Consider the following 46,729-nt stretch of genomic DNA (forward strand, 5'->3'; position numbering starts at 1 on the left):
CCGACCGAATCACCCCCTACCTCTAACCCCCATACACAGAAAAATTGACAGGCTCACGAGCGGCAGCGCACGACCCCCGCCCGGCGAGCTTTCCACGAATGTCGCATGCAATTCCCCCAACACCGCGCCACGCCACGCAACCATATCGTTGGAATTGCAACGTTTGTAGATACTGTTGAAAGTTCACCCAATCGAATTGCATGCGAAACTGCTCCAAGCGCGCGCGAGCTGCCTGCGTTCCTCGCCGCGCACGTGGACCCGCTCATTCGCGCGTGGGCCCTCTAATCCGCGTGGGGGGTCTGATGGCATGCGCGGCGGCGCCGCCCAGGCGCATATCTAGGGGTTGGCGTGCGTGTCATGGGGTTAACGCGCATTGTCGGCGGTTCGCGTGCGAGCGACGCACCAGCTCAGGCGCCGTTGCGCCCACAACGCAGACCACCTTGCCCGCAACACCCCCGTTGTCGGCGTTTGTTATCGAGGTGGTTTGCGACGTGGGCGGCGCTGCCCCGAGGCGTGACATCGCCGACAGTATACTGTGGGACTTGCGCTGCACGTGGACCCGTGCGTGACTTGCCTGCCGGTGACATCGCCATCAAACGGGGGGAATTGCATCATTAGGGGCGCGACACGCCGGCGACACGCCGAGGGGGTGCTTCTAATGCTGCAAAACCCCCACCATTTCCCCTTGTGTCATGCTCCCTCATTGGTGCAGGACTGCCCGGCGGGCGCCACACCGCCCCGAGGCGTGACCTCGCCGACAGTAAACTGTGGGACTTGCGCTGCACGGGGACCCGTGTGTGACTTGTCTGCCGGTGGCATCGCCATCAAACGGGGGGAATTGCACCATTAGGGGCGCGACACGCCGGCGACACGCCGAGGGGAGGCTTCTAATGGTGCAAAACCCCCACCATTACCCCTGGTGTCACGCTCCCTCACCGGTGCAGGACTGCCCGGCGGGCGCCGATAAACGCCGGTGGGGAGTCGCCGACGGGGCCCTGCTGCACGGGCGCGAGTAGGGCGGGGCGCGTGTAGGGTGGGGCGCCGATAAACACCGGTGGGGAGTCGCCGGCAATGACAAGGGGACGACAGGCGGCCAGCTCCCAGACGAGGCTTGTTGCCGATGAGGCGTTACACCCGATCGGGAAGATTCAACCCCAACTGATCACGTGCAATCCTCCCGATGGGATGGCTCCCATCGGCGGCGCGAGCGCGCTAGCACAATGACGGACGACGCAAGCGCACGTCACGGCCAACCCCATCGGCGGCGCGCCAGCGCCAGCGCCGCCGACACCTCCCCCGCCGACACCTCCCCCGCCGACACCTCGCCGCCGACGCCAGGGGCCGAGCCGCGACCAACACGTTTTGTCCTTTAACTTAAACAATCGCTCGCCTGCTCGCGTCATGTCTTGCTGTGCCGTCGGATGAGGGTTCTGGAAGGTGGTAGTGTGAGTCACAATGACGGATACCAGTCATGCTCAACGAGGAGTTTGAGATGCTCTCAACCGACACCGTTTCCCTCAGCCCAAACCCGCTTGTGCAGGCCCTCAGAAAGCCAGCGAAGGAGCTGACGAAGGCCGACATCATCGGATACATCGAAGACAACCACATCCCGATGCTGAACCTTCGCTACGTCGGGGGAGACGGTCGGCTCAAAACCCTGAACTTCGCGATCCAATCCAAAGCACACCTCGATCGGGTCCTCACGCTCGGCGAGCGCGTCGACGGGTCATCTCTCTTCACCTTCGTTGAGGCCACCTCCTCCGACCTCTACGTCGTCCCTCGTCTATCGACCGCCTTCCTCAATCCCTTCTCATCAATCCCGACCCTGGAGTTCCTCTGCAACTTCTACGATGTGAGCGGCGCCCCCCTGGCCTCGGCGCCACAGGAAATCCTCCGAAAAGCCCAACGTTCCCTCCAGGCGGAAACAGGCTGCATACTCGAGGCACTCGGCGAACTGGAATACTACCTCTTCTCCCCGCAGGACCCCCTCTTCCGTGTCGAACCCCAGCGCGGCTACCACGAATCCGGGCCATTCTCGAAGTGGGAGAACGTGCGTACACAGGCCCTTTCACACCTGGTGAGCATGGGTTGCGCCGTCAAATACGCGCACTCCGAGGTCGGCAACTTCGTGTCAGATGGACGCCAGATGATTCAGCAGGAGATCGAATTCCTGCCCGTTGATGTGTGCGAGGCAGCCGATCAAATGGTTCTGGCCAAGTGGGTCCTGCGCGAGGTCGCGCACTCCTACGGCATCGAAGTGTCATTCTCCCCCAAGATCGCCGTCGGACAGGCCGGCTCCGGCATGCACTTCCACACGCGACTCGTCAAAGACGGCGTCAACCAGTTCTCCACCGGCGCAGGGCTCACTGAGGACGCACTGAAGGTTATCGGCGGGTATCTCACGCACGCTGCATCGCTGACCGCCTTCGGCAACACCGTTCCCACCTCGTTCCTGCGACTCGTGCTCCACCAGGAGGCGCCGACGTCAATCTGCTGGGGTGACCGCAACCGCTCAGTCCTGGTACGCGTCCCACTCGGGTGGCAAAACGTCGATGACTCGATGTTTCGCGACGCGAACCCGAACGAGCCACCCATCCGTGGCCTGCCCAACGACTCGCAGACGATCGAACTGCGCAGCCCAGACGGATCGGCAGCCGTTCATCTCCTGCTCGCGGGCGTCACCGTTGCAGCAAGGCTCGGACTCACGCAGCCAGGCATGGCGGACTACGCGCGTTGCCGCAAGGTAGACGGTGATGCCTCGCAGACCCCCGGCCTCGACCAACTCCCCTCCTCCTGCTTCGAAGCCGCCGGGCGTCTCCTGGCCCAGCGCGAAGACTACGAGGCGTTGGGCGTCTTTCCCGCGGGCCTTATCGACTCGTGGGCATCGCGCCTGGTCGAGCTGGGTGACGTGCACTTGCGCGACGACCTGGCCGACTCGCGCGTGTCAGTCGTGGAACTCGTCGACCGCTATTTCCACATCGGGTAGCGTGCGGGCACTTCACTCGGCAGTGGGGGGCGCGAAAGACCGGCGGGCCGAGGCCTCGTCCTCCGGGGCGCGTGGCACGCCCGCGAGCGCAGAACCCTCAGGTGCGGACCGGGCGCAGGCATAGGGGGACGAGGCCGTCCGCGCATCCAGTGCTGCCTCACGCTGGGCGGCGCGCAGGAACGCGTCTCGCTCGAATTGCGCGTCGGCGCTTGCTTGACGCGACCGACCGACCCAACGCGCAATTGCGCCAATGAAAGCGAGGACAACAACGCCACCGGTTATTGCCACGATCAGTGCCAATGATGAGAGTAAGCCACCTCCGCGTGATTCCTGGGGAGCGACGGGGAGCGCTGCAGCCGGGGATGGCGAGGAGGCAACATCCACAGCGCTGGGATCGACCGTGCCTGTAGCGTTCACGTCCTCGTTCACATTGAGCCACGTCACTGTGCTTGCGTCGGTTTTCGTGGATGCGCCCGCGGATGTGATGGCCCCCCCGGCGGAGGCCTCGACGATCGTGGAGGCATGCGCGACCAGAGTCACCGAATCGATGGTGGCAACAGCTTCAGGGGTGGAAAAGCCCTCCAGCAGGGACGCCGACACGGAATGGAAATGGAAGACACCGCCGTCGTCGATCGTAACGACCTCGACGCCGGCATCTTCCAGCTCCCACGTGAAATGACAGCCCGTGACACCGTCCACATCCGTCAGTGTCGCGGAGGAGGCCTGTGCGCCCGCTCCCATTGACTGGCACTGCTGCGCAACGAGGGGCACAGCGGTCGATAGTGTTACCTCGTGGGTCGCGAACTCGCCGGGCGTGATGTCATACACCTCCACCAGGTGAATCGGCGTCGGCTGGTCTGCGACAGCGGGCGTAGCCCCAAAGCTCAGTGTCAGTGCCCCAGCCGCACTTAACAATCCGCGGAACCTCACTGGGTCTCTTCCTCGGCTCGCAGGCGCGGAACCGACGTATTCGCTGGTTTGACTCCTACCTTGCCCGCGTAAAACGCGCGGATCACGTCCATGTCGGCTCGCACGTCTCCCGTCAGGCGATACGTCGGCCCCCACCCGAAGGTGTGTGTGGTGCGGTCGATGAAACCGAACTGAATCGGTACCTCCGCCTCCATGGCGATGCGGTAGAAGCCCGATTTCCAGAACTCGCGCGGTGAACGGGTGCCCTTCGGTGTGATGCACAATGTGAACGTGTCGGCTTCACGAATGCGGGTCGCCACCTGCTCCACCAGACCGTGAGCTGCGCTACGCTCCACGGGGACCGCGCCGATCTTTTTTACGAACCAGCCGAGAACCGGGGCTTTGACGACCGAGTCCTTGACCAGGAACGAAAAGCTGCGACCGCTCTTCCACATGGACACGGCCATGAATACGCCGTCCCAGTTCGACGTGTGCGGGGCGCCGATGACGATGACCTTCTCGGGCAACGGCTCGGTCGTGAGCTTCCAGCGCGACATTGTCAAGTAGGCGGAAGCGAGAACGCGGGTGAGAGCCATGGTGGCCTTTCTGTTGTAGCTGCGCTCAATCCTACCTGCGCTGCTTCAGTCGAGCGTCTCCACGGCTAGGCTCTGTGTCATGATGTGAGGATGGCCTGGCCACAGTGTGAGCGCCCGTTCGCGCACGGCGGCGGTTTCGACGCACACGAAATACTGCCACTCGTCCGTGCCGACATCGCTCATGGTGGCGGCTGGCTGTGCCCAAGGGTTCCACACGATAGTGGAGCCGGAGCCGTTCTTATCGACGATGATGCGTCGGTCCAGCTTAGGGTCGGTGACGCGGACCTGCTGTGTTGTCGTATAGACGCGGTCCGTTGGCCCCACGAGGTTTAAGTCTCCGCGCTGGGTGGCGTAGCGAGCGCGGACTTTGTCGAAGTAGCGGGCGCCATCTAGGCCCTCAATGGTCACGTCCTTGATGTCGCCGACATGAAGGTAGGTGTGCATCGCTGCCTCGATTGCGAAGGGGTGATCATCGTCGTTCGTCAGGCTCAGGCTCATGTGCAGCTCGGAACCGGCGCTCACGTCCAGGCGTGCGCACAAGGAGTGGGGGTAGAGCGCTGACGTTTCACCCGTGTGGTGTAGTTCAAAAGAGAACGAGGCTGGGGTAGTGTCTGCGGGATGGGTGGCGGATAGGAGGGTCCACGTCGAGGTGCGGGCGAAGCCGTGGGGGCCTGCCCCCGCTCCCGGTCGCGCCGGAGAATCTTCTGGTCCGCCAAACCAGGGTAGGCACAGTGGGACTCCGCCACGAATTGCCCGCGTGCCGTCCATGACGGCGCGGGAGGACAGCCACAGGACATCGGTGTCCCCGGTGGGACGCCACGACAGAAGGTGTGCGCCGAAGGGTGAGATGCGTGTCGAACAGGATGGGATGGATGCGGAGAGTGTGGCGATGTCTGTCATGGTTATCAGTTGAGTGTATGGGTGGTTTCTCGGCAAATAGACCGAATGGTTCGTGTGAGTGGATAGATGACGTGGTGGATGTCGCAGGGTGGCGTGCGCGTTGGCTCTCCGTATGCCGATATTCTGGAGAGGTATGTGCGTGGAATCGGTCAGTTGATCGATTTTGAATGGGGCTTCTGTGCTCCATTACACGCAATAATAGGTGTCCACATTTGAGGAGTCCAGATATGTCCACGCGTCCCGACCTGCGAAACGTCGCGATCGTCGCACACGTCGATCACGGGAAGACCACGCTGGTTGACGCAATGCTCTGGCAGTCAGGAGCGTTCTCTGAACGCGACACGGTTGAAAAGACCGGTGAACGTGTCATGGACTCCGGAGATCTCGAGCGAGAAAAGGGAATCACGATTCTCGCTAAGAACACCGCCGTCCACTATCGCGGCCCCGCCGCGCAGGCCCTCGGCCTGGCTGGAGGCGTCACCATCAACGTGATCGACACCCCCGGACACGCTGACTTTGGCGGGGAGGTCGAGCGCGGCCTGTCCATGGTCGATGGCGTGGTCCTCATGGTCGACGCCTCCGAAGGTCCGCTGCCGCAGACCCGCTTCGTGCTGCGTAAGGCCCTCCAGGCACACCTGCCCGTCATCGTTGTCGTCAACAAGGTTGATCGTCCCGACTCTCGTATCGACGAGGTTGTCTCTGAGACGACCGACCTGCTGCTCTCGCTCGGCGAGGACCTCATGAACGAAGGCGTCGACATTGATGTGGACTCCCTCATGGACGTCCCCGTCATCTACGCCTCCGCTAAGGCCGGCAAGTGCTCCCTGGAAAACCCGGGCGACGGCCAGCTGCCCACCGAGAACCTCGAACCGCTCTTTGAGACGATCCTGAGTCGTATCCCCGGCCCCAGCTACGACGAGGACATGCCGCTGCAAGCGCATGTCACCAACCTGGATGCTTCGCCCTTCCTGGGGCGGCTCGCGCTGCTGCGCATCCACAACGGCACCCTGAAGAAGGGCGCCGATGTGGGCCTGGCCCGCCACGACGGAACCATCCAGCGCGTCCACATCTCCGAGCTGCTGGCCACCGAAGGCCTCGAGCGCGTGTCCACCGACTCTGCGGGTCCCGGCGACATCGTTGCCGTCGCCGGCATCGAGGACATCATGATCGGAGAGTCCCTCGTCGATCTCGAGGATCCGCGCCCCCTCCCGCTTATCACGGTCGATGATCCGGCCATCTCGATGACGATTGGCATCAACACCTCGCCGATGGCCGGTCGCGTCAAGGGCGCCAAAGTCACGGCGCGTCAGGTCAAGGACCGTCTGGACCGCGAACTCATCGGCAACGTGTCGCTGAAGGTCCTGCCCACCGAGCGCCCCGACGCTTGGGAGGTCCAGGGTCGAGGCGAACTCGCCCTGGCGATCCTGGTAGAGCAGATGCGCCGCGAGGGCTTCGAACTCACCGTCGGCAAGCCCCAGGTCGTCACGAAGGAAATCGACGGGGTCCTCAGCGAACCCATGGAACGCATGACGATCGACATCCCCGAAGAATACCTGGGTGCCGTCACGCAGCTCATGGCTGCCCGCAAGGGCCGCATGGAGACCATGGCAAACCACGGCTCCGGTTGGATTCGCCTCGAGTTCGTCGTCCCCGCCCGCGGCCTCATCGGCTTCCGCACGCGCTTCCTCACCGAAACGCGCGGCACCGGCATCGCCTCGTCCATCTCCGAGGGCTACGCCCCCTGGCAGGGCACCATCGAGCAGCGCCTCACCGGCTCGCTCGTCGCCGACCGCGCCGGCCAGGCCACCCCCTACGCGATGACGAACCTGCAGGAGCGAGGCTCCTTCATCGTCGAACCCTCCTCGGAGGTCTACGAGGGCCAGGTCGTGGGCGAAAACCCGCGCGGCGAGGACATGGACGTGAACATCTGCCGCGAGAAGAAGCAGACGAACACGCGCAGCGCGACCGCCGACGTGTACGAGTCGCTGACCCCCTCGCGCAAGCTGACCCTCGAGGAATCCCTCGAGTTCGCGGCCAACGACGAGTGCGTCGAGGTCACGCCCGAGGCCGTGCGCGTGCGCAAGGTCGTCCTGGACGCCCAGGAGCGCTTCAAGATCGCCGCCCGCGAGCGTCGCGCCAATAATCGCTGACCCTCGACCCTTCCACGCCCGCTACAGGGCCGGCGGGGGAGGCACACGCTTACCCGTCACCATCGTGGCGGCATCCACCCGAACTGGCCCCCGCCTCGTCGCAACCGTGACGTGCGTGGGGGCCACCTCCAGAGCCTCGCCCAGGGCGTCGTGCAGGCCGTCTGACAGGCGGTAACGGATGACGATTCTCTGACCGACCTCGAAGCGCATCCACGGCAGATCTGGAATTGTGCGAGGCGCGCGTGCGGAAATTTGCTCTCGCGCGCCGCCACCTGCGCTCTGATCGTTTGGCGCCATAGCGCCATTTTCCGGGGAATTGAAAACGGAGGGTGACTCGGGGCTACTCATACGTGAATAATAGAATCAACGAGTCTTTAGAACTGACCAGGAGGAACGTCTCATGACCTACGTCATCGCGCAGCCCTGCGTGGACGTCAAGGATCGCGCGTGCGTGGACGAATGCCCCGTCGATTGCATTTACGAGGGGGAGCGCACGCTCTACATTCACCCCGAGGAGTGCGTGGACTGCGGCGCGTGCGAACCCGTGTGCCCCACCGAGGCCATCTTCTACGAAGACGACCTGCCCGATGAGTGGTCGGACTACCTGCGCGCCAACGCCGATTTCTTCAACGAACTGGGCAGCCCCGGCGGCGCCCAGAAGACGGGCGTCCAGGACTACGACGATTCGATGATCGCAGCGCTGCCGCCTCAGAATGAGGAATGGAAAGCCGAAAACATGTGACAGTCGATAGGGTAGAGGTATGACTGAAAGCCTGCCCCGCCCTCTTGACCTGCCAGAATTCCCCTGGGATCAGCTTGCGCCCGCCAAAGCGCGTGCAGCAGCGCATCCCGGGGGAATCTGTGATCTGAGCGTCGGAACCCCCGTCGATGACACCCCCGACTTCATCCGTGAAGCCCTCTCCGAGGCCTCCAACGCGCACGGCTACCCGACGGTTATCGGCACAACCGAGGTGCGTGAGGCAATCTTGGCCTGGGGCGCGCGCCGCGGCATGGTGGACGTCGGCCCAGGTGGCGTGATCCCCACGATCGGCTCCAAGGAAGCTGTCGCGTGGATCCCCTTCCTGCTCGGCGTGCGACCGGGCGAGAAGGTCCTGGTCCCCGAGGTCGCCTACCCGACCTACGACATTGGCGCTCGCCTGGCCGGAGCCACTCCCATCCCCGTCGATCCGACAAACCCCGATTCCTGGCCCGAGGCCGCCCTCGTCTACTTGAACTCGCCCGGCAACCCTGACGGCCACGTCATGAGCAAGGACCAGCTGCGCGCTGCCGTCGCGTGGGCGCGCTCCCACGGCGCCGTCATCGTCTCCGACGAGTGCTACGCAGCCCTGCCCTGGACCGAACCATACGTGAGCGAGGGGGTCCCCTCCCTGCTCGATGCGCAGGTGTGCGACGGCGACGCGAGCGGTCTCATTGTCTTGTACTCCCTGTCCAAACAGTCCAACCTCGCCGGCTACCGCGCTGCCCTCCTCTACGGAGACCCCGCCCTGGTCGCGCCCATCGTGACCGTGCGCAAGCACTCCGGCCTCATGGTCCCCGCACCCGTCCAACACGCGATGAGCGTCGCCCTGGCTGACACGGAGCATGTGAAGACCCAGCGCGCCCTCTACGGTGCGCGTCGCGCACTTCTCCTGGACGCACTGACCGACGCGGGCCTCAACGTCGACCCCAACAGCGCTGCCGGCCTCTACCTGTGGGTCGCCGACCCCGCTCACCCCACCGACTCCTGGGCCCTCGTGGACCGTCTGGCCCAGCTCGGTATCCTCGTCGCCCCCGGAGACTTCTACGGCACAGCCGCCCGCGGGCGCGTCCGCGTGGCCCTGACCGCCTCCGACGAACGTATAGCAGCAGCAGCCGAGCGCATCCGCGAGGCCTGGGCGCACTGACCCCGCACCGACACAACGAGGCCGGGACCACATGGCGCGCCCCGGCCTCGTTCCCTGTGCGGACGTCAGTTCGACGCGTGCAGAGCGTCGTTGAGTTCGATGCCCACCACGCCCGCGCGGGCGATCGCCTCGATGCGGCCCGTCTGGGAGTTGCGGCGGAAGAGGATATTCGACGCCCCCGACAGCTCGCGCGCCGCGATCGTACGCGGTTCGGCCTCGCCGGCAGAATCGATGAGCGTCACCTTCGCGCCGGCGGTCACGTACAGGCCCGCCTCGACGACACAGTCGTCGCCCAGCGCGATACCCAGGCCCGAGTTCGCGCCCAGCAGGCAGCGTTCGCCCAGGCGCACGCGCTGCTTGCCGCCGCCCGACAGGGTGCCCATCGTGGACGCGCCGCCGCCCACGTCCGAGCCGTCGCCGATGACGACGCCCTGCGAGACGCGGCCCTCGACCATCGAGCGGCCCAGCGTGCCCGCGTTGAAGTTCACGAAGCCCGCATGCATGACGGTCGTTCCCTCGGACAGGTAGGCGCCCAGGCGCACGCGCGTACCGTCGGCAATGCGTACACCCTGTGGCAACACGTAGTTGACCATCGGGGGGAACTTGTCGACGCCCTGCACGGTCACGGGGCGGCCATCGCGGGCGCGCAAGCGCAGGCGCGTAGCTTCGAAATCGGCGACGGCACACGGGCCGGCGTCCGTCCACACGACGTTGGGCAGCACTGCGAAAATGCCGTCCAGGTTGATCGTGTTGGGCGCCACCAGGCGGTGGGAAAGCAGGTGCAGGCGCAGGTAGGCGTCTTCGGTCGAAGCGGGGGCCTCCGTCAGGTCAACCGTCGTGGTTACGACGACCGTGCGCACGCGGCGCGCTTCGTCCACGCGCTCCAGGAGCGCCAGCGAGGTCACGAGCTCGTCGTCAGTTCCCGCATCGCCCAGATGCGGGGCAGGGTACCACGTGTCGAGAGTCGTTCCGTCCAGGGTGATCGTTGCGAGGCCGATGCCCCATGCAGTGCTGTTGTCCATGCCCCTACAGTACGGGGCGTGCGCGCGTCGTTTCGGGGTGAAACTCAGCGGCGCGGTGTATCCCACAGGTTGGGCCAAAACACTCCGAGTTCGCATGCCATCGAGCGCAGCAGAGGCAGAGAGATACCGACGACCGAGTGATAGTCACCCGTCACCCCGTCAATGAATGGGCCGCCCAGGCCGTCCACTGTAAAAGACCCCGCCACGTGCAGCGGTTCGCCCGTCGCCACGTAAGCGTCAATCTCATCATCTGAGATGTCTCCGAAGTGAACCAGGGTTGAGGCAGCGCGCGTGATCTGTGCGGTGACCTCTCGCTTCGGGCACTGCGTTGACGAGGCCGGGGCCAGAAGGGCGAGCGAGTGGCCCGTCCACAGGGTGGCGGTTGTGCGGCGCATGGCCCTGATGCGCTCGCGGGCCACCTCGGGCGTGTGGGGCTTGCCGAGCATGTGGCCGTTGATTTCGAGCATCGAGTCGGCGCCAACAACGAGGAGGGTATTTTCTGTGGGGAGTTCTGTATCGCCGCGAATGAGTGCCTCGCAGACGTTCGTGCACTTGGCGGCGGCGAGTGCGCCGACTTCGTCTGCGGGTGTTGTTCTCCCCCCTGTAAAGGCGCGTCCGCCGGGCAGCGCTGAGAGGACGGCGTCCTCGTCGACGGTGGACACGATGACGATCGGCGTGATGCCCGCCGCGATCAGGGTGGCTCGGCGGGCTGGTGACGCGGAGGCGAGAACGAGACGCATGGGATCATTGTGAACCATGGTCGCGCCTAGGTGCAGCGAAGCTGAAATTTGGTGCAAAAAATCGGATTGTCGCAGGTAAACGTGCAAATCGCTGGTGCAAAAGACAGTAGCCTACTACAATTGCCGGTGTGTGAGGTCATATTTTGATGTGACCTTAGAAAGTGATCTACTGTACTGTTTATTCGCTGATGTGGTGTTGAGTCAGCCTGACGAGGAGGGAAACGCGATGGATGAGCGTGGTGCATCGTCCCATGCAGCTCCCGATGACCTCACTGCAACCAGCTACGTTCCTCGGCTGCTCGGTGGTCATCTCACATACTCTGCCCGTGACCTCTCAGAGGCGACGGGCACTCCGATCGACCGTGTCGTGCAGTTCTGGATCGCCCTGGGCTTCCAGGCGCCCGATCCTGATGAACCGGTATTCTCCCAGCGTGACCTTGACGTGTTTGGCAAGTGGCATGACCTGGTCGAATCCGGCGCCATCGACACGGACACCTCTCGCTCGCTCCTGCGCGCGAACTCACACCTGGCTGACCGGCTGGCGCTATGGCAGTACGAGGCCCTGGTCGAGGATTCCTCGCGGCGCCTCATGCTGGACGATACGACGGCTCGGATGTACGTCCTCGATCATATGCGCGAGTACATTGATGTCTTCCAGGAGATGTTCGTCTACTCCTGGCGTCGCCAGCTCGAGGCGACGCTGTCACGCTTCGATCGTGAGGTCTCTCAGCGCGGACACGAGGAACGCCACAGCCGTTTCCCACTCAACCGGTGCCTCGGCTTCGTGGACATGGTGTCTTACACGTCGTCCTCCACGATTCTTGGAGACGCCCTCGTCGGGCTCATTGAGCGCTTCGAGGAACAGAGTCGTACCGCCGTCATCGAAGAGGGGGGCCGCGTCGTCAAAATGATCGGCGACGCCGTCCTGTACATTGCGGATGATTTGCCCACGGGCCTTCGGGTGGCAACCGCGCTCATTGAGCGACTCAACGCCGACGATGAAATGTTGCCGGTGCGTGCGTCTTTCGTGCGCGGAGACGTGTTCTCTCGCTCCGGTGACGTGTTTGGGCCGACCGTCAATCTTGCGTCTCGCCTCGTGGACATTGCTCCGGTTGGGAAGATCCTCACCGACCCTTCTACCGCCGCCGCAATTGCAGCGGGCAAGGGCGGCGAGGGCTACGGACTCGAAGAGTTCCCCACCGCGGACTTGCGCGGTTTTGGTCCGGTATCGCCCTACTTGCTGTCGACCACTGTCGCCTGAGAGGCCGCTATTATGCCCGTCGGGTGGCCTGCGACCGCCTGCCGCGATGGGTCAAGAAAGGTGAAAGTTTTGGTTCGGAATTGCTAAGATGAGCGTGTGACTACAGTTCTCCTCGTTGAAGACGATCCTGCCATCTCTGAGCCCCTCGCTCGAGCCCTGGGCAGGGAAGGATACGACGTGCGTGCGCACGGAACGGGCGGCGAGGCCCTTGCTGACATGCGCGGCGTCGATCTGGTTGTTCTGGATCTCGGCCTGCCCGACATGGATGGCCTGGATGTTGCTCGCGAGATCCGCGCGTCTGGAAACCACGTCCCGATCCTGATCCTCACCGCACGCACAGACGAAGTCGATATGGTCGTCGGCCTCGACGCGGGCGCGGACGACTACGTGACGAAGCCCTTCCGCCTTGCTGAGTTGCTCGCCCGCGTGCGGGCCCTCCTGCGCCGCCAGGTCGCCGAACCCTCCGAAGGCGAGCTACGCGCCCAGGACATCCGCATGGATGTCGCCGCCCATCGTGCCTTCGTTGGTGACGTGGAGTTGAGTCTGACGGCCAAGGAATTTGACCTGCTGCGCGTCCTGCTGCGCGAGGCCGGTTCCGTCGTTGCGCGAGACACGCTCATGCGTGAGGTTTGGGGATCCGATCCGAGCGGTTCGACCAAGACCCTCGACATGCACGTGTCCTGGCTGCGTCGCAAGCTCGGCGATGACGCCACCGATCCGCACTACATCACAACCGTGCGTGGTATGGGCTTCCGTTTCGAGAACGCGCACTGAACCAGCGCTAAAGGGGTGCCGCCATGCGCGAACGCGCGGTGAGGATGATCGTCTCCGTCGTCGCCGTCGTCTGCCTCCTCATGGGCCTACCCGGCGCCTTTTTCGCCTCAGTGTCCATCTGGTCCTCTGAGCAGCGTGACCTGGAGGTAACTGCCCAGCGCATCGTCCAGAGCATCGACAGGCGCAAAGCGGCAGGGGAGAGCACCGACCCCGATGCGCTGTCTTCGCTGGTCTCGGATCAAGCCGACGATCGCGGCGGCGAGCTAGACTACCGGATCTTGATTCCCGGCGAGAACCTCGTGACCCACGAGGCCGAGATTCCTGGACGAACGCTCTCAGCCTTTGCGGAGTCACCCAGCGGCGTCAGCGTCCAACTGACCTTCTCCGCGTCGCGTGCGACCGCCCGCATCGTGTGGGCGTGCGGCATGTTCGGCATCGGAATGATCACCTCCATGCTCATCGGCCTGCTCATGGCCCGCTCGCTGTCCCGATCTCTGTCAGCGCCCCTCATCTATTTGGCTGCGCAGGCCGAGCAGATCGGTTCGGGGGGCGTGCGAGCCCGCGTTGAAAAGTCTGGTATCGAAGAGATCGACCTGGTCTCCGAAGAACTCGCGCGCACTGGGGAACGCATGGCCGGACGTCTCGCCGCGGAGCGGCAGGCCGCTGCAGATGCCTCCCACCAGCTGCGGACCCCTCTCACGGCGCTGTCGATGCGCCTCGAAGAAATCGAGTACATCTCCACGGAGGAGGAAGTGCGCGCCGAGGCCCGCACCTGCCTCGAACAAGTCGAACGCATGACCAACGTCGTCTCAGAACTTCTCGACGTCTCCAAGCGCGAAAGCGGGGGAGGAACTGAGGCAATCCATATCCTCGAGGTTTTCAACACCGCTCGCGAGGAGTGGGAGGACCAATTCGCGGCGGCCGGCCGCACGCTGGTTTTCCTTGACGAGGCCGAGCGTCCCATCCTGGCCGACGCCGGCAAACTCGGCCAAGTGCTGGCCACCCTCATCGAAAACTCGCTGCGCTACGGTGGCGGCACCACGCGCGTGTGGGCTCACGCGGGCTCCTCCAAGCGCGGTGTCATCATTGAAGTCAGCGACGAGGGAGAAGGCATCGACGAGGAGCTTGCCCCAGACATTTTTGAAAAAGGGGTATCCGGTCACGGCTCGACGGGTATCGGATTGGCTCTCGCCCACGATCTAGCCCAGGCGATGGGCGGACGCCTGGAACTCAAATCCGCTATCCCACCGGTCTTTACCGTGTCCGTGGCGGCGATCCCAGCTTCCCTGGACCCCGACCGCGTCATGCCCGAAGGCCCGCTCATTTCCATGGGACGCCGCTCGCGTCGCTTCTAGGAGCACGGTAGATTGGGACGCGTGGAACGCGATATGTTGACTCCTCCCACCGTTGCCGTTATCGGCGGCGGACAGCTGGCACGCATGATGCAGGAGAGCGCCATCGCGCTCGGCATTAATCTTCGTGCCCTCGTCGAGGCCGACGACGGTTCGACCGGTCTGGTGACCGTCGACAAGGCCGCCGGGAGTCCCTCAGACCTTGACGCCATCCGCGCGCTCATTGACGGCGCGGATGTCCTCACTTTCGAACATGAGCATATTCCCGCCCAGACAATGGAGGAAGCGGCGCGCGTCGTCTCCGTCCAACCCCCAGCCTCCGCCCTCCTGTACGCCCAGGACAAGCTCGCGATGCGCGAACGCCTGACCAGCATGGGTATCCCTTGCCCGGCGTGGGCGCGCGTCGACGACGCGGCCGAGCTGGAGCGCTTTGGCGCCGCCATCGGATGGCCTCTCATCGTCAAAACGCCGCGCGGCGGCTACGACGGGCACGGCGTCGCCCTCGCCCACAGCCCCGCCGATGTCGAGTCCTGGTGGGGAGGTGGCCCCCTCCTGGCCGAGGCCTTGGTGCCCTTCACGGGTGAGGTGGCCGCCCTCTTGGCCCGAACGCCTTCCGGGCAGATCGCCTCCTGGCCCGTGGCCTCCACCGTCCAGCACGACGGCGTGTGCGCCGAGGTCACCGCCCCAGCGGTGGGCATCCGCCCCGAAACAGCCACCGAAGCCCGCAGCATCGGCGAACGTATCGCCGCCGAACTGGGTGTCACCGGCGTCCTGGCCGTTGAAATGTTCGTCGTGGGTGAGGGCGCGAACGAACACGTCCTCGTCAACGAGCTCGCTATGCGTCCCCACAACACCGGGCACTGGACCATCGACGGGGCCGTCACCAGCCAATTCGAGCAGCACTTGCGCGCCGTCCTGGACCTGCCGCTCGGCTCCACGGACCTCAAGGCCCCAGGGACGCACGTAGTCATGGTCAACCTGCTGGGTTCCGCGTACGACCAGCCCGCCCGCGCCCTCACCGACGCCTTCACTGCCGGGGGAGGAAGAGCTAAAGTTCACCTCTACGGTAAGAAAGTGCGTCCAGGTCGCAAACTCGGCCACGTCACCGTCGTCGACGAAGACCCGGGCGCGGCCCTCGCCCGCGCCCGCGCAGCAGTCGAAGCACTGCGAGGCACCTGCGACTAACCCACCACCCACCCCGGCCGAGCGACAATCCCGCCCCGGCCTCGTCCTCTCCCGAAAGGCCCCTCATGACCACCGACCTCGACATCCAGCTCACCGCAACCGGCGACAACCCCCTCGTCGGCGTCGTCATGGGTTCCGACTCCGACTGGCCCACCATGGAACCCGCCGTCGCCGCCCTCGCCGAGTTCGACATCGCCTGCGAGGTCGGCGTCGTCTCCGCCCACCGCATGCCCGAAGACATGGTCGCCTACGGGAGAAGCGCCTCGGCGCGCGGCCTGCGCGTCATCATCGCCGGAGCCGGGGGAGCAGCCCACCTGCCCGGCATGCTCGCCGCCCTCACCGAACTGCCCGTCATCGGCGTGCCCGTCCCCCTCAAGCACCTCGACGGCGTCGACTCCCTGCACTCGATCGTCCAAATGCCCGCAGGCGTGCCCGTCGCGACCGTGTCCATCGCGGGAGCACGCAACGCCGGCTTGCTCGCCGCCCGCATCCTCGGCGCAGGCGAAGGCGAACGCGCCGAGACGCTGCGCGGCGCCATGCGCGACTTCCAGAAGGACCTGCGCGACGTGGCCACCGCCAAGGGTGCCGCGCTTGCGCAGCGCGTCTCACGCCCGCTCTGAGCGATACCACAAGCCACTCGCAGGTAGCAGCGAGGACCCGACGCGTCGTATCCTAAGCCCATGAGTATTCTCGTTTGTGGTGGCGCCGGCTACATTGGCGCCCATGTCGTCCGCCTCTTGCGCCAGCGCGGTGATCGCGTCGTCGTCGTCGACGACCTGTCCACCTCGAACGCCGCCCGGGTTGGGGATACACCCCTGGTTCGTCTCGACGTCGCCACGGACGACGCACGTTCGATCCTGTCCAACCTGATGGTGGACGAGGACGTCACCGCGGTCATTCACTTCTCCGCACGCAAGCAAGTCGGCGAATCTGTCAAGCGCCCCACCTGGTACTACCAGCAGAACATCGGTGGCATGGCGAACGTGCTCGCCGCAATGGAGGACACGGGTGTTGACCAGATGATCTTCTCCTCCTCGGCTGCCGTCTACGGCATGCCCAACGCTGAGGTCGTCACCGAAGACATGGCTGGCCACCCCATCAACCCCTACGGTGAGACGAAGCTGATCGGCGAGTGGATGATGGCCGACTGCGAGCGCGCTTGGGACCTCAAATGGATCGGCCTGCGTTACTTCAACGTCGCCGGCGCGGGCTGGCCCGACCTGGCTGACCCTGCCATCATGAACCTCATCCCCATGGTGTTGGACCGACTCGAGCGCGGAGAAAGCGCAAAGATCTTTGGCGCGGACTACGACACTCCCGACGGCACGTGCGTGCGCGACTACATTCACGTCTTGGATCTGGCGGAGGCTCACATCGCGGCCCTCGATGTGCTCGCCGAAGGCCGTCAGCCGGACCACCACACCTACAACGTCGGCACGGGCCTTGGCACGTCCGTCCAAGAAATCATCGACGGCCTGCGCCGCGTCATCGGCTGGGACTTCCCCGTTGAGGTTCTCGGTCGCCGCGCGGGTGATCCGCCCAAGCTCATCGGCGACCCGCTGTCCATCGGCGTCGACCTGGGCTGGAAGGCCAACAACGGTCTCGACGAGATCCTCACCTCAGCCTGGGAAGGCTGGCAGGCAGGGCCGCGACCGATTACCGTACCGGGCGCCTGAGTACCCCTTCGCAGCGTTGAACCCCGGGCCTCATGTCCCGTAGGAGGGAACGAGGCCGGGGCTGTCCGCGTGCGAGTTAGCGGACCCGCATTCGCGGTGGTGGCCCCCGCTCGGAGCAGGTATGCATGCACGTCGATCGGGTGAGCGTTCAACCACGCTCACAGACGTCGCAATACCAACGATACGGATTCGCGGTGCGCACAAGCCCCGAGGCAATTGCGTGCGCAAGCAAGAGAGCCTGTCCGACAGGGAGCCTCGCGGCACCGCCAGCGGCACCGCCGACGTGTCGCGGCCCGGCCAACTGGATGCCGTCGACGATGGGAACATAGGCCTCGTTGAGCAGCGGAACACCAGAAAACCTCGACTCGCCCAACAGGAGGACACCCCACGACAACCTAGCGCATAACCAACCCCGAAGAAGACACAACGATGACACCACTCCACAGGACTTGACCGACTTTCCCGCATGGACAAGCTGAAAAGTCGCTACAAATCCAACGGGCTTTGGACCTCCTTCAAGTTGGCTGCCACCAACTACAACACAGGCTTTCCGGCGCCACAACGACGAAAAGTCATCATAAAACCAATACGCTTCGTCCTATGACCCCACGGTCGCGTCCGGCGGTCCGGCTGGCGCCCACCGGGCAGAGCGCCTGAGCGCTCACGGTGCGCTGCCGCCCGCGTCAGAAGCCGTCGACCTGGTTAAGGTCGGAGGTAGCGAGCGTACCCGCGCGAAGCTTCGCGAAGAAATCGTCCGCGGTCGTGTCTCGCAGCAAGACCGCTGAGGCTCCCGCGTTCGTCGTAAAATTCAGCGATTCGATCGGCGGAACACCCATCATCTGCGAGGAAGAAGCACTACGCAGCGCCAGTACCAAGGACGCGACTGTGGCAACAGAAGAATCCTCGTCAACCGTGAAAGACTTCGACCCAGCGCGCTCCACGCGCAGCGTCTTCGCCGGATTAATGAGCGTTGAGGGCGATGCAGCGGAGGCAATGACTTTCGAAATCACCTGCCGTTGGCGTTTAGTACGACCGATGTCGCCCTCCGGGTCCTGATAACGCATACGCGAAAATTGCAACGCGGTGGTGCCGTCGACCGTGTGACACCCGGCGGTCCAATTCAAGCCCGAGTACTCGTCGTTAGCATCGTGGTCGTAGCACAGCTCGACGCCACCGACCGCATCCACCATGTCAGGCACGGCACCCATACCGATCTGGACGAAATGATCAACAGTGAGACCCGTGAGCTTCTCAACTGTTTCAACGAGCAGCTGCGGACCACCGTAGGCGTAGGACGCGTTGATCTTATCCCACCCGACCCCGGGGATCTCCGCGTAGGTATCTCGCGGGATCGACAAGGCGACAGCCTGGCCGTTCGGTGCGACGTTGACCAGCATAATCGAGTCGGCACGCTCGGAATCGTTGAAACCATCCTTCACGGCGCCGTCCGCACGCGAGTCGGAACCCGCGAGCAGGTACGTGGTTCCCGGCGTGTCTGCGCCACCGGACAAGGCCGTCACGCGACCCATGTTCGTGTTTGCGTCCCACAGCAGGAACCCGCCCCAGGCGAGGACCAGCACCAAGAACAAGCACAGGGTCTTCAGGATCGGGTGTCGGCGTCGGCGCCGCGGTCGGGGATGCGGTGCGGGGGCGCCGAGCGGTGCAGGGGTGGGGCGCTGGGGTTGCCCCACCGTGAACTGACGAGGCCCGTTGCCTGACGGCGCATAGGCGTTCGCCCCACCGGGGCGCGGTGCGCGGGCAGCGTTGGTCGAAGTCGGAGCGTAGGACGGCGGATTCGTTGCTGTCGCTGGCTGATAGGAAGGCGGAGCCTGCTCGTGGGTCGCTCGCCTCGGGAAAATCGGCGCGGAATCGCGCTGAGGCTGGTCCAGCGTAGGGGGCATCAACGGGCGCGAGGCACCTGCCTCGTCCTCGGAAATCCGCCACATCTGCGGTGCGATGGCCTCCGGCGGGGGAGTAGGGGCGCCGGAACGGGCCTCCTGTCCGATCATGCGAGCATCATCGGAGCCGGGGCGGCGGCGTTTCGGGTCGGGTGCGAACGAGGGAGGAGTGCTCATTTGTCTTTCGGCGGGCAGCTTTCGGCGTTCTTCTCGGCGGCGGCTTGGTTCGCCGCATTGTTAGTGACGGACGCGGACTGCTCAGTGTTATCGGCGGGATTCGTGGTCGAGTCACCATTCGAGTCGTCGCTCGGGCTGGTCGTCGTGTCGTCCGTGGGCGCCGGCGAAGGCGACGCAGTGGCTGCGGTCGGATCCGGGACCACCAGCTGAGCCCCGTTGCCGTCCGTGTACGTCGTGCCAACGGGCAGCCCCTGGTCGTTCTTCAGGGCATTCCACACGTTGCGGGCCATAGGCTCGGAAGCAATACGGCGGTTCGGATCCCAGGAGGGCTCCTCAACGGGCATGGTCACAAACTGAATATTCGCCCGCTCCGTTTTAGATAGGACGTTCAGGAGCAGCGTCAAGTCCGCCCGCGCGTCACCCAGGTTGGACGAGACATTAACGGAGGCGATAGCAGCCTGCAGGAACGTCAAGAGAGCGCCGGAATCCGTCACATAGTCTTTCGACTGGATCTCGCGTAGCATGGCGGAAATCAGCTGCTGTTGGCGACCGATACGTGAAATATCGGAGCCGTCGCCCTGGCCCTTACGCGAGCGCATGTACGCCAACGACTGGGTGCCATCCAACTTCCAGCAGCCCGCGTCGATGAAGAGACTGGCGGACTCGTCCTCGATGCGCTCGGGAATGTTAAACCAGATCCCACCGAGCGCGTCGATCATATTGATGAAACCAGCGAAATTAACGACCATGAAGGCATCAATCGGCATCCCCGACATTTTTTCCACGGTCGCCTTCACGCACGCGATGCCGGGTGCAATGTCTTCGTCGGTATTGCCGCCGTCAGCGCCATAAAACATGGCGTTGTTGAACATCTCGTTGCTCATCGGGTCGCTGGTCGACCCGTCGCGGTGCTTACACGAGGGAATATCCACAAGGGTGTCGCGGGGGATCGAGACGACTTGGACGCGTGAACGATCGGCGCTGACATGGATGACCATCGTCGAGTCGTTGCGCAGGCCCGGCACCTCGTCTTCATCGCCGGCCCCAATGTTGCCGCTGGCGCCATTTCGGGAGTCCGTGCCGACGACAAGAATGTTGACGGCACGTCCCTCGAAGGAATCGGGAGTGGCCTTGTTTTGGCCATCCGACACGTAGGCGTTGATGTCGACGACTCGGTCAGCGAACTGAGCGGTCAACCTGGCGTAGAGGAATCCCCCCGTTGAGGCGACAAAAAGCACGCCCGCCATGAGGACGGCGAGTGCGCTGCGCAGGAGGCCAAACCGCCCGAAGGTGACAGCCGAGTGCTGGATCGGTCGCAGATTCACGTTACTCATCAGTTGTAACCATATCGTTATCCCGGTTGTTTGTCGGAGAATGCGGCCCCGAAGCGGCGTGTTCCACTTCCGCGCGACGTCTCATTCCATTAGTCGAAGGAATGCCATCTTCCGATCGACCATCAGGAGGACACACACGTGAGAGCGCCAGCGAACGGGCGAGTGACGCCATGCGTGCCTCCATTCGCGCCTCGCGCCGGTAGGCGGTGACCATTTGCGCGATCGAGGCGACCACCAGGCCGTAGACGATCAGATTCACCCCACGATCGACGCCGATGGCGCGAGCCAGCGTGTTCGCCAGCGGAGGGTAGGCGATAGCGACGATGGCGCCGGCCACGAGAAAACCGATGCCGATACGACGCAGGGCAAGCGAGGAAGCAGACGACACGGGACGAAGAAGCCACCACACGGTGGCTGCCAGCGAGAGGAGCAGGAGAACCCGGATGAGTAGGTAGGTGCTCATCGATCCCCCAGTGCCAGGTCGACGACGATATTGACGGAATTGAGCAGCGGCTGTCCCTTGGCGCGCGAATAGTCGGTGTAAGAGATCGTGACGGGGTGTTCGGCGCCGGGAAGACCGCACGCGGCCAGCTGAGAGACGATCTGCGAGGCATGAGCCATACGCGCGTGGGTCAGGTGGACATGGGTGAGGGCATCAGCCCGGATCACGCGCAGGCCATTGTGCGTGTCTGTCAGGCCCATGCCCGTGCGGGCGCGTGACACCAACGCCCCGAGTCGCAGCATGATGCGCTTGAACACCCCTATGGCACCGCCGCCGCCCTGAAGAAAACGCGAGCCGAGCACGAAGGCCAAATCCTCCGCGCGTGCCCGATCCACCATCGCCGCAGCATCGGCTGGATCATGCTGGCCGTCGGCATCAAAGGTCACAACGTAGCGTGCCCCGCGTGCCAACGCTGCCTCAAAGCCGGTTTGCAGAGCCGCGCCCTGGCCGAGATTAATCGGATGCGTGGCTGTGTAGGCTCCCGCCGCGCGCGCGATCGCGGCAGTGTCGTCGCTGGAAGCATCGTCGATGACGAGGACGCGGGGGAAAAAAGCGCGAACGCCAGCGACGACGCCCCCGATGACGGGCGCCTCGTTATACGCGGGGATGACAACCCACGCGTCGGAACGCTGCTGCATTGCTCCAGTGTCGCACATCAGCAAGTCAGCGCGCCTATAGTGTTGCTATCTGGTGGGATTGAGCGCCCAGCGAGCGTGTCAGCGCTCGTGGGAATACGCGAGGGAGATACCGTGATCGAGTCCAGTGCCGACGTGGCACCCAGCGCGCAGGTCGCGCCCAGCGCGCGCGTATGGCACCTGGCACAGGTGCGTGAAGGTGCGTCAATTGGCGAGGAAACGATCATTGGACGCGGCGCCTACATCGGTGAGGGAGTGCGCGTGGGGGCGCGCTGCAAGATCCAGAACCACGCCCTCGTCTACGAACCCGCCTCGCTCGCCGACGGCGTGTTCATCGGCCCTGCCGCCGTCTTGACGAACGACCACTGCCCGCGCGCGATCAACATGGACGGAACCCTGAAGGCAGCCACGGACTGGACACGCGTGGGGGTCACCGTCGAACACGGAGCCGCAATCGGAGCACGCGCCGTGTGCGTGGCCCCCCTGAGGATCGGTGCCTGGGCAAGCATCGGCGCGGGTGCCGTCGTCACGCGCGACGTCGCCCCCTACGCCCTCGTCGTGGGTGTGCCAGCCCGACGCGTCGGGTGGGTCGGTGAGGCCGGTGTCCCCCTCGTACCCACCGAGAACACGAACGAGGCCATGGAACGTCAATGGGCGTGCCCGGCAACGGGGCGCCGCTACGTCGAGCGAGACGGCACCCTCTCACCCGAGGAAGCCCAGGCCTCGTCCCCGAATACCGCCGAGGCGCCCGACCAGACCAGTGAGGAACACCAGTGACCCATCCGTTCATCCCGCCCGCACGCCCGCTCATCGGTGAAGAAGAGATCGAGGCCGTCGCCGCCGTCATGCGCTCAGGCATGCTCGCCCAAGGCCCCGAGGTCGCCGCCTTCGAAGAAGAGTTCGCCGCCGCCCTCGTCCCCGGGACCAGCGCCGTCGCCGTCAACTCGGGAACCTCCGCCCTACACCTGGGCCTTCTGGCCAGCGGAATCGGACCGGGCGACGAAGTCATCGTCCCCTCCTTCACCTTCGCGGCCACCGCCAACTCCGTGGCCATCACAGGCGCCACCCCGGTGTTCGCCGACATCGACCCGCTGACGTTCACGCTGTCTCCGGCAGCCGTCGAAGCAGCGATCACTGAGCGCACGCGCGCCATCATGCCCGTTCATCTCTACGGCCACCCCGCGCCCATGGACGCGCTCCAGGCGATCGCCGACGAGCGCGGCCTCATGCTCTTCGAGGACGCCGCCCAGGCCCACGGCGCCACCCTGCGCGGGCGCGCAGTCGGCACCTTCGGCACCTTCGCGGCCTTCTCCTTCTACCCGACCAAAAACATGACCAGCGGCGAAGGCGGCATGGTCACCTCACGCGACCCCGGTATCATCCGCGGCGTGAGGCTCGCGCGCAACCAGGGCATGGAGACGCGCTACGCCAACGAAATCGTCGGACTCAACAACCGCATGACCGACATTCACGCCGCCATCGGGCGCGTGCAGCTCACCAAGGTCCGCGCGTGGACGCGCGCGCGTCAAGGCAACGCCGCATTCCTGGACGCCCACCTGCGCGGCGTCACCGTCCCGCACGTCGCCCCCGGCGCCACCCACGTCTACCACCAGTACACGATCCGCGTGGGAGAAGACCGCGACGGTTTCGCCGCCGCGCTGCGCCAGGAATACGGCGTCGGCTCGGGCGTCTACTACCCGATCCCCAACCACGAACTGCCCTCCCTCGCCCGCTTTTCCCCCGAGGTGGAGCTGCCCGCCACACGCGAGGCCGCCGACCAAGTGCTGTCCCTGCCGATCTACCCCTCCCTGACGCCCATCGAGCTGGAACGCATCGTTGAAGGCGTCAACGCGCTCGCGGAAGCCGGGGCCTGACGTGAGCATTCGCCTCGGGATCCTCGGCATTGGATCGATGGGCCGACACCACGTGCGCAACGCGCGCGCCACCGCTGGCGTCGACCTCGTCGCCCTCGCTGACCCCGGCGGTGACCGCTTCGGCGTCGCCGGCGACTTGCCCGTCCTGGGCGGCGTCGAGGAGCTGATCGAGGCCGGCATCGACGCCGCGATCATCGCCGCGCCCACCGCCCACCACGAGGCCGCGGCCCTGGCACTGGCCGAGGCCGGCGTCCACACTCTGGTCGAAAAGCCACTCGCCACCAGCGTGGAGGCGGGGACTCGCATCCGTGACGCCTTCGCTTCGGCGGGCCTGGTGGGCGCAGTCGGCTACGTCGAACGCTGCAACCCGGCGCTCATCGACATGCGCAGGCGCATCGCCTCCGGGCAGCTCGGTGCCATCGAGCAGATCGCGACGCGCCGCCAGTCGCCCTTCCCGGCGCGCATCAGCGACGTCGGCGTCGTCAAGGACCTGGCCACACACGACGTGGACCTGGCCGCGTGGGTGGCCGGCGCCCCCTACGAGGCCATCTACGCGCGAACATCCACCCGTTCGGGGCGCCCCCACGAGGACATGATGGTCGCCTCGGGCGTTCTTCGTGGCGGCATCCTCGTCAACCACCTCGTCAATTGGCTGACCCCCTTCAAGGACCGCACGACCATCGTGACGGGGGAGCGCGGCGCGCTCGTCGCCGACACCGCGATGGGGGACCTGACCTTCTACGAAAACGGCCACGCGCCTCTCCAATGGGACGCCATCGCCGCGTTTCGCGGGGTCAGCGAAGGCCAGGTCGTGCGCTACGCGCTCACCAAACGCGAACCTCTTGCCGTCGAGCACGAGCGCTTTCGCGACGCGATCCTCGGCATAGGAGCCGAGCACGTCACCATGGACGACGCCCTGGACAACCTACGCGTCGTCGAGGCCATCCTGGCTTCCGCTGCCTCGGGGCACAGCGTGAACCTGTAGGAGACTCCCGCGATCTGCAGCCCGCCGACGCTGGTGCCCCAGGCGTGATCAGTCAGTCGTCGGCTTCCACGACCGCTAGCTTGTTGCCGACACCGTCACGCGTGAGGACAAGCGCGAGAACCGTGGCAGACACGAAACAGACGGTGCCGATAAACCACACCATGTTCGCCCCGACGGGGGCACCTTTCCACCACCACGACGCGGACTCACTGAGGTTAAACACCATGTTCGCCGAGCCGTGCGTGTAACGCAGCAGCAGCAGAAAGTGGGCCCAGAAAGCCGCGACGGACGCAAAAATTCCGATCGTCACCAGCTGTGAGCGCGTCACGGAGTCCTCGCGTCGTTCCATCGTCAGCATGAAGAAGATCAACACGACCCACAGAGGCATCATGTATCGAGGCTGGTAGGCGGCTACGTTGTCGATACCCTGGATAATACCGATGACGATCGGAACCCCAGCCATCGCTCCCACCAGCATGAGCAAGGTCATTCCCTTACGCCACGACCAGGCGCGCATACCAATGATGAACACGAAAGCGGCAGTGAACAGAGCAAGCGTCGTCACCGAGCCGTCATAGTTCACGTCCATCCAGCCGGGTCCCCATCGGAAGCCGTAGAAGCCCGCGAAGTACTGTGGCAGGGAGGACACATTGAGACCGATGAGCTGGGTGAGAGAGGGGCGGGGACCGTCAATCGACGTCAGCTGGGAGGTCGCGACGTTCGTCGAGCGCATGATGACGATCCCGACGACGGATGACACGAGTGCGAGCGCGGCCTCCGGCCACCGGGTGCGGCTCCACCGCACTGCGAAAACCAGGGCGACGGAGACAACGAACAGGAAGAAAGCCGAATCGCCGCGCGACGTGCACGACAGGACGGCTCCGAGGCCTGCCAAGCCGATGAGCGCCCAACGTCGCCATCCGCTTGAATGAGTGGCGCACCATAGGCCGGCTGCGAATGCGAAAACACCGGTGAAAGCCCACGAGGAAGGGTTGTTAGAGGCAATGAAATAGATGCCCATCGGCGTCCACCCTGCCAGCAGCGACAGAGCGTACGAGCGGCGCAAGACGGTCGGCATGAACGCGCCGATCGCCCCGAGGACAACGACGGCAATCATGACGTTAATGATGCGCATAGTCACGCCCGCGCGGGCAGCGTTATGGCCGATGAAGTGATGGTGGAACTGGTAGTAGCCCCACGGGTAGTTGCCATCATCCCAACGATCCGTCACCATCGTGACATCGTCGGAGTTATTCAGGGAACACGCAGCGGAATCTTCGCCGCGAAACGCGTAGCAGGCGACGCGCCTCGACGACACGGTCTCGGGAACGTAGGGACCGTAGGTTCCGCGCTCCGTGTAGCCCGTCGAGCATCCGGACGCGGACAGCGGGGGAGGACACCAGATCGAACCTAAGTGGTAGTCGTCATCCGGCGAGCCGCCGAGCGGAGAAGAGAGCGCCCAAGAGACACCAACTCCACACACGCACAGGACGAGAGCGATGACTCCCAGGACACGCCAGGTGCCTCGTGGCAACCCGACGCGATGAGTGTTGGCCAAATGCTGCGCCGGTGCCTTCTCAGCGCGATCGGACGCGGGAGAAAAATCGCCATCCTGGGGGAGATCAGTTGTAGTCATAGAAGACAATCCTTGGGTTGAACGCATACGGTCGGGGATCAGTGGCTTGCTGCTGCGCGGAAAGCCTGTGCGTGGACACGTGCTGCTCGCTCCCAGGTGAACTCCTCGGAACGTTCGATAGCTGCCTGCCCCAGCCGCGCGCGTCGCGCAGGATCATTCATCAAGTCTGTGAGGCCGTGGGCAATCGACTCGGGTGTGATGTCGCAGTACGCGACGGCGTCTCCACCGACCTCGGGCAGGGAGGTCAGGCGAGTCGTCAGCGTCGCTGCCCCGCAGCTCATCGCCTCCAGGACGGGCAGGCCGAAACCCTCCGCGATAGAGGGGTACGCCAAGACGAGGCAACCGGAAAGGAAACCGGGCAGATCCTCCAGGGGCAAGTAGCCGGGACGCAGGACCGTAAGATGGGTGGGAACGGTAGCCAACGCGGGATCGATGTCCTCGTCCCAGCCTTTTCCGCCGGCCAAGACCAGCGCGGGAGGATCCGCCAGGCCCGAGACGGCCTGAACCCAACCGCGAACAAGATTCGGGACGTTCTTGCGCGGCTCGAGGGTGCCGAGGAACCCTATATACTCCCGGCCTTCCAACCCAAGAGCCTTCTTGACACGGTGGCGCTCAGCGTCGTCGACGGGGTGAAAAATCGAGCGGTCCACACCGTGGTAGGCGACGTAGAACTGCGACGCATCCCCGCCCGCGTACTTAATAGTCTCATCGCGCGTCGCCTCAGATGGTACGACGAGCGCCGAGGCGCGCCGGATCGCACGACGAATCGCGAAAGTGAAGAACTTCTGCTTCACGCGCGAATGCGCCTTGGGGTGAGAAAAGAACGTCGCGTCGTGCAACGTGATGACGACAGGAACGCCAGGGAACTGCGGGCAGGTGTAGTGGGGGGAATGTAAAACATCGGGACGCACCTTGCGGATGAGCGAAGGCAACCCCGTCTGTTCCCACGCGAAACGCAACGGACGAGACTCGAAGCGTGTAGAAATCGGGATGATACGGGCGCGGGGGAGTTTCGTGGCGAAATGCTCCGCGTCGCGCTCTTGCACCGCCATGGTGAGATCGACGCCCTGGGCCTCCAATTCGGGAACCAGATCGTCCACGTAGCGGCCAACTCCGCCCAGGTTCGCCGGGATCGCGGTGGCGTCCATGAGGACGCGAACGGGTTTGGACGAGAGGGAGGAAGGCATAATGGTCTCCGGTTCTAGCGATTGACACTTCCATTGTAGGCCACGACGAGGATAGACAGACGCTGACATGCATCTCAACTATCCTGTAGCCATGAGTGTGCGCGTCGCAATGGTAGTCGAGCAGATGTGGCAACCCGTCCCCGGTGGGTCGGGGCGATACATCGTGGAGGTGGCCTCCCGCCTGGCCCCACAGGGGGTGCGCACGCTTGGTATCGCCGCCCGCCACGGCGCTTGTGAGCCTTCCCCGCAGGACGTCGGGCTGACAATCCCAGTTCTCAACTCTGCGTTGCCTCGGCGCGCCCTGTACGCCGCGTGGGACCGCCTGGGCAAGCCGAGCCTCGACCGTATGATTGGTTCGCGCTCAGGTCGCGCCCCTGACGTCGTGCACGCGACCACCTGGGCGATTCCCCCGACGAGGCACCCGCTGGCTGTCACCGTCCACGACGTTGCCTTCCTACGTGACGCCAGCCATTTCACCGCCCACGGTGCCGCCTATTTCGGTCGCGCTCTTGACATCACGAAGCGCCGTGCCGACGCCGTCATCGTCCCCTCCGAGGCCACGGCGGCGGACTGCGTGGAGGCAGGGATCGACGAGTCCATCATCACCGTCATCCCCCACGGTCTAACCCACACTCCCGTCACGCCCCAGCAGATTGAGGATTTCCGCGCCCGCCACGCTCTCACGCGCCCCTACATCCTGTGGGTCGGCACGCGCGAGCCACGCAAAAACCTACCGACGCTGCTGCGCGCCTACCGTGCCATGGCCTCGTCCTCGGACCTCGACCTGGTCCTCGTTGGCCCCGCCGGATGGGGGCAGGATCCTGAATGGGGGGACCTGCCCGTCGACCGGACCCACATTCTCGGGCGCCTCGACGACGCCGACCTGGCCTGCGCCTACGCTGGCGCGCGAGTCTTCACCTTCCCCTCTATCTGGGAGGGATTCGGACTGCCCGTCCTGGAAGCCATGGCGCACGGGACGCCCGTCGTGACCAGCGCCGACACCTGCATGGCGGAGATCACCGGCACCGACGCTGGGCTCCTCGTCCCAGCCACCGACGCCTCTGCTCTGGCAGACGCCCTCGAGGCCGCCGCTGGAAGTGAACACGACCGCCTGGCTCGCGCCGGCCTCGCCCGAACAAACCACTACACGTGGGAGGCTTCCGCCGCCGCTCACGCCCGCCTCTACGAGTCCTTGGCAGGTGCCCGATGAACACCGACCTGCAGGCGCGGCCAAGCGCCCGGGTCGTCCTGGTCAACTGGAAAAACGCTCCCCTCACCCTGCGCGCCGCCCGCTCGATCGTTCCACAGCTGCGCGCCGGCGACCGCCTCGTCATCGTTGACAACGGCTCCGAGGATGACTCTCTCGCAGTTCTCGACGCCCACCTACCCGAGCTGCTCACTGGCTTGCGACGCAGCGAATCGGGTGATGGAGCCGCGACAGACATCCCCATCGAGCTGGTGAACGCGGGTGTCAACGGCGGATTCGGTGCCGGCGTCACGGCGGGTGCCGCGGGTCTGAGCGAGGACGCCCTCGTGCTCCTCAACAACGACGCCACCGTCCGTGAGGGCTTCCTCGACGCGCTCCTAGCCCCACTGGGCACCCCCGACGTGGGAGCCACGACCGCGCTCATTCTCCTCGCCGGGCGCTACCGTCACGCACGTGAAGACGAGGCCCAGGCACTGAGCGGAAACGGTCCCACGCGCTGGGTGCGCCAGACAGACGAGGAAACAATGCAGAGCGAGGGCACCGTCCTGGTCAACTCGACCGGCAACATCGTCGACCGCGCAGGCAACGGCCAAGACCGAGACTGGCTGTGTGAGGCCAAAGACCTCGACGCCGCGCCCGACGTGTTCGGCCTGTGCGGGGGAGCGTGCGCAATCCGGCGCGACGCCTGGGAGAAAGTCGGCGGCATCCGCACCGACCTGTTCATGTACTACGAGGACACAGACCTGTCCTACCGGCTCCGCGAAGCCGGATACCGTGTGCGTTTCGTGCGCGAGGCCGTCGTCGACCACGAGCACGCCGCCTCCTCGGACGCAACCTCACCCATGTTCACCCGCGTCAACGCGCGTAATCGCCTCATCGTGGCGGTCGAACACGCGCCGTGGCCAGTGGTCGCACGTGCCCTGGTCCGCTCACTGGCCCGGGCTGTGCGGGCAGGATGTCGAGGCCCGGTCGCGCACGGGGTCGCACAGGGACTCGCCTCGTTTCCCGCCGCGCTTCGTGCTCGACGCGCGCGGAAGGCGAGGCGTGATGGGACTCCCCGGCGCGTAGGCGCCACTACAAAGAAAACGCTGGAAAGTGAGTAATGATACAGCGTTGCAGGTAGGGATGGGTCACTCCTCGTCCGAGTCCGCACCATGCAGGCGCTAAACTGTCGAGCATGACACAGACGAATCCGCTGGTGCGTAAGTTCGCAAAGGGTGCCTCCTACTTCAAACGATACGGGGGCCGAATGACGGTCGCTCGTCTCTTGCAGGGCATGGGGAATAAGATCGCCAACTCCGCCAAGGGAAAAGGCAAGGGACAGTACCCCCTCGGGATGCTCGTCAAATTCTCGGATGCCGCCGCCGTGGACTGGGTGAGTGAACCCCACTGGAAGAAGAACCCTCGCTCCCTCGGATCCGGCCCCTACGTCACCGCGTGGATCATGTCTCCCCCCGGAGAATCCTCGGGAGGCCACCAGAACATCTTCCGTTTCCTGTCCTACCTGGAGGCCGCCGGTCACCAGGTGAAGATCTTCCTCTACTGGTCGCAGTCGATCCCCGTTGACGCCGAGCGCGTGCGCGACATGGTCGAGCGCTCGAACAACTACCCCTCCTTAAAGGCCTCCTTCGCCCTCTATGACCCAGCTGTCGGTGTCGGAGACGACGTGGACGCAATCTTCGCGACCGGCTGGGAGACCGCATACCCCGCATACTTGGACCGCTCGAACGCGCGCCGATTCTACTTCGTCCAGGACTTCGAACCCTCGTTCTATCCCGTCGGCTCAGAAAACCAGCTCGCGGAGAACACCTACCGCTTCGGATTCGAGGCCTTCACCGCCGGAAAGTGGCTGGCCCGCAAACTGCACAAAGAATACGGGATGAGGACCCACCCCTTCGACTTCGCTGCCGAATTCTCACTCTACAAGCGCACGAACGACAAACGACGCGCGGACGTCTTCTTCTACGCTCGCCCCGTGACCATGCGTCGAGGTTTCGAACTTGGATGCATGGTGCTGGCCGACGTCAAGAAGCGCCGCCCCGACATTCGCATTCACATGGCGGGCTGGGACGTGTCAGAGTGGAAAGTCCCCTTCGAGTACGAAAACCACGGCGCACTCACGCTCGAAGAACTCTCCCCGCTGTACAACCAGTGCGCCGCGGCCCTCGTCATGAGCCTGACAAACCTGTCGCTGCTCCCGCTCGAGTTGGCGTCGTGCGGGACGATCCCCGTCGTCAACGATGCCCCCAACAACCGGCTCGTTTCTGACAACCCCCATATTGACTACGTACCGCTGTCGCCCGGCGCCATGGCCACGGAAATCATTCGCATCGTGGATGCACAGGACCAGGTGGCCCGTTCGCGCGCCGCCGCGGAGTCCGTGAAGTCGCTCAGCTGGGAAGACTCGGGACGCACGTTCGTCGCTGATTTTGAGGAGGCTATGAATGCCTAACATCCTGGTAGTCGGAGGTAACGGGTTCCTCGGATCCCACCTGGTCGATGCCCTTGCCGCGCAGGAAGGAACGTTCATCCGTGCGTTCGACATGTTCGGCAACGGAGAGCATTGGACGGCCGCGGGAGTCGAAGCATTCGACGGTAATTTCCTGAACATCGACGACATAACGCGCGCCGTGACAGGCATGGACGTGGTCGTACACATGCTCTCGACCACAGACCCCGCCACGGCTGAAAATGACCCGACGCTGGATGTGCGCACGAACATTCAGGGCAGCATCGATCTGTTCCGCGCGTGCGTCGAAGCCGGCGTGTCTCACGTGTACTACGCCTCGAGCGGCGGCACGATTTACGGCGACCAGAACAAGGAGAGCTACGGCGAGGAGGACCGCACGCTGCCGGTATCGCCCTACGGCATCGGCAAACTCACCATCGAGAACTACATGCGTTTCTTCGCCCGCAAATACGATCTCAACTCGACATCGCTGCGCATCTCCAACCCCTACGGGACCAGGCAGAACCCGCACAAGCGCCAGGGCATCATCCCGATCTTCCTGCGCCACGTTCTCAACGGAGAAGCGCTGACGGTCATGGGGGACGGCTCCATGTTCCGCGACTACATCTACGTGGAGGACTTTGCCACCATCGTCTCCACGATGATTCACCGCGGGGCGACCCGTTCCGTCTACAACATCGGATCGGGGTGCAAGACCACCGTCTCAGAGATCGTCGCCTCTATCGAGCGCGTCACCGGGACGACACCGGAGATTGAGCACGTTCCCACGCCCTCGACCTATCTCCTCGGCTCCGTGCTCAACACGCAACGCGTGAACAAGGAATTTGGTCCCTTTGAGATGACACCGCTCGATGAGGGCATCGCGAAAACATGGCAGGAGATCCAAACGCATGGTTACTAAATCTGACTACGTTGAGGCCAATGATGCCACGCTCGACGCGAGCGTCGTCATCCTGACCTACAACGGTGAGCAGCACATCGACGAAATCCTTGCATCGCTGACCACCCAGCGTTTCGACGGCACTTACGAGATCCTCGTCATCGACTCCGGGTCGACCGACTCGACCCTGGACATCATCGCCAAGTACCCGTCCGTGCGTCTGGTCCAGATCCCCAATAGCGAGTTCGGGCATGGTAAGACCCGCAATCTTGGCGCGCACCTGGCCAAGGGCCGTATCGTCGCCTACCTGACGCATGACGCCACCCCGGCCTCGGACCGGTGGCTCCACGAGATCACCGCGCCCTTCGGTATTTCTGAGCGCATCGTCGCCGTGATGGGCGCCCAGATTCCCCGACCCGATGCCTTCCCACTGCTGCGCTACGAAATCAAGGGCGTCTTCAATGGCTTCGGCCCGGGATTTGGAACCACCCTGTTCTACGACGACGACTTCATCCAGGATGAGGGTGTGCGCAACGCCGTCACTTTCTATTCCGACGTGAACTCGGCCGCGCGCAAAGACATTCTGACGGGCGAGGTACCCTACCGTGACGTCTCCTACGCCGAAGACCAGCTCTTGGGACGCGACGTGATCGCAGCCGGATACATCAAGGCCTACGCGCCGCGAGCCGCCGTCATGCACTCCAACGAGATGACCGTCTCCGAATATGACGACCGCATGTTTGAGGAGACCCAGGGGCTGCGTGAGGTAGGCATCGACGTCGCCCTGCCCTCTATCCCCACGGTCGTGCGCATGGTGGCGACCGGAATCCTCAAGGACGCCCTGCGTCTTGCTCGCGACCGCGAGGTCGGCAAGCGCCGTAAGATCAGCGGTTTCTTCCTCAATCCCGCCTACCACGTGCAGAAGTGGAGGGGCGTGCGCAGGGGCGTTCGCTCGCCGCTCAAGCGCTATGGTCAGTAAGGAACCGAACGGTCAGATATAGTGAGTTGGTATGACTGAATCTACGACCTCCGCCCCCGGGTCCTCCCTCGCGCAACGAGTGGCGCGCATCGAGGCCCAACCCTTGCGAGAGCTGGGTGACAAGAGCGGTCTGTGGGCTGGCACGAAAAGCGCAATCGACGATATTTGGCGTCGCCGTGAGCTTCTCCGCCTCCTCATCAACCGCGAGCTGAAGGCGCGCTACAAGGATTCGAATCTCGGATTCATCTGGTCGCTGTTCAAGCCCCTGTCGCAGCTGTTGATTTACTTCATCGTCATCGGCCAGTTCCTGGGCGCTTCTCGCGGAATCCCCTATTTCGCGATCTTCGTCTTCACCGGGCTGACGGCATGGGGCTTCTTTCTGGAGGCGGTGACCGGGGGAACCGGATCGATCGTCGCGAACTCGGGCTTGGTCAAAAAGGTCTACCTGCCGCGCGAGATTTTCCCGCTCTCGACGCTGGGCACCTCGGCTGTCAACTCAGCCATCCAGCTGGTGATCCTGCTGGCAGCCATCGTTGTTACGGGGCAAATCCCCTCCCTCGCGTCGCTGGCATACCTGCCTCTCGCCCTCGTCGTCCTGGTCGTGTACGCAACCCTGTTCGGCCTTTTATTGTCAGCGTTGAACGTCTACATGCGCGACATCCAGCACCTCATCGAGGTCATCACCTTCCTGGCTTTTTGGGCATCGCCGATCGTCTACTCTTACAGCTACGTCCAGCGTGCCCTCGCGACGAACTACCCGGTGCTTCACGAGGTCTACCTGTCCAACCCCGTAACACTGGCAATCCTCGGGTTCCAGCGGTCCCTGTGGGCGGCTGGCGTCGATCAGCCATATCCCGCGCACCTCATGATCCGCCTGGCCGGCGCGGCGCTGATCGGAATCGTCCTCGTCTTCGGAGCGCACCGCATCTTTGCACGCCTCGAGGGTAACTTCGCTCAGGAGCTCTAATGTCAATGCCCGAAGTCGTCCGCGTCCAGGACGTATCCAAGGTCTTTAAGCTGCACCGCGACACCTCCGTCAAGGACCGCGTGTTGCATTCATCGCGTGCGCGCGTCAAAGAATTCCGCGCCCTCGATAATGTGAGCGTGGATGTTCGCCTCAACGAGTCCGTGGGTCTTATGGGCCACAATGGTTCCGGAAAGTCCACTCTCCTAAAAATCATGGGGTCGATCATTCGCCCGACGACGGGTCGCGTTACCACCCGGGGGCGTATGGCCGCGCTGCTCGAACTCGGTGCCGGCTTCCACCAGGACCTGACGGGTCGCGAGAACGTGTACCTGAATGCGTCAATTCTGGGGATGACGCGCGCCGAAACGGAGAAGTGCTTCGACGAGATCGTCGCTTTTTCCGGCATTGAACAGTTCATCGATACGCAGGTGAAGTTCTACTCCTCGGGAATGTACGTGCGACTGGCTTTCGCGGTCGCCGTCCACTCCAACCCCGACGTTCTCCTCGTGGACGAGGTGCTCGCTGTCGGTGACGAGCCCTTCCAACGCAAGTGCATGGATAAGATTCACTCCTTCCAAACGGAGGGGCGCGCGATCGTCCTAGTCTCTCATTCAGCGGAGCAGGTTGAGTCCGTGTGTACGCGAGGAGTTGTGCTCGATCACGGCAAGCTCGTTTTTGACGGCTCGACATCTGATGCTGTGCGCATCCTGCGTCAGGGATTCCAACGCGACGCGCAGGCCGCTCCGATCCACACGGATGAGACTGGCCTCATTACGATCCGCGATATTTCGATGACGGACCAGGGCGGCGAGCCTATTCGTGTTGCCCGTACCGGTGATACGATCTGCATCCGCATGGATTTGACTGCGTCGAAGCGCATTGAGAACTGGGTGAGCGCTTTCTCGCTTGATACGAACCTGGGGCAGAAGCTGCACTACTACAACTCCCGGAACTCAGGTGCGACCCTCCCCGCCATTGAGGGTGACGCAACGGTTATCATCACCATTCCCACCCTCACCCTAGGTGAGGGCATGTATCGGATGAACGTGTCGATCGATGACGCGGGCGGCCAGCCCTACGCGCAGCGCGATGGGGCCTGGGACCTGGTCGTTCAAGGAAACGGAATCGGCTCGGGACCGGTGGCGCTGGATTCGTCCATCGTTGTCGAGTCCTGACGTGACTGCCACGCCATCCGGCGATCTCTCTTCAGTCCGTGCAGACGTACGGCATAATGGTGGCATAGTCGATCGCACTCGACACCACAACCCCACACGCCCCCGGGCGCGCAAAGGAGAAAACTCATGAAGATTGTTGTGACCGGCGGTGCCGGCTTCATCGGAGCGAATTTCGTTCATACGCTCCTTGAGGACCATCCGGATGTCGATGTCGTCGTCCTGGACAAGTTCACATACGCGGGCAACCGCGCCTCTCTGACCGATCTTCCGGCCGAACCCGCTTCGCGCCTGAGCATCGTTGAGGGCGATATTGCTGATGCTGACCTGGTCGACGGCGTCGTCGCCGGTGCGGACGCGGTCGTCCACTTTGCCGCAGAGTCGCACAACGACAATTCGCTGCTGGATCCTTCGCCCTTCATTCAGACGAACCTGGTGGGTACGTTCACGTTGCTGGAGGCCGTGCGTCGCCACAAGGTTCGTTTCCACCACATCTCCACGGACGAGGTGTACGGCGACCTGGAGCTGGACGATCCTTCGAAGTTTACGCCGACCACGCCCTACAATCCTTCCTCGCCCTACTCCTCGTCCAAGGCGGGTTCGGATCTGCTGGTGCGCGCGTGGGTGCGTTCTTTCGGTGTCGAGGCCACGATTTCGAACTGTTCGAATAACTATGGTCCCTACCAGCACATCGAGAAGTTCATTCCCCGTATGATCACCAATCGTCTGCGTGGCGTGCGTCCGCGTCTGTACGGCGACGGCCTGAACGTGCGCGACTGGATCCACGTGCGCGACCACAACACGGCCGTGTGGGACATCCTCATGAAGGGCCGCATTGGCGAGACCTACCTGATTGGCGCCAATGGTGAGACCAATAACCGCGACGTGGTTGCGATCCTTAACGAGCTGATGGGCTACGCTCCCGACGACTTCGATCATGTCAAGGATCGCCCGGGGCACGATCTGCGTTACGCGATCGATAACTCGAAGCTGGTCACTGAGCTTGGCTGGGAGCCCAAGTTTACGAACTTCCGAGACGGTTTGGCGGACACGATCGCCTGGTACACCGAGAACGAGGCCTGGTGGGCCCCGCTCAAGGAGGCCGTTGAAGCGAAGTATGCCGCTGAAGGGCACTGATTTCTTGGGTGACGTGACCAGAGACCGCGGGATGCCTCGTCCCCGCGTCACCGTCCTCATGGCCACCTATAACGGTATGGCCGAGGGCGGGGCGTGGCTGGATGAGCAGGTGGACTCCGTGCTCGCTCAGGAGGGCGTGGACGTGTCTCTCGTTGTCTCCGATGATGCGTCGGCGGATGCGACGCGAGACCATCTGGAGCGTCGCGCAGCGTCCGATCCTCGTATCACGGTTCTTCCGCAGCGCGAGGGCGTTCCCGGTGTGACAGGTAATTTCTTGCATCTGTTCACGACCCACATTCCAGACGGTTCCTACGTCGCTTTCACGGATCAGGACGATGTCTGGCATGAGGACAAGCTTTCGACACAGCTCGCGCTCATGGCCTCCACGGGCGCCGATGTTGTCTCCTCCAACGTGAATTCCTTCGAATCGCTGCCGGGGGGTGGGGTGGGTGAGCGCCGCCTTATTCGTAAGTCGCAGCCTCAGCGGGCCTGGGATTTTCTCTTTGAGGCTGCTGGTCCCGGATCGACGTACGTGTTTTCTCCCGAGGCTCATCGCGCCCTCGTAGAGGTGATCGCTCGCCTCGACTATTCGCGCATTGGCGTGCATGACTGGTACGTGTACGCCCTGGCTCGTGCGATTGGCCTGACCTGGGTGATTGGCGAGGAGCCGACTTTGGAATATCGCCAGCACGGCGGTAACGTTCAGGGGGCTAACTCCGGTGCGAGTGCGCGCGACGCGCGCATGGAGAAGCTGCGCAATGGTTTTTATCGTAACCAGTTCATCCTGATTGGTCGAGCAGCCCTGCAGGTCGGTACGTTCGACGCTCCTCACCGCATTGAGCTCGCGTCGATCGTGCGTGACCTGGAGGCGGATGGCGCCTGCGCGCGCCTTCGTTTGGCCTTGCGGTGGGCTCAGATTAGGCGCGATCATGTCGAGGGACTCAAACTCGCTGCGGCGCGTCTCCTGCGTGTCTGGTAGGCGCTAGCGAGTGTAGAGGGCGAGTCCGGCATCGACGGCCTCGGATGTCACGATGTGGGGGAGTTGGTCGGGTGAGATCGACTGCGGGTCGATGATGACCACTGAGCGTCCGGCCATCCACTGATCCAGCACCTGGCCTGCACCCGTGTGCGTGTCCCACAGGAGGGCGACGCGTTTGCCGTTGATGTCCTGTGTGGCGCGTGTGCCTTCCAGGGCGTCGTCTCGCACAGCAGGGAGGATTGGGGGTGTGGGGATGGTGATGGTGTCGGGCGCCGTCGCGATCTGGGCGAGGGCGTCGAGTGCACCTCCGAGAGTGCCCTCCCATGCGAAGGAAAGATACGTGGGCGTCTGGGCCAGAACATGGGCTCCTGCGTTGAGGGCGTCGTCGGACTCGTTGGTCAGAGTGTTCGTGATGAGGAGGTCGCCGGGCAGGGGGTTGCGCGTGCGGAGGTGTTCCCACCCCATCGCGCGAGCTGCGATCTGCCAGAGGACGTCTTGCCAGGGCTGAAGGGACGTGTAGAAGCGGGCGGGAGTGGGTTCGCCGGTGCCGAAGAGGTCCGCGGCCAGGTCGTTTGTCAGGTAATGTGCGATCTTGGCCAGCCACCTGCCGGCCACGGGTCCACCCAGCTCGACACGTTCTGCTCCATACTGGGTAAGTGCGGGTCCTGACCACGCGTTAACTGCGCTCACAAGATGTGTGAGGCTCGTCATACTCTGGGAGGAATAGCTGCTCATAGTTGAGAGTATATCGAAGGTCCTAGGCGTTCCAAGTACCGGGTAACTGTGAAGTCATTACAAAACTGTAAGGATCTACCGGGGGGTCAGGTGCTACTCTAGAGGTCTCAATAACGCGAAACCGCTTGACTTCCTGCAATGACACGCGTGTAATTCTCGTATTGATCGATTCGTTATAAGGAGTCTTCCGCATGTGGAACATCTTCGGTGACGGACCCCTCCAGTGGTCCGAGGACGCCGATGCGGCGCTGTACGCCCGCATTGACGGCCCCCTTGCGTGGCAGCAGCACGCGCTGTGTGCGCAGACGGATCCCGAAGCGTTCTTCCCGGAAAAAGGTGGCTCCACTCGCGAGGCCAAAGCCGTTTGTCAGGCTTGTCAGGTGCGCGAGGACTGCCTCGAGTATGCACTCGCCAACGATGAGCGCTTTGGCATCTGGGGCGGCATGTCGGAGCGCGAGAGGCGGCGCCTGCGCCGAATGGCCGGTTGAGTCCCACGTCTCAAACGATCGGCGCCATCCTTGTCACCCGAGGGGACGCGCCGCTGACACAGTCCGTGTTACGGGCCATCGAAAATCAGACGATGGCTCCGGATTCCCTTACCATCGTTGACGTTGCAGGACGTCATGTCACACCCTTCCCCGCCGACCGAGTCCCGCATGGTGCACGGCTCATTCGCGTGGGTCGGGCCCGCAACCTCGGTGACGCGATTCGACGAGCGCACGCGCAGGACGCCCCCTTCGCCTCCTATCCGTGGTGGTGGATCCTCCACGAGGACTCCGCCCCCGAACCCGACTGCCTCAGAGAACTCGCTCAGGCGGGCGCCGTCGGCAAAACCGTGGGAGCAGTTGGCACGAAACAGGTGAGCTGGGATGGCACGCGGCTCCTCGAACTCGGCATTTTTGCCACTGCCAGCGGACGTCGACTCGAACGCATCAGCGAGGATGAGATCGATCAGGGACAGTACGACGGAACAACCGATGTGCTGAGTGTCGGAACAGCCGGTATGCTCCTGCGCGCAAAGGCCTACGACACCGTCGGCGGCTTCGATCCCGCGCTGGGTCCCTTCGGAGATGGCCTCGACATGGGGCGCCGCCTCCACCTAGCCGGCTACCGCGTCGTCGTAGCCCCCCGCGCCCGTATACGCCACGCCCGCTCCTCCCTGACCCCCGGCTTCGACCCGACCCAGGCCTCGGACCGTATCGAAGACGATGAGCGCGCCGAGGCCACAGCGCAGATGGAGGCCGCGCAAGCCAAGTCATTCCGGCGACGCAGGTTCGCGCAGATGTACAACTGGTGCAAGGCCACCCCGGCGCTCGTCCTACCGTTCTTGGCCATATGGCTTCTGGTGTGGACACCAGCTCGCGCCCTCGGTCGCTTGATGACCGGGCGAGCCTCCCTCGCCCTGCCTGAAATCGCCGCATTCGCCTCGCTGGTGGGGGCAACCGCGCGTCTGCTCGCCGGTCGTGCGAGGGCCGCACGCTCACGCACCGTGCCCCACTCCGCCCTGCACAACCTGGAGATCACACCCGCCTCCCTGCGCAAAGAACCCACAAGAGACGATGAGGACGACAACGGCGAACGTATCGACCCGCTCGTCCTCGCCTCCATTCGTCGCTACCGCATCCGCTCCTCCTCCGCGGCCCTCGGCCTCCTCGTCGTCACCTCGCTGATAGCCGCCTTCCAGTGGTGGGGTGCCTCCGCAGGCCTCGTCGGAGGCGCGTGGGCAGCGCTCCCCGCCGATTGGTCCGAGCTGTGGAGCGCCGCATGGGCCGGGTGGATCCCCGGCGGAGACGGCCACGTCGGCGGAGCCGACCCCCTCACAACCCTCATGTCACTACTCAGCGCGCCTGCCGCGCCTACGGGAGTGACACCGGGGGCAGTCGCAACCTTCCTGCTCGTCGCCTCGTGTCCCATCGCCGCAATGATCGCGTGGGTGCCCACTCGCTCCCTGACGTCGTCGCTGCGCGTGCGATTCCTCGTGGCTCTTGCGTGGGCACTGGCCCCCGCACTTGCGATGAGCGCCACCCACGGTGTCCTTGCGGGCACCCTCGCACACGCCGTTCTTCCTCTCATTGCCGCGTACTGCGCTCCAGCCGCCAGCCCACTGCTCGTCGCGGGAGCAGCGGGCGTCACCGCCGCACCGGTGCGCCCCCGCGGAGTCAACGCGGGCTTGGCCGCACTCGCCGTCGTGGTCCTCTCCTGCTGCGCCCCCTGGACCCTGCCCGTGAGCCTCACAGCGCTGATGTGGCGCTCGCGCAAACGCGGCCTCGTAGCCCTACCCGCGGTCCTGCTGCTCGCGCCCACCTACGCGACGATCCTGACCCACCCATCGGCTTGGGCGGCATTGGCATCCACAAGCGGCACTGCACATGCCTACACGCGGGCAGCCTCCTGGTTCGCCTTCCTGGGCATGCCCGCCGCGCCACAATCGACGCTTCAGATGGTCGCCTGCGGCGCAGTGGGCGCGAGCGTGGCCGCCCTCGCTGGGTTCGCGCTCGTGCGTAGTCGCTCGCGCGTCGTAGCCGCCCTCGTGAGCGGCGCCCTCGTGAGCGCCGCTGCCGGTTGGGCCGCCTCACACATCGGCGTCGGCCTGGACGGCGCACAGGTTGCCTCCGCCTGGGTTTCGCCAGCACTGTCTCTTTCCTTCGGGTCCCTCCTCCTCGCCTCGATGGCAGGCAGCGTGACCCCCCCATCGTCGACCTGCGAGCAGTCCACGGCGTGGGATGCACCCAGATCCCGGGTGACGCGCGCCGTTGGAGTCCTGGCTGCGCTGGTCCTCGTCGCGCTCGGAGGCGCCCACAGCGTTGCCGCTTTTGCGACACGCAGCGATGCCTCCTCGGTGCCGACCTTCGCCCTGGCTCAACGGGAGACCGTTTCCCCCATGGCAACCCCCATCGTCTCGGCCGTCGCCTCCCAGGCTCAACGCTCTCCCCGCGCCGGACGCGTCCTTGTCCTGGACGGAGACCCCACGAACGGCACAGTCGATGCCGCGCTGTGGCGCGGAGCAGGACCCTCTCTGACGGACTCCTCGCCTGCCTCCAGGGCGCTCGCACTGGCCGATGCGCGAGCCGGAGCCGAAACCAACGTTCTGCGAGACCCCGCCACGGCCTCGCTCGCCCAAGCCGCCTACACCCTCGTGGTGTACCCGGACGACGCGACAGTTGACGCACTCGCCGCACACGACGTTGACACGATCCTCGTGCCCTACGGTGCGAGCGGCGCCCAGGCACTGGCGGCGGGCCTCGACCGTGCAGGTGGACTCGAAAAAGTTGGCAGCACGAACTCCGGCATCGTCTGGCGCGTCCGTCCAGATTCTGTTAAGCCCTCGCGCGTGCGCGTTGAATCACCAGGTGGCGTCACGACCGCCGTCGGCTCTTCCCAGCTGCGCGTCGACGGCGACGTCAACGCAGTCGGCACCCTCATCTTGGCTGAGCGTGCTGACACAGGCTGGCGCGCTTCCGTTGACGGTGTGGCGCTGGCTCCCCTCGAAGCCGCCGACGGTTGGGCCCAGACGTTCAACATGCCCCAAGCGGGCCATTTGAGCGTCACATACTCCGCCTGGTGGATTGTTCCCTGGCGCGTTGGCTCGGGCATCTGCCTGGTGATTGCGGCAGCCAGCGCCCTATCCGTGTGGAGGAAGAGATGACAGCGACCCGGATAGCGTCCGCGGCCACCATCGGGTTCGGCGGAGTCGCTGCGCTGGCCCTGGCCTCGGGATCGCTACTGATCGACCCCGCGCCGACAACCGTGGAGGGCAGCGCCCACAGTGCCCAACCCTCACAGGTGCTGCTGGCGTGTCCCTCAGGCCTTGTCGACCCCTTCAACACGGCGAACGTGGCGTCAGGGACCACCTGGTCTTCGCTGTCAACCACCCCGATTAACCCAGCCCCTGCGAGCGTGACAGGCACTGGCGGAACCATCCCGACCGCCCTGACGCTCGCAGGTCAGGGCGGCGGCGAACTCGCCGGTCTCAGCGCCGTCGGCTGCGCCGCCCCGCGTACCTCCCAGTGGTTCGCGACGGGAGCAACAACATCTGGTGCTGACATGGTTCTCATCCTGTCCAACCCGGGACCCACAGCTTCGGTCGTGAGCGTGGACGGCTATGGTGGCGCTGGCCCACTCAACGCCGCACCACGCCAGGTGACGGTCGCGGCGGGCACCAGCGTATCCGTGCTCCTGGCCGGATGGTTCCCCGACGAAAATTCCCTGGTCGTGCACGTGCAAGCCGATGGCGGAGGCATCGCCGCGTGGGTTCAGGCCTCCCTCATGAACGGTGAGATCCCCCAGGGCACCACGCTCGCCTCCGGCGTCGTACCCGCCACCACACAAACAATCCTGGGCGTTGACCCCAAGGGGACCTCGCTCCTGCGCCTCATGTCCCCCTCCGGCGACGCCAACGTGAGTGTCTCCGTCGCCGACTCTTCGGGGCTGCATCCCCTCGGCGGAGGCCAGACGCTCGTCGCCGAAGGAAGCACGCTCGAGATGCCCCTTGACGGCGCCTCACAGGACTCGACGCCGATTGCCCTCGTCGTTACCTCCGACCGTGAGATCGTCGCACAGACGACTACGATCACGCTCGGGGCACCGTGGGCACAACGCACCAACGCGTGGGTCTTGCGCTCCAATGCCACGCCCGCCATACCACTCACGCAGGCAGCACTGCCCGGTCGGGGCGCCCTCGAGGCTATGGCCACCAAGGTGCTCTCTTCGGAACCGATCCGCGACACGTCCCTGGCAACACAGTCCGGGGTGAGTGCTACACGCGCCAGCCTGCTCCTCTACGCCCCCCTCACCGACGCCCGAACAACATCGGAGGGCGAGTGGTCCGACGAAGAATCCACTCCTGCGCCATCACAGACCCCCAACATCTGGGCGTCCCCGTCGCCCGCGGCCACCCAAGCGCAATCAGGTGATGAAGGCGACACGCAGTCGAGCGGCACGAGTCCCACGACTCCCGGGGCCGTCGCGGTCACCGTCGCTGGCCGCACCATCTACGTCGCACCCGGTGTACCCACCCTCGTTGACCTCCCCGAAACCGGCGGGCAGATCAACGCGCCCACGCCGATTCAAGCCGCCGTCGTCATGAGCGCCGACACGGCAGTGGGACGCATGATGACCACGTGGAACGTCGGTACGGAAGGCATCAGCGCCGCGAACGGATCCATCCGAGTTGTCAACTGAGGGTCACGTCCCAGGCCCGCACACAGCGCACACAGCGCACACAGGGTGCCTACTCGACCCGTGACAACAACGGACACGTCAGCGAAGCGCGTCGTCGACTTCGTCCGGAGGCAGCGCCAGAATATGACTAATCCTCTCCACCAGCACCCTGCGGGTCATCGCGCCCAGCTCATCGGGTGGGCATCGCAGCGTGATCGGCAGGCGATAGACGACGATTCGATCGCGCAGTCCCCTGCGCCGATCCGCAGGGAAGATACGAGCCACGACGACGTTATGTGACTCCCACGGCGCCGGATTCGACGGAGGAACATCCTCCACCGCGAACTCAATCGTCGCCACCTGTGGCCACCATCCAATCAACTCAGACACCAGCTCACTCACCAGCAGATCGAAGTTCTCCCGACGTGTCCTCCACGCCGGAGTTCCCGGAAAAAAGAGAGGACCACGAGGGCCGCGACCATGGCGGTCGCGGCCCAAGACATGACGCCTGGTCGCAAACACCCCACCAGGGTAGGTCCAAGGCGCGCCGGAGCGCGCGATGCGGGCACCGAGTGTCGTACCCTTAGGTGCGTGATTGCCCAACGACACTGCTCCAAGCCAGGCTGCTCCTCCGTCGCCGTCGCCACCCTCACCTACGACTACCATGACTCCACGGTCGTCGTCGGTCCCCTCGCCACCGTCGTCGACCCCAACTCTTACGACCTGTGCGATGAGCACGCCCAGAACCTGAAAGCCCCCCTCGGATGGCAGGTCGTGCGCCTAGCCACAACCTTCGAACCGGCACCGCCCTCCGGCGATGACCTAGCGGCTCTCGTCGATGCCGTGCGCAGGGTTGCCCAAGAAGCCCAGCAGGCCTCGTCCCCGAAGACCCGACAGCCCCGCACAGGTCCCTTCGGTCCCGCGCGCTCCGTGGGGAGTCCCGACACCTCCAGCCCCCTGGATCCTTCCAGCCCATACGCGCGCAGACGCGCCCAATTCACCGTCGTCGACGGCGAGGAGAACACACTCGACGAGTAAGCGCCTACAGGCCGAAGCGAGCCTTCGTGGCCTCGTGGAAGCGCTGTGTGCCCCGCGCTCGTCGCTCAACCTCGCGCATCCACTCACGATCCCTGCGCGCCACCAAAACGGCAGCAATCACAAGCTCAGGGTGCAGGCCTGCGGGCAGGGGAGTCTGGACACGCCGGGAGAGGCGCTGCGCGAGCGACAAAGCGACCTGCGCGCGCACCTGCCTGTCGAGGGAACGATTCGTGCCCAAAAATGCACGTGCCTCAGCGGCGAGAGCATCGTCCAGGGGAAGGATCGTCGCGGTCGCGGCCCACCCCTGAAGGCCCGGTGGCATGACGAGAGGCGGATAGAAGACCGATGACCCCTGTGAACACACGATCGTCCCTGCCGCCAGATCACCCAGGCGTTTGCCCTTTCCGTTGAGCAGCTCTGACGCGAAAGCGAGTCCGCCGAGGAAGAGCCAATTCTCGAGGATACCGACACCGACGCGCACCGCCGCGTGACGAGCCGTCACCGGACCGCCGTCGTCACGCACGACACGCAGATTCATCGCCCACTTGCCCAGGGAACGCCCGCCAGTAGCGACCTCAACCGTGAGGGGGATAATAAACATCAATGACGCGAGAATCAGGACCTGCAGTACACGACTGAGCGAATCAGAAGCGACGCGCAACGAACGCGTGGCGACGTCGACCATGATAACCACCAGCCCGATGTAACAGGTCGCATCCATGAAGGCGGCAGTGAGTCTCTCCATGGGGGACGCGGGCTTAACGTCGAGGGTCACCGCCTCGCCCGTACGGACGTAATCGTCCTGCAATTGCATGGACTCACTGCGTTGCGCGCTCATATGTGACACGCTAGTGCAATGGACATCGACGTGCTGCGGGTGAGTGGAAAAAACGAGTGGAAACGTCTCGATCAGCTCACCCGCGCTCCTTCACTGACCGGCGAGGAGATTGACGAGCTTGATCTGCTCTACCGATACGCGACGACCGACCTGGCCCGCGTGCGCACAAAGAGTCCTGACCCGGATCTGATCGCCGATCTGTCGCGTCTGCTGTCCGCGGCGCGCGGGCGTCTGGCGGGTACCAGCGGTCTGACCGGTGCAATCATCGCTCGTTTCTTTGTTGTCGCCCTACCGCTGGCTATGTATCGGATCAGGTGGGTTATCGTTGGCGTGATGGCACTGTTCATGGCCCTGTGCGTTATCCAGGGCCACTACCTGCTGACGACCCCTGACGCCATGTCTGCGCTGGGCAGTCCCGAGGCCCTGCGAGCCTACGCGCAGGACATGTTCGTCGACTACTACCATCAGGACACGCATGCGCAGTTCGGTCTGTCCGTGTGGGCGAACAATTCCTGGATTTGTCTGCAGGCGGTGGCAACTGGCATCACTGGCTTCTATCCGCTTGTGCTCCTGTGGAATAACGCCGTGTCTCTGGGTACGTCGGCCGCGGTGGTGATCCAGTACGGGGGCGTGTGGCATTTCTTCCGTTTCATCTTGCCGCACGGACTGCCTGAACTGACGGCAGTGTTCATCTCGATGGCGGCGGGTCTGCGCGTATTTTGGGTGTTTCTCGTTCCGGGGGACGCGACGAGGTTCCAGGCCGTCGGGCGGGCCGCCCGTGGTGCGATGACGGCTGCGTTTGGGGCTGCGATTCTCCTGGCGGGTTCCGGTTTCCTCGAAGGCTTCGTCACCCCCTCCGACTTGCCTGATTCTGTGAAGATCGTGCTGGGCGTTATCTTGACCGGGGCGGCGTGGGCGTACATCCTCATCCTCGGTCGTATGGCGGAGCGCGCGGGCGGCAGCGATGACGTAGGCACGGACGCTGGCTACTATCAGCCTGTCGCAGGCTGAGTGCGGGTGCGCAAGCTTGCGCGTAGTGGGATGTGAGGCTTAAGTGGCTCTTCGCATTTGAGGGTGTAGGGGTGTTGGGTGGGGTTGGGCGTGTCGTGGTTGTGTAGGAGGGGTCTGGGTTTTTCGGACTGTTTGTTGTGAGAGGGTTGTTGTGAGTAGTCCTGGCTGCTTGTGGCCGGGCAGAATGGATGACCATGAGGAAGTTCTCGAAGCACACGCCTGAGCAGATTGTCGTGAAGCTGGAGAAGGCCGAGGCGCTGCGAGGTGAGGGCATGAGTACGGCCCAGGCCTGCCGCGTGCTGGGTATCAGCGAGGCGACGTTGTGCCGGTGGCGCCAGCGTTATGGGTCGATGAATCGTAGTGAGGCCAAGGAACTGCGTGAGTTGCGCGAGCAAAACGCGCGCCTCAAACAGTTGTTGGGCTCTTCCGAGTTGAGTGTGGGTGACCGGGTGTTGGTCGGGGGTTGCGGGTAG

General features: G+C 64.3%; 43 protein-coding genes. 28 read left to right on the forward strand and 15 right to left on the reverse strand.

The window, feature by feature from the left end:
* The first annotated feature begins 1,492 nt into the window (after positions 1 to 1,492).
* The gene (locus RYL44_RS03750) at positions 1,493 to 2,986 is read left to right on the forward strand and encodes a glutamine synthetase family protein (protein ID WP_314975150.1); all 1,494 of its coding nucleotides are present in this window, start codon (positions 1,493 to 1,495) and stop codon (positions 2,984 to 2,986) included.
* 12 nt (positions 2,987 to 2,998) lie between these two features.
* On the opposite strand, the gene RYL44_RS03755 is transcribed toward RYL44_RS03750, so the two are convergent.
* Genes RYL44_RS03755 through RYL44_RS03765 form a run of 3 tightly spaced genes read right to left on the reverse strand, consistent with a single transcriptional unit; the run spans position 2,999 to position 5,391 of the window.
* Positions 2,999 to 3,916 (reverse strand): hypothetical protein, encoded by a 918-nt coding sequence (locus RYL44_RS03755; RefSeq protein ID WP_314975133.1) that lies wholly within the window; start codon positions 3,914 to 3,916, stop codon positions 2,999 to 3,001.
* Positions 3,913 to 4,491, reverse strand: a complete 579-nt coding sequence (locus tag RYL44_RS03760; RefSeq protein ID WP_314975134.1) for a 1-acyl-sn-glycerol-3-phosphate acyltransferase — start codon at positions 4,489 to 4,491, stop codon at positions 3,913 to 3,915. The genes RYL44_RS03755 and RYL44_RS03760 overlap by 4 nt, the downstream gene beginning before the upstream one ends.
* 45 nt (positions 4,492 to 4,536) lie before the next feature.
* Entirely contained in the window at positions 4,537 to 5,391 is an 855-nt protein-coding gene (locus RYL44_RS03765; protein WP_314975135.1) for a D-hexose-6-phosphate mutarotase, read from the reverse strand.
* Between the two features lie 227 nt (positions 5,392 to 5,618).
* Here RYL44_RS03765 and typA point away from each other — a divergent pair, with 227 nt between their 5' ends.
* Positions 5,619 to 7,541 (forward strand): translational GTPase TypA, encoded by a 1,923-nt coding sequence (gene typA, locus RYL44_RS03770; RefSeq protein WP_314975136.1) that lies wholly within the window; start codon positions 5,619 to 5,621, stop codon positions 7,539 to 7,541.
* A gap of 21 nt (positions 7,542 to 7,562) precedes the next feature.
* On the opposite strand, the gene RYL44_RS03775 is transcribed toward typA, so the two are convergent.
* The gene (locus tag RYL44_RS03775; RefSeq protein WP_234968610.1) at positions 7,563 to 7,838 is read right to left on the reverse strand and encodes a putative acetyltransferase; all 276 of its coding nucleotides are present in this window, start codon (positions 7,836 to 7,838) and stop codon (positions 7,563 to 7,565) included.
* Positions 7,839 to 7,941: 103 nt separating this feature from the next.
* Between RYL44_RS03775 and fdxA the strand changes: the two genes are divergently transcribed.
* Together fdxA and dapC are read left to right on the forward strand one after the other, a co-directional pair.
* On the forward strand, positions 7,942 to 8,283 hold the full coding sequence (gene fdxA, locus RYL44_RS03780) for a ferredoxin (protein WP_073982510.1): 342 nt from the start codon (positions 7,942 to 7,944) through the stop codon (positions 8,281 to 8,283).
* A gap of 19 nt (positions 8,284 to 8,302) precedes the next feature.
* Positions 8,303 to 9,445 (forward strand): succinyldiaminopimelate transaminase, encoded by a 1,143-nt coding sequence (gene dapC, locus RYL44_RS03785; protein WP_314975137.1) that lies wholly within the window; start codon positions 8,303 to 8,305, stop codon positions 9,443 to 9,445.
* A gap of 65 nt (positions 9,446 to 9,510) precedes the next feature.
* Here dapC and dapD read toward each other — a convergent pair whose 3' ends face one another.
* The gene (dapD, locus tag RYL44_RS03790) at positions 9,511 to 10,467 is read right to left on the reverse strand and encodes a 2,3,4,5-tetrahydropyridine-2,6-dicarboxylate N-succinyltransferase (RefSeq protein ID WP_314769723.1); all 957 of its coding nucleotides are present in this window, start codon (positions 10,465 to 10,467) and stop codon (positions 9,511 to 9,513) included.
* A gap of 44 nt (positions 10,468 to 10,511) precedes the next feature.
* The gene (locus RYL44_RS03795) at positions 10,512 to 11,207 is read right to left on the reverse strand and encodes a Maf family protein (protein WP_314975138.1); all 696 of its coding nucleotides are present in this window, start codon (positions 11,205 to 11,207) and stop codon (positions 10,512 to 10,514) included.
* A gap of 226 nt (positions 11,208 to 11,433) precedes the next feature.
* Here RYL44_RS03795 and RYL44_RS03800 point away from each other — a divergent pair, with 226 nt between their 5' ends.
* From RYL44_RS03800 to galE, 6 genes are all read left to right on the forward strand, one after another.
* On the forward strand, positions 11,434 to 12,468 hold the full coding sequence (locus RYL44_RS03800) for an adenylate/guanylate cyclase domain-containing protein (protein WP_276738769.1): 1,035 nt from the start codon (positions 11,434 to 11,436) through the stop codon (positions 12,466 to 12,468).
* Between the two features lie 96 nt (positions 12,469 to 12,564).
* Positions 12,565 to 13,242 (forward strand): response regulator transcription factor, encoded by a 678-nt coding sequence (locus tag RYL44_RS03805; RefSeq protein ID WP_314975139.1) that lies wholly within the window; start codon positions 12,565 to 12,567, stop codon positions 13,240 to 13,242.
* 23 nt (positions 13,243 to 13,265) lie between these two features.
* On the forward strand, positions 13,266 to 14,597 hold the full coding sequence (locus tag RYL44_RS03810) for an ATP-binding protein (protein ID WP_314805055.1): 1,332 nt from the start codon (positions 13,266 to 13,268) through the stop codon (positions 14,595 to 14,597).
* A gap of 33 nt (positions 14,598 to 14,630) precedes the next feature.
* Positions 14,631 to 15,779 carry a 5-(carboxyamino)imidazole ribonucleotide synthase gene (locus RYL44_RS03815; RefSeq protein ID WP_276738787.1) on the forward strand — a complete coding sequence of 383 codons (1,149 nt, stop codon included), beginning with the start codon at positions 14,631 to 14,633 and terminating at the stop codon, positions 15,777 to 15,779.
* A gap of 65 nt (positions 15,780 to 15,844) precedes the next feature.
* Entirely contained in the window at positions 15,845 to 16,399 is a 555-nt protein-coding gene (gene purE / locus RYL44_RS03820; protein WP_276738765.1) for a 5-(carboxyamino)imidazole ribonucleotide mutase, read from the forward strand.
* Positions 16,400 to 16,459: 60 nt separating this feature from the next.
* Complete coding sequence (gene galE / locus RYL44_RS03825; RefSeq protein WP_073982518.1) at positions 16,460 to 17,455, forward strand: UDP-glucose 4-epimerase GalE; 996 nt, start codon at positions 16,460 to 16,462, stop codon at positions 17,453 to 17,455.
* Positions 17,456 to 18,138: 683 nt separating this feature from the next.
* Here galE and RYL44_RS03830 read toward each other — a convergent pair.
* Genes RYL44_RS03830 through RYL44_RS03845 form a run of 4 tightly spaced genes read right to left on the reverse strand, consistent with a single transcriptional unit; the run spans position 18,139 to position 22,004 of the window.
* Positions 18,139 to 19,530: an LCP family protein gene (locus RYL44_RS03830; protein ID WP_314769714.1), complete on the reverse strand. Its 1,392-nt coding sequence runs from the start codon at positions 19,528 to 19,530 to the stop codon at positions 18,139 to 18,141.
* The gene (locus tag RYL44_RS03835; RefSeq protein ID WP_314769712.1) at positions 19,527 to 20,864 is read right to left on the reverse strand and encodes an LCP family protein; all 1,338 of its coding nucleotides are present in this window, start codon (positions 20,862 to 20,864) and stop codon (positions 19,527 to 19,529) included. The genes RYL44_RS03830 and RYL44_RS03835 overlap by 4 nt, the downstream gene beginning before the upstream one ends.
* Positions 20,857 to 21,327 (reverse strand): DUF2304 domain-containing protein, encoded by a 471-nt coding sequence (locus tag RYL44_RS03840; protein WP_073982520.1) that lies wholly within the window; start codon positions 21,325 to 21,327, stop codon positions 20,857 to 20,859. Before RYL44_RS03840 ends, RYL44_RS03835 begins: the two co-directional genes overlap by 8 nt.
* On the reverse strand, positions 21,324 to 22,004 hold the full coding sequence (locus RYL44_RS03845; RefSeq protein WP_200783445.1) for a glycosyltransferase family 2 protein: 681 nt from the start codon (positions 22,002 to 22,004) through the stop codon (positions 21,324 to 21,326). Before RYL44_RS03845 ends, RYL44_RS03840 begins: the two co-directional genes overlap by 4 nt.
* A 111-nt stretch (positions 22,005 to 22,115) precedes the next feature.
* Here RYL44_RS03845 and RYL44_RS03850 point away from each other — a divergent pair, with 111 nt between their 5' ends.
* The 3 genes from RYL44_RS03850 to RYL44_RS03860 are packed head-to-tail and all read left to right on the forward strand — an operon-like array spanning position 22,116 to position 24,860.
* The gene (locus tag RYL44_RS03850; protein ID WP_314769709.1) at positions 22,116 to 22,778 is read left to right on the forward strand and encodes an acyltransferase; all 663 of its coding nucleotides are present in this window, start codon (positions 22,116 to 22,118) and stop codon (positions 22,776 to 22,778) included.
* Positions 22,775 to 23,875, forward strand: coding sequence for a DegT/DnrJ/EryC1/StrS family aminotransferase (locus tag RYL44_RS03855; RefSeq protein ID WP_314975140.1), 1,101 nt, complete (start codon positions 22,775 to 22,777; stop codon positions 23,873 to 23,875). The genes RYL44_RS03850 and RYL44_RS03855 overlap by 4 nt, the downstream gene beginning before the upstream one ends.
* A 1-nt stretch (position 23,876) precedes the next feature.
* Complete coding sequence (locus RYL44_RS03860) at positions 23,877 to 24,860, forward strand: Gfo/Idh/MocA family protein (protein ID WP_314975141.1); 984 nt, start codon at positions 23,877 to 23,879, stop codon at positions 24,858 to 24,860.
* Between the two features lie 52 nt (positions 24,861 to 24,912).
* Here RYL44_RS03860 and RYL44_RS03865 read toward each other — a convergent pair whose 3' ends face one another.
* Both RYL44_RS03865 and RYL44_RS03870 read right to left on the reverse strand, forming a co-directional pair.
* On the reverse strand, positions 24,913 to 26,496 hold the full coding sequence (locus tag RYL44_RS03865) for a DUF2142 domain-containing protein (protein ID WP_234968611.1): 1,584 nt from the start codon (positions 26,494 to 26,496) through the stop codon (positions 24,913 to 24,915).
* Between the two features lie 38 nt (positions 26,497 to 26,534).
* Positions 26,535 to 27,683, reverse strand: a complete 1,149-nt coding sequence (locus RYL44_RS03870; RefSeq protein ID WP_129582458.1) for a glycosyltransferase family 4 protein — start codon at positions 27,681 to 27,683, stop codon at positions 26,535 to 26,537.
* Positions 27,684 to 27,774: 91 nt separating this feature from the next.
* On the opposite strand from RYL44_RS03870, the gene RYL44_RS03875 reads away from it, so the two are divergent.
* The 9 genes from RYL44_RS03875 to RYL44_RS03915 all read left to right on the forward strand — a co-directional run bounded on the left by RYL44_RS03875 (position 27,775) and on the right by RYL44_RS03915 (position 37,474).
* Positions 27,775 to 28,893, forward strand: a complete 1,119-nt coding sequence (locus RYL44_RS03875; RefSeq protein ID WP_314975142.1) for a glycosyltransferase family 4 protein — start codon at positions 27,775 to 27,777, stop codon at positions 28,891 to 28,893.
* Entirely contained in the window at positions 28,890 to 29,993 is a 1,104-nt protein-coding gene (locus tag RYL44_RS03880) for a glycosyltransferase family 2 protein (protein WP_314975143.1), read from the forward strand. Before RYL44_RS03875 ends, RYL44_RS03880 begins: the two co-directional genes overlap by 4 nt.
* 74 nt (positions 29,994 to 30,067) lie before the next feature.
* Positions 30,068 to 31,342, forward strand: a complete 1,275-nt coding sequence (locus RYL44_RS03885) for a rhamnosyltransferase WsaF family glycosyltransferase (RefSeq protein WP_073982522.1) — start codon at positions 30,068 to 30,070, stop codon at positions 31,340 to 31,342.
* Positions 31,335 to 32,261, forward strand: a complete 927-nt coding sequence (locus RYL44_RS03890) for an NAD-dependent epimerase/dehydratase family protein (protein WP_276738746.1) — start codon at positions 31,335 to 31,337, stop codon at positions 32,259 to 32,261. The genes RYL44_RS03885 and RYL44_RS03890 overlap by 8 nt, the downstream gene beginning before the upstream one ends.
* Complete coding sequence (locus RYL44_RS03895; protein WP_073982524.1) at positions 32,251 to 33,219, forward strand: glycosyltransferase family A protein; 969 nt, start codon at positions 32,251 to 32,253, stop codon at positions 33,217 to 33,219. The genes RYL44_RS03890 and RYL44_RS03895 overlap by 11 nt, the downstream gene beginning before the upstream one ends.
* Positions 33,220 to 33,250: 31 nt before the next feature.
* On the forward strand, positions 33,251 to 34,186 hold the full coding sequence (locus tag RYL44_RS03900; protein ID WP_073982525.1) for an ABC transporter permease: 936 nt from the start codon (positions 33,251 to 33,253) through the stop codon (positions 34,184 to 34,186).
* Positions 34,187 to 34,191: 5 nt separating this feature from the next.
* Positions 34,192 to 35,361, forward strand: coding sequence for an ABC transporter ATP-binding protein (locus RYL44_RS03905; protein WP_314975144.1), 1,170 nt, complete (start codon positions 34,192 to 34,194; stop codon positions 35,359 to 35,361).
* Between the two features lie 126 nt (positions 35,362 to 35,487).
* Positions 35,488 to 36,495, forward strand: coding sequence for a dTDP-glucose 4,6-dehydratase (gene rfbB / locus RYL44_RS03910; protein ID WP_314975145.1), 1,008 nt, complete (start codon positions 35,488 to 35,490; stop codon positions 36,493 to 36,495).
* 58 nt (positions 36,496 to 36,553) lie between these two features.
* Positions 36,554 to 37,474, forward strand: a complete 921-nt coding sequence (locus tag RYL44_RS03915; protein ID WP_390883781.1) for a glycosyltransferase — start codon at positions 36,554 to 36,556, stop codon at positions 37,472 to 37,474.
* 3 nt (positions 37,475 to 37,477) lie between these two features.
* Here the strand turns inward: RYL44_RS03915 and RYL44_RS03920 are convergent, their stop codons facing one another.
* Positions 37,478 to 38,209: a hypothetical protein gene (locus tag RYL44_RS03920; protein ID WP_314975146.1), complete on the reverse strand. Its 732-nt coding sequence runs from the start codon at positions 38,207 to 38,209 to the stop codon at positions 37,478 to 37,480.
* A 191-nt stretch (positions 38,210 to 38,400) separates the two neighbouring features.
* On the opposite strand from RYL44_RS03920, the gene RYL44_RS03925 reads away from it, so the two are divergent.
* From RYL44_RS03925 to RYL44_RS03935, 3 genes are all read left to right on the forward strand, one after another.
* The gene (locus RYL44_RS03925; protein WP_073982530.1) at positions 38,401 to 38,697 is read left to right on the forward strand and encodes a WhiB family transcriptional regulator; all 297 of its coding nucleotides are present in this window, start codon (positions 38,401 to 38,403) and stop codon (positions 38,695 to 38,697) included.
* Between the two features lie 92 nt (positions 38,698 to 38,789).
* On the forward strand, positions 38,790 to 41,855 hold the full coding sequence (locus RYL44_RS03930) for a glycosyltransferase family 2 protein (protein WP_390883780.1): 3,066 nt from the start codon (positions 38,790 to 38,792) through the stop codon (positions 41,853 to 41,855).
* Positions 41,852 to 43,390 carry a DUF5719 family protein gene (locus tag RYL44_RS03935; RefSeq protein ID WP_314769580.1) on the forward strand — a complete coding sequence of 513 codons (1,539 nt, stop codon included), beginning with the start codon at positions 41,852 to 41,854 and terminating at the stop codon, positions 43,388 to 43,390. Before RYL44_RS03930 ends, RYL44_RS03935 begins: the two co-directional genes overlap by 4 nt.
* 78 nt (positions 43,391 to 43,468) lie before the next feature.
* On the opposite strand, the gene RYL44_RS03940 is transcribed toward RYL44_RS03935, so the two are convergent.
* Positions 43,469 to 43,774, reverse strand: coding sequence for a metallopeptidase family protein (locus RYL44_RS03940; RefSeq protein WP_314975151.1), 306 nt, complete (start codon positions 43,772 to 43,774; stop codon positions 43,469 to 43,471).
* Between the two features lie 186 nt (positions 43,775 to 43,960).
* Between RYL44_RS03940 and RYL44_RS03945 the strand changes: the two genes are divergently transcribed.
* Positions 43,961 to 44,407, forward strand: a complete 447-nt coding sequence (locus RYL44_RS03945) for a DUF3499 domain-containing protein (protein WP_073982533.1) — start codon at positions 43,961 to 43,963, stop codon at positions 44,405 to 44,407.
* 4 nt (positions 44,408 to 44,411) lie between these two features.
* Here RYL44_RS03945 and RYL44_RS03950 read toward each other — a convergent pair whose 3' ends face one another.
* Complete coding sequence (locus RYL44_RS03950; RefSeq protein WP_276738740.1) at positions 44,412 to 45,245, reverse strand: RDD family protein; 834 nt, start codon at positions 45,243 to 45,245, stop codon at positions 44,412 to 44,414.
* Positions 45,246 to 45,263: 18 nt separating this feature from the next.
* Here RYL44_RS03950 and RYL44_RS03955 point away from each other — a divergent pair, with 18 nt between their 5' ends.
* Both RYL44_RS03955 and RYL44_RS03960 read left to right on the forward strand, forming a co-directional pair.
* A complete protein-coding gene (locus RYL44_RS03955; RefSeq protein ID WP_314975148.1) occupies positions 45,264 to 46,256 on the forward strand; it encodes a stage II sporulation protein M in 993 nt (330 codons plus the stop codon).
* 194 nt (positions 46,257 to 46,450) lie between these two features.
* Positions 46,451 to 46,729: a transposase gene (locus RYL44_RS03960; protein ID WP_314975149.1), complete on the forward strand. Its 279-nt coding sequence runs from the start codon at positions 46,451 to 46,453 to the stop codon at positions 46,727 to 46,729.

The organism is Actinomyces bouchesdurhonensis (assembly GCF_963540955.1).
GTDB lineage: Bacteria > Actinomycetota > Actinomycetes > Actinomycetales > Actinomycetaceae > Pauljensenia > Pauljensenia bouchesdurhonensis.

Excerpts from the sequence above, each read along its gene's own strand:
- RYL44_RS03865 (WP_234968611.1), bottom strand. The coding sequence starts at position 26,496 with ATGACTACAACTGATCTCCCCCAGGATGGCGATTTTTCTCCCGCGTCC.
- RYL44_RS03795 (WP_314975138.1), bottom strand. The coding sequence starts at position 11,207 with ATGCGTCTCGTTCTCGCCTCCGCGTCACCAGCCCGCCGAGCCACCCTG.
- dapD (WP_314769723.1), bottom strand. The coding sequence starts at position 10,467 with ATGGACAACAGCACTGCATGGGGCATCGGCCTCGCAACGATCACCCTG.
- RYL44_RS03925 (WP_073982530.1), top strand. The coding sequence starts at position 38,401 with ATGTGGAACATCTTCGGTGACGGACCCCTCCAGTGGTCCGAGGACGCC.
- RYL44_RS03890 (WP_276738746.1), top strand. The coding sequence starts at position 31,335 with ATGCCTAACATCCTGGTAGTCGGAGGTAACGGGTTCCTCGGATCCCAC.
- RYL44_RS03935 (WP_314769580.1), top strand. The coding sequence starts at position 41,852 with ATGACAGCGACCCGGATAGCGTCCGCGGCCACCATCGGGTTCGGCGGA.
- RYL44_RS03920 (WP_314975146.1), bottom strand. The coding sequence starts at position 38,209 with ATGAGCAGCTATTCCTCCCAGAGTATGACGAGCCTCACACATCTTGTG.
- RYL44_RS03815 (WP_276738787.1), top strand. The coding sequence starts at position 14,631 with ATGTTGACTCCTCCCACCGTTGCCGTTATCGGCGGCGGACAGCTGGCA.
- RYL44_RS03775 (WP_234968610.1), bottom strand. The coding sequence starts at position 7,838 with ATGGCGCCAAACGATCAGAGCGCAGGTGGCGGCGCGCGAGAGCAAATT.
- RYL44_RS03885 (WP_073982522.1), top strand. The coding sequence starts at position 30,068 with ATGACACAGACGAATCCGCTGGTGCGTAAGTTCGCAAAGGGTGCCTCC.
- RYL44_RS03800 (WP_276738769.1), top strand. The coding sequence starts at position 11,434 with ATGGATGAGCGTGGTGCATCGTCCCATGCAGCTCCCGATGACCTCACT.
- RYL44_RS03930 (WP_390883780.1), top strand. The coding sequence starts at position 38,790 with ATGGCTCCGGATTCCCTTACCATCGTTGACGTTGCAGGACGTCATGTC.
- RYL44_RS03845 (WP_200783445.1), bottom strand. The coding sequence starts at position 22,004 with ATGCAGCAGCGTTCCGACGCGTGGGTTGTCATCCCCGCGTATAACGAG.
- RYL44_RS03960 (WP_314975149.1), top strand. The coding sequence starts at position 46,451 with ATGAGGAAGTTCTCGAAGCACACGCCTGAGCAGATTGTCGTGAAGCTG.
- RYL44_RS03830 (WP_314769714.1), bottom strand. The coding sequence starts at position 19,530 with ATGAGCACTCCTCCCTCGTTCGCACCCGACCCGAAACGCCGCCGCCCC.
- RYL44_RS03900 (WP_073982525.1), top strand. The coding sequence starts at position 33,251 with ATGACTGAATCTACGACCTCCGCCCCCGGGTCCTCCCTCGCGCAACGA.
- RYL44_RS03915 (WP_390883781.1), top strand. The coding sequence starts at position 36,554 with ATGGCCACCTATAACGGTATGGCCGAGGGCGGGGCGTGGCTGGATGAG.
- RYL44_RS03875 (WP_314975142.1), top strand. The coding sequence starts at position 27,775 with ATGAGTGTGCGCGTCGCAATGGTAGTCGAGCAGATGTGGCAACCCGTC.
- fdxA (WP_073982510.1), top strand. The coding sequence starts at position 7,942 with ATGACCTACGTCATCGCGCAGCCCTGCGTGGACGTCAAGGATCGCGCG.
- RYL44_RS03760 (WP_314975134.1), bottom strand. The coding sequence starts at position 4,491 with ATGGCTCTCACCCGCGTTCTCGCTTCCGCCTACTTGACAATGTCGCGC.
- typA (WP_314975136.1), top strand. The coding sequence starts at position 5,619 with ATGTCCACGCGTCCCGACCTGCGAAACGTCGCGATCGTCGCACACGTC.
- dapC (WP_314975137.1), top strand. The coding sequence starts at position 8,303 with ATGACTGAAAGCCTGCCCCGCCCTCTTGACCTGCCAGAATTCCCCTGG.
- RYL44_RS03840 (WP_073982520.1), bottom strand. The coding sequence starts at position 21,327 with ATGAGCACCTACCTACTCATCCGGGTTCTCCTGCTCCTCTCGCTGGCA.
- RYL44_RS03955 (WP_314975148.1), top strand. The coding sequence starts at position 45,264 with ATGGACATCGACGTGCTGCGGGTGAGTGGAAAAAACGAGTGGAAACGT.
- RYL44_RS03905 (WP_314975144.1), top strand. The coding sequence starts at position 34,192 with ATGCCCGAAGTCGTCCGCGTCCAGGACGTATCCAAGGTCTTTAAGCTG.
- RYL44_RS03880 (WP_314975143.1), top strand. The coding sequence starts at position 28,890 with ATGAACACCGACCTGCAGGCGCGGCCAAGCGCCCGGGTCGTCCTGGTC.
- purE (WP_276738765.1), top strand. The coding sequence starts at position 15,845 with ATGACCACCGACCTCGACATCCAGCTCACCGCAACCGGCGACAACCCC.
- RYL44_RS03810 (WP_314805055.1), top strand. The coding sequence starts at position 13,266 with ATGCGCGAACGCGCGGTGAGGATGATCGTCTCCGTCGTCGCCGTCGTC.
- RYL44_RS03870 (WP_129582458.1), bottom strand. The coding sequence starts at position 27,683 with ATGCCTTCCTCCCTCTCGTCCAAACCCGTTCGCGTCCTCATGGACGCC.
- rfbB (WP_314975145.1), top strand. The coding sequence starts at position 35,488 with ATGAAGATTGTTGTGACCGGCGGTGCCGGCTTCATCGGAGCGAATTTC.
- RYL44_RS03895 (WP_073982524.1), top strand. The coding sequence starts at position 32,251 with ATGGTTACTAAATCTGACTACGTTGAGGCCAATGATGCCACGCTCGAC.
- galE (WP_073982518.1), top strand. The coding sequence starts at position 16,460 with ATGAGTATTCTCGTTTGTGGTGGCGCCGGCTACATTGGCGCCCATGTC.
- RYL44_RS03950 (WP_276738740.1), bottom strand. The coding sequence starts at position 45,245 with ATGAGCGCGCAACGCAGTGAGTCCATGCAATTGCAGGACGATTACGTC.
- RYL44_RS03835 (WP_314769712.1), bottom strand. The coding sequence starts at position 20,864 with ATGAGTAACGTGAATCTGCGACCGATCCAGCACTCGGCTGTCACCTTC.
- RYL44_RS03765 (WP_314975135.1), bottom strand. The coding sequence starts at position 5,391 with ATGACAGACATCGCCACACTCTCCGCATCCATCCCATCCTGTTCGACA.
- RYL44_RS03750 (WP_314975150.1), top strand. The coding sequence starts at position 1,493 with ATGCTCTCAACCGACACCGTTTCCCTCAGCCCAAACCCGCTTGTGCAG.